This is a genomic window from Nostoc sphaeroides (assembly GCF_003443655.1).
Classification (GTDB): domain Bacteria; phylum Cyanobacteriota; class Cyanobacteriia; order Cyanobacteriales; family Nostocaceae; genus Nostoc; species Nostoc sphaeroides.
This window is the reverse complement of the sequence record NZ_CP031941.1, coordinates 576543-634213: the sequence shown is the minus strand read 5'-3', so window position 1 is coordinate 634213 and position 57671 is coordinate 576543. Positions and strand designations below refer to the sequence as shown.

54 protein-coding genes and 1 tRNA gene (2 of these 55 cut by a window edge) are annotated in these 57671 nt (G+C 42.7%); 31 read left to right on the top strand and 24 right to left on the bottom strand.

Features of this window, described 5'->3' with window-relative positions:
* Nucleotides 1-348, bottom strand: partial view of a hypothetical protein gene (locus D1367_RS02980; RefSeq protein ID WP_220450999.1) — the 5' portion only. It extends 90 nt beyond the left edge of the window; 348 of the gene's 438 nt are visible here — the first part of the coding sequence; the start codon lies at nucleotides 346-348; its stop codon lies off the left edge, out of view.
* Entirely contained in the window at nucleotides 329-781 is a 453-nt protein-coding gene (locus tag D1367_RS02975; RefSeq protein ID WP_225892357.1) for a Panacea domain-containing protein, read from the bottom strand. Before D1367_RS02975 ends, D1367_RS02980 begins: the two co-directional genes overlap by 20 nt.
* A gap of 473 nt (nucleotides 782-1254) precedes the next feature.
* Between D1367_RS02975 and D1367_RS02965 the strand changes: the two genes are divergently transcribed.
* Nucleotides 1255-1866 carry a hypothetical protein gene (locus tag D1367_RS02965; RefSeq protein WP_118171061.1) on the top strand — a complete coding sequence of 204 codons (612 nt, stop codon included), beginning with the start codon at nucleotides 1255-1257 and terminating at the stop codon, nucleotides 1864-1866.
* Between the two features lie 133 nt (nucleotides 1867-1999).
* Here the strand turns inward: D1367_RS02965 and D1367_RS02960 are convergent, their stop codons facing one another.
* Nucleotides 2000-2368 carry a Dethiobiotin synthetase gene (locus tag D1367_RS02960; protein ID WP_118162639.1) on the bottom strand — a complete coding sequence of 123 codons (369 nt, stop codon included), beginning with the start codon at nucleotides 2366-2368 and terminating at the stop codon, nucleotides 2000-2002.
* Between the two features lie 210 nt (nucleotides 2369-2578).
* Between D1367_RS02960 and D1367_RS02955 the strand changes: the two genes are divergently transcribed.
* Complete coding sequence (locus tag D1367_RS02955) at nucleotides 2579-2815, top strand: hypothetical protein (protein ID WP_118162637.1); 237 nt, start codon at nucleotides 2579-2581, stop codon at nucleotides 2813-2815.
* A 212-nt stretch (nucleotides 2816-3027) separates the two neighbouring features.
* On the opposite strand, the gene D1367_RS02950 is transcribed toward D1367_RS02955, so the two are convergent.
* Entirely contained in the window at nucleotides 3028-3546 is a 519-nt protein-coding gene (locus tag D1367_RS02950; RefSeq protein ID WP_147337325.1) for a GNAT family N-acetyltransferase, read from the bottom strand.
* Between the two features lie 300 nt (nucleotides 3547-3846).
* On the opposite strand from D1367_RS02950, the gene psaC reads away from it, so the two are divergent.
* Together psaC and glmS are read left to right on the top strand one after the other, a co-directional pair.
* Nucleotides 3847-4092, top strand: coding sequence for a photosystem I iron-sulfur center protein PsaC (gene psaC, locus D1367_RS02945; protein WP_012411495.1), 246 nt, complete (start codon nucleotides 3847-3849; stop codon nucleotides 4090-4092).
* Between the two features lie 381 nt (nucleotides 4093-4473).
* Nucleotides 4474-6354, top strand: a complete 1881-nt coding sequence (gene glmS / locus D1367_RS02940; RefSeq protein ID WP_118162633.1) for a glutamine--fructose-6-phosphate transaminase (isomerizing) — start codon at nucleotides 4474-4476, stop codon at nucleotides 6352-6354.
* Between the two features lie 257 nt (nucleotides 6355-6611).
* Here glmS and D1367_RS02935 read toward each other — a convergent pair whose 3' ends face one another.
* Both D1367_RS02935 and D1367_RS02930 read right to left on the bottom strand, forming a co-directional pair.
* Nucleotides 6612-7055, bottom strand: a complete 444-nt coding sequence (locus D1367_RS02935; RefSeq protein ID WP_118162630.1) for a hypothetical protein — start codon at nucleotides 7053-7055, stop codon at nucleotides 6612-6614.
* Between the two features lie 189 nt (nucleotides 7056-7244).
* Entirely contained in the window at nucleotides 7245-8381 is a 1137-nt protein-coding gene (locus tag D1367_RS02930) for an ISAs1 family transposase (RefSeq protein ID WP_118162628.1), read from the bottom strand.
* A 172-nt stretch (nucleotides 8382-8553) separates the two neighbouring features.
* On the opposite strand from D1367_RS02930, the gene D1367_RS02925 reads away from it, so the two are divergent.
* The 3 genes from D1367_RS02925 to D1367_RS02915 all read left to right on the top strand — a co-directional run bounded on the left by D1367_RS02925 (nucleotide 8554) and on the right by D1367_RS02915 (nucleotide 11381).
* Nucleotides 8554-10482, top strand: coding sequence for a WD40 repeat domain-containing protein (locus D1367_RS02925; RefSeq protein ID WP_147337324.1), 1929 nt, complete (start codon nucleotides 8554-8556; stop codon nucleotides 10480-10482).
* Nucleotides 10483-10605: 123 nt separating this feature from the next.
* On the top strand, nucleotides 10606-10872 hold the full coding sequence (locus tag D1367_RS02920) for a hypothetical protein (protein WP_118162624.1): 267 nt from the start codon (nucleotides 10606-10608) through the stop codon (nucleotides 10870-10872).
* Between the two features lie 188 nt (nucleotides 10873-11060).
* The gene (locus tag D1367_RS02915) at nucleotides 11061-11381 is read left to right on the top strand and encodes a GIY-YIG nuclease family protein (RefSeq protein ID WP_118162621.1); all 321 of its coding nucleotides are present in this window, start codon (nucleotides 11061-11063) and stop codon (nucleotides 11379-11381) included.
* A 176-nt stretch (nucleotides 11382-11557) separates the two neighbouring features.
* Here D1367_RS02915 and D1367_RS31530 read toward each other — a convergent pair whose 3' ends face one another.
* Nucleotides 11558-11827 (bottom strand): hypothetical protein, encoded by a 270-nt coding sequence (locus D1367_RS31530; protein ID WP_220450998.1) that lies wholly within the window; start codon nucleotides 11825-11827, stop codon nucleotides 11558-11560.
* A 210-nt stretch (nucleotides 11828-12037) separates the two neighbouring features.
* On the opposite strand from D1367_RS31530, the gene D1367_RS02905 reads away from it, so the two are divergent.
* Together D1367_RS02905 and D1367_RS30015 are read left to right on the top strand one after the other, a co-directional pair.
* Nucleotides 12038-12397, top strand: a complete 360-nt coding sequence (locus D1367_RS02905) for a hypothetical protein (protein ID WP_118162619.1) — start codon at nucleotides 12038-12040, stop codon at nucleotides 12395-12397.
* Between the two features lie 129 nt (nucleotides 12398-12526).
* Nucleotides 12527-12724 carry a hypothetical protein gene (locus D1367_RS30015; protein ID WP_147337323.1) on the top strand — a complete coding sequence of 66 codons (198 nt, stop codon included), beginning with the start codon at nucleotides 12527-12529 and terminating at the stop codon, nucleotides 12722-12724.
* On the opposite strand, the gene topA is transcribed toward D1367_RS30015, so the two are convergent.
* Nucleotides 12721-14886, bottom strand: coding sequence for a type I DNA topoisomerase (gene topA / locus D1367_RS02900; protein WP_118162616.1), 2166 nt, complete (start codon nucleotides 14884-14886; stop codon nucleotides 12721-12723). The genes D1367_RS30015 and topA overlap by 4 nt on opposite strands.
* Nucleotides 14887-15892: 1006 nt before the next feature.
* Entirely contained in the window at nucleotides 15893-17782 is a 1890-nt protein-coding gene (ftsH, locus tag D1367_RS02895; RefSeq protein ID WP_118162613.1) for an ATP-dependent zinc metalloprotease FtsH, read from the bottom strand.
* A gap of 319 nt (nucleotides 17783-18101) precedes the next feature.
* Here ftsH and D1367_RS02890 point away from each other — a divergent pair, with 319 nt between their 5' ends.
* The 3 genes from D1367_RS02890 to D1367_RS02880 all read left to right on the top strand — a co-directional run bounded on the left by D1367_RS02890 (nucleotide 18102) and on the right by D1367_RS02880 (nucleotide 22785).
* Nucleotides 18102-18647 (top strand): NADPH-dependent FMN reductase, encoded by a 546-nt coding sequence (locus D1367_RS02890; RefSeq protein ID WP_118162610.1) that lies wholly within the window; start codon nucleotides 18102-18104, stop codon nucleotides 18645-18647.
* Between the two features lie 1180 nt (nucleotides 18648-19827).
* Nucleotides 19828-20379: a calcium-binding protein gene (locus D1367_RS02885; RefSeq protein WP_118162607.1), complete on the top strand. Its 552-nt coding sequence runs from the start codon at nucleotides 19828-19830 to the stop codon at nucleotides 20377-20379.
* Between the two features lie 369 nt (nucleotides 20380-20748).
* On the top strand, nucleotides 20749-22785 hold the full coding sequence (locus D1367_RS02880) for a two-partner secretion domain-containing protein (RefSeq protein ID WP_118162604.1): 2037 nt from the start codon (nucleotides 20749-20751) through the stop codon (nucleotides 22783-22785).
* A gap of 14 nt (nucleotides 22786-22799) precedes the next feature.
* Here the strand turns inward: D1367_RS02880 and D1367_RS30395 are convergent, their stop codons facing one another.
* Both D1367_RS30395 and D1367_RS02875 read right to left on the bottom strand, forming a co-directional pair.
* Entirely contained in the window at nucleotides 22800-22943 is a 144-nt protein-coding gene (locus D1367_RS30395; RefSeq protein ID WP_181985230.1) for a hypothetical protein, read from the bottom strand.
* 264 nt (nucleotides 22944-23207) lie between these two features.
* A complete protein-coding gene (locus D1367_RS02875; protein ID WP_118162602.1) occupies nucleotides 23208-24326 on the bottom strand; it encodes a ferrochelatase in 1119 nt (372 codons plus the stop codon).
* A 437-nt stretch (nucleotides 24327-24763) separates the two neighbouring features.
* On the opposite strand from D1367_RS02875, the gene D1367_RS02870 reads away from it, so the two are divergent.
* From D1367_RS02870 to D1367_RS02835, 7 genes are all read left to right on the top strand, one after another.
* On the top strand, nucleotides 24764-25339 hold the full coding sequence (locus D1367_RS02870) for a hypothetical protein (RefSeq protein WP_118162599.1): 576 nt from the start codon (nucleotides 24764-24766) through the stop codon (nucleotides 25337-25339).
* Between the two features lie 215 nt (nucleotides 25340-25554).
* Nucleotides 25555-26817: an MFS transporter gene (locus tag D1367_RS02865; protein ID WP_118162596.1), complete on the top strand. Its 1263-nt coding sequence runs from the start codon at nucleotides 25555-25557 to the stop codon at nucleotides 26815-26817.
* Nucleotides 26818-26949: 132 nt separating this feature from the next.
* The gene (gene ilvB / locus D1367_RS02860; protein WP_118162594.1) at nucleotides 26950-28863 is read left to right on the top strand and encodes a biosynthetic-type acetolactate synthase large subunit; all 1914 of its coding nucleotides are present in this window, start codon (nucleotides 26950-26952) and stop codon (nucleotides 28861-28863) included.
* 1416 nt (nucleotides 28864-30279) lie between these two features.
* Entirely contained in the window at nucleotides 30280-32850 is a 2571-nt protein-coding gene (locus tag D1367_RS02850) for a GAF domain-containing protein (protein WP_118162589.1), read from the top strand.
* 8 nt (nucleotides 32851-32858) lie between these two features.
* On the top strand, nucleotides 32859-33284 hold the full coding sequence (locus D1367_RS02845) for a response regulator (protein ID WP_118162587.1): 426 nt from the start codon (nucleotides 32859-32861) through the stop codon (nucleotides 33282-33284).
* A 5-nt stretch (nucleotides 33285-33289) separates the two neighbouring features.
* Nucleotides 33290-35569: a hybrid sensor histidine kinase/response regulator gene (locus D1367_RS02840; protein WP_118162584.1), complete on the top strand. Its 2280-nt coding sequence runs from the start codon at nucleotides 33290-33292 to the stop codon at nucleotides 35567-35569.
* A gap of 161 nt (nucleotides 35570-35730) precedes the next feature.
* Nucleotides 35731-36957, top strand: coding sequence for an FG-GAP repeat domain-containing protein (locus tag D1367_RS02835; RefSeq protein WP_118162582.1), 1227 nt, complete (start codon nucleotides 35731-35733; stop codon nucleotides 36955-36957).
* A gap of 217 nt (nucleotides 36958-37174) precedes the next feature.
* Here the strand turns inward: D1367_RS02835 and ychF are convergent, their stop codons facing one another.
* The 3 genes from ychF to yidD all read right to left on the bottom strand — a co-directional run bounded on the left by ychF (nucleotide 37175) and on the right by yidD (nucleotide 38959).
* Nucleotides 37175-38266, bottom strand: a complete 1092-nt coding sequence (gene ychF, locus D1367_RS02830; RefSeq protein WP_118162580.1) for a redox-regulated ATPase YchF — start codon at nucleotides 38264-38266, stop codon at nucleotides 37175-37177.
* Between the two features lie 45 nt (nucleotides 38267-38311).
* Entirely contained in the window at nucleotides 38312-38497 is a 186-nt protein-coding gene (locus D1367_RS02825) for a hypothetical protein (RefSeq protein ID WP_118162577.1), read from the bottom strand.
* Nucleotides 38498-38722: 225 nt separating this feature from the next.
* The gene (yidD, locus tag D1367_RS02820) at nucleotides 38723-38959 is read right to left on the bottom strand and encodes a membrane protein insertion efficiency factor YidD (protein WP_094330550.1); all 237 of its coding nucleotides are present in this window, start codon (nucleotides 38957-38959) and stop codon (nucleotides 38723-38725) included.
* Between the two features lie 60 nt (nucleotides 38960-39019).
* Here yidD and D1367_RS02815 point away from each other — a divergent pair, with 60 nt between their 5' ends.
* Nucleotides 39020-39742: a diacylglycerol/polyprenol kinase family protein gene (locus tag D1367_RS02815; RefSeq protein WP_118162575.1), complete on the top strand. Its 723-nt coding sequence runs from the start codon at nucleotides 39020-39022 to the stop codon at nucleotides 39740-39742.
* A 179-nt stretch (nucleotides 39743-39921) separates the two neighbouring features.
* On the opposite strand, the gene D1367_RS02810 is transcribed toward D1367_RS02815, so the two are convergent.
* Nucleotides 39922-40296 carry an SAP domain-containing protein gene (locus D1367_RS02810; protein WP_118162573.1) on the bottom strand — a complete coding sequence of 125 codons (375 nt, stop codon included), beginning with the start codon at nucleotides 40294-40296 and terminating at the stop codon, nucleotides 39922-39924.
* Nucleotides 40297-40405: 109 nt separating this feature from the next.
* Between D1367_RS02810 and D1367_RS30390 the strand changes: the two genes are divergently transcribed.
* Complete coding sequence (locus tag D1367_RS30390; RefSeq protein WP_181985047.1) at nucleotides 40406-40582, top strand: hypothetical protein; 177 nt, start codon at nucleotides 40406-40408, stop codon at nucleotides 40580-40582.
* Between the two features lie 456 nt (nucleotides 40583-41038).
* On the opposite strand, the gene D1367_RS02805 is transcribed toward D1367_RS30390, so the two are convergent.
* Nucleotides 41039-41962: an alpha/beta fold hydrolase gene (locus D1367_RS02805; RefSeq protein WP_118162571.1), complete on the bottom strand. Its 924-nt coding sequence runs from the start codon at nucleotides 41960-41962 to the stop codon at nucleotides 41039-41041.
* A gap of 438 nt (nucleotides 41963-42400) precedes the next feature.
* Here D1367_RS02805 and D1367_RS02800 point away from each other — a divergent pair, with 438 nt between their 5' ends.
* The 4 genes from D1367_RS02800 to D1367_RS02785 all read left to right on the top strand — a co-directional run bounded on the left by D1367_RS02800 (nucleotide 42401) and on the right by D1367_RS02785 (nucleotide 45546).
* On the top strand, nucleotides 42401-42955 hold the full coding sequence (locus D1367_RS02800) for a thioredoxin family protein (RefSeq protein ID WP_118162569.1): 555 nt from the start codon (nucleotides 42401-42403) through the stop codon (nucleotides 42953-42955).
* Between the two features lie 71 nt (nucleotides 42956-43026).
* Nucleotides 43027-43755 (top strand): UMP kinase, encoded by a 729-nt coding sequence (gene pyrH, locus D1367_RS02795; protein ID WP_118162567.1) that lies wholly within the window; start codon nucleotides 43027-43029, stop codon nucleotides 43753-43755.
* Entirely contained in the window at nucleotides 43742-44290 is a 549-nt protein-coding gene (frr, locus tag D1367_RS02790) for a ribosome recycling factor (protein WP_118162565.1), read from the top strand. Before pyrH ends, frr begins: the two co-directional genes overlap by 14 nt.
* A 134-nt stretch (nucleotides 44291-44424) precedes the next feature.
* The gene (locus D1367_RS02785; protein WP_118162563.1) at nucleotides 44425-45546 is read left to right on the top strand and encodes a geranylgeranyl reductase family protein; all 1122 of its coding nucleotides are present in this window, start codon (nucleotides 44425-44427) and stop codon (nucleotides 45544-45546) included.
* Nucleotides 45547-45898: 352 nt separating this feature from the next.
* On the opposite strand, the gene D1367_RS02780 is transcribed toward D1367_RS02785, so the two are convergent.
* From D1367_RS02780 to D1367_RS02770, 3 genes are all read right to left on the bottom strand, one after another.
* Entirely contained in the window at nucleotides 45899-46099 is a 201-nt protein-coding gene (locus tag D1367_RS02780; RefSeq protein WP_228674659.1) for a hypothetical protein, read from the bottom strand.
* Between the two features lie 119 nt (nucleotides 46100-46218).
* Nucleotides 46219-47025, bottom strand: a complete 807-nt coding sequence (locus D1367_RS02775) for a CPBP family intramembrane glutamic endopeptidase (protein WP_181985187.1) — start codon at nucleotides 47023-47025, stop codon at nucleotides 46219-46221.
* A 465-nt stretch (nucleotides 47026-47490) separates the two neighbouring features.
* Nucleotides 47491-47928: an AbrB family transcriptional regulator gene (locus D1367_RS02770; protein ID WP_118162560.1), complete on the bottom strand. Its 438-nt coding sequence runs from the start codon at nucleotides 47926-47928 to the stop codon at nucleotides 47491-47493.
* A gap of 1454 nt (nucleotides 47929-49382) precedes the next feature.
* Here D1367_RS02770 and D1367_RS02765 point away from each other — a divergent pair.
* A complete protein-coding gene (locus D1367_RS02765; RefSeq protein WP_181985186.1) occupies nucleotides 49383-50387 on the top strand; it encodes a succinate dehydrogenase/fumarate reductase iron-sulfur subunit in 1005 nt (334 codons plus the stop codon).
* A 457-nt stretch (nucleotides 50388-50844) separates the two neighbouring features.
* On the opposite strand, the gene D1367_RS02760 is transcribed toward D1367_RS02765, so the two are convergent.
* The 4 genes from D1367_RS02760 to psbX all read right to left on the bottom strand — a co-directional run bounded on the left by D1367_RS02760 (nucleotide 50845) and on the right by psbX (nucleotide 53361).
* Nucleotides 50845-51369: a TolB family protein gene (locus D1367_RS02760; protein ID WP_118162554.1), complete on the bottom strand. Its 525-nt coding sequence runs from the start codon at nucleotides 51367-51369 to the stop codon at nucleotides 50845-50847.
* A 98-nt stretch (nucleotides 51370-51467) separates the two neighbouring features.
* A complete protein-coding gene (locus tag D1367_RS02755; protein ID WP_109007294.1) occupies nucleotides 51468-52028 on the bottom strand; it encodes a TolB family protein in 561 nt (186 codons plus the stop codon).
* A 47-nt stretch (nucleotides 52029-52075) separates the two neighbouring features.
* A complete protein-coding gene (locus D1367_RS02750; RefSeq protein ID WP_118162552.1) occupies nucleotides 52076-52996 on the bottom strand; it encodes a Ycf66 family protein in 921 nt (306 codons plus the stop codon).
* 245 nt (nucleotides 52997-53241) lie between these two features.
* Nucleotides 53242-53361, bottom strand: a complete 120-nt coding sequence (gene psbX, locus D1367_RS02745) for a photosystem II reaction center X protein (protein WP_012412183.1) — start codon at nucleotides 53359-53361, stop codon at nucleotides 53242-53244.
* A gap of 258 nt (nucleotides 53362-53619) precedes the next feature.
* Here psbX and D1367_RS02740 point away from each other — a divergent pair, with 258 nt between their 5' ends.
* The gene (locus D1367_RS02740; protein ID WP_118162549.1) at nucleotides 53620-53913 is read left to right on the top strand and encodes a YggT family protein; all 294 of its coding nucleotides are present in this window, start codon (nucleotides 53620-53622) and stop codon (nucleotides 53911-53913) included.
* Between the two features lie 110 nt (nucleotides 53914-54023).
* Here D1367_RS02740 and accC read toward each other — a convergent pair whose 3' ends face one another.
* Nucleotides 54024-55367, bottom strand: coding sequence for an acetyl-CoA carboxylase biotin carboxylase subunit (gene accC / locus D1367_RS02735; RefSeq protein WP_118162545.1), 1344 nt, complete (start codon nucleotides 55365-55367; stop codon nucleotides 54024-54026).
* Nucleotides 55368-55790: 423 nt separating this feature from the next.
* Here accC and D1367_RS02730 point away from each other — a divergent pair.
* The 4 genes from D1367_RS02730 to D1367_RS02715 form a co-directional block, all read left to right on the top strand.
* A tRNA-Leu gene (locus D1367_RS02730) sits at nucleotides 55791-55873 on the top strand.
* Nucleotides 55874-56136: 263 nt separating this feature from the next.
* Nucleotides 56137-56748 (top strand): chorismate lyase, encoded by a 612-nt coding sequence (locus D1367_RS02725; RefSeq protein WP_118162543.1) that lies wholly within the window; start codon nucleotides 56137-56139, stop codon nucleotides 56746-56748.
* A gap of 76 nt (nucleotides 56749-56824) precedes the next feature.
* Nucleotides 56825-57400 (top strand): Uma2 family endonuclease, encoded by a 576-nt coding sequence (locus tag D1367_RS02720; RefSeq protein ID WP_118162541.1) that lies wholly within the window; start codon nucleotides 56825-56827, stop codon nucleotides 57398-57400.
* 32 nt (nucleotides 57401-57432) lie between these two features.
* Nucleotides 57433-57671: the beginning of a Uma2 family endonuclease gene (locus tag D1367_RS02715; RefSeq protein ID WP_118162539.1), read on the top strand. It continues 325 nt past the right edge of the window; only the first 239 of its 564 coding nucleotides appear in the window; the start codon lies at nucleotides 57433-57435; its stop codon lies beyond the right edge, outside the window.

Below are 57671 nucleotides of genomic sequence, written 5' to 3'. Positions count from 1 at the left end.
TTCATTTGAGGAGATTGAAAACTGATATGGTATATCAACTAATTGTTCTTCATTTGGCAAACCAAATGCCCTTTCGCTGGTATCTTCCCACTTAATGGGATGACATCTGAGCGTACTGCTACGATTTACTAATAATTCTTGAGCCGTTAGGCTAGATAGAGCTTTTAACCGATCAAGCAACGTCAGCCAGTAGATTACTTCTTTTTCCCTACAAGAAAACTTGCTGCGATCGTCTTGATAATATTTAAATGAAAAGCTGATGCCTTGAGGTGGCTTCAGCTTTGTTGGTTTAATACCTGATGTGCCGTCTTTGGTAATTTCAGTCTTCTTAATCCTTTTCTTCGGCACGAGATCCGTAGTACTCCTTCATCCACTGTTTCTGAATAATTTCGTTGGAAGGTTCATCAGGTGGTAGATTCCCTCTAGCCAAATTCCAGGGTGTCTCGGCATGAGTCATCTGCTCTAGTTCATAAGCATCGCAGGCAAAGTACTCTTGTGCAACCTCATCTAGAAACTCTTGAATTTCTTGGGGTAATTCCGGGTTAGCATCTTCTAAAATTGGTTGCCATCCAAAAAGCCTATACTTCTGGTACAACGCAGGTATCACAGGCCCATGTATCCAGGCTTGAAAATCCTCTTGGAATAAAGGAGTGTCATAGAGTGCAAGATGCCAAGCCTGAGCATAATACACTAGCTTTTGTAGCTTTAGATTACTGACAAAAGAGCCTGTTTCATTTGCTAACCAGATAAAGTAATCTGCTATCTTAAAACATGACAACACTACAACCACCCCCTTCAATCTGCTAGATAATAGCTAGTTTTCATTCGCTCTCATACATCAGCTTACCGAGTTATTATGGCAAGAGCTATGAAGAATTTTCGGCTTATTATAGTTTAATTGTACTACTTTAAGCTTCTATTTAGTGAATCATAAAACTCTCAATAACTTTTGGTGGACTTGCCCTACTGATAATCTTCTAAGTACGCTTCAACAAAAAACAGCCTCAACATTTTCTACCGCGAAATAATCTGCGATCGCTTGCAAATCACGAGAAGCAGGGAGTGAGATAATGTACCGATTCATTCCTAAGCCTCTAACGATTCCATTCTTGGCTTTTTCTATGATAGAGCCGTGATAAGTAAGATCCCTGATGTCTTAAGTTGGGTTGACGCTTGAAATAATCTTGCTGAAAAACGGGAAGACTATGGTTACTCTCTAATGGGGAAATTTCCATGAAAGTCCTGAACAGCAAAATGCTCAAAAAATCTCTACTTAACTGTTTGATTTTGCCTTTTTCCCTTGCAACTGGGCTGTGCGTGGGAACGCTTTTTGATTCTCAAGCCAATGCTTTACCAGGACAAAGTACAGAGGAAGTAGGCACTTGGATTAAAGCACATCCCACACTCCGCCCCAGGATTGGGGAGCAATTATTTGTCCAAAAGACTGATACTGCTGCTCAAAGATTCACTTTTCAAGCGTCGGTATTGCCTCCCGGTAGGGTAGAGTTTTCCAAAGACCGTGGCAGAATTCGGACTGAGCGCATTGCTATGTATGATGCCATTAACGGCATGACATTTACCCGTCTTCAGGAATCTTTGCGGGTGATTTATGGCTTGGAGATTTATCAAGACTACGATCGCGCCCAAGTCGTTTACCAGTATCCTAACGAGAAGGTAGTTAACTCGGCGCGTCTTGCCAAAACTCCCATTCGGGAAGCTTTAAAGGGAGAATTACGAGTAGGCGATCGCTATGTATATTGGGTGGAAATTGCCCAACCCAAGACTGGCAAAGCTTTTACTGGTCAAATGACGATTTTGCTCAAAACTGACCTAGACAAGTTAGAAAATGAATTGCAAACTCGGTAATGGGGATTAGTCATTTGTCATTTGTCATTTGTCATTTGTCAAGAGTTAGAAATTCTTCCCCTACTCCCCCTCCCTACTCCCCCTCCCTCATCCCCCTCATCTTTAAACGACAAAAGATGACTGAATTGGTCTTCTACAACTTCCCCAACCCTATAGGAGCGAGGGTTTGCCATGTACCCGAAAAAATACTTTCAGATGCTAAGGAAATTCGTAGCAAATCTTCTTTCAGTAGCGGCGGCCAATCAACCCCGGCTTTACGCCCTGCGGCAAATAGCTGTTGCGCCTTAATGCTTAACTGATAAAGGGTCAAAGCCAGCTCCCGATCTAGGCTCTTTGCATCTTTGAGGGCTTCAAACACCACTTTCAATGCCAACAAAATCGAGGTGATCTGACCGGGTACCGGTGGTTTCCCTTGTTTCATACGCGTCAACAGCGCATCTGGGTTTTCCTCGGTTGTGATTGTCTGATCGATGAGGAGTTTCCGAGCTGTTTCGTAATTCATGTAGCCAGTTTAGCGTACATTTTGCTTCAGCAGGAATACCTAATTAAAAAGTCCTCAAACTGGTTTTTGGTTATTTATAGCAATCTCTTATGATTTGTGAAAAGATAAACTTGGGGAAAATGATGGGGGATTTGCCATGCTCTATACTTTTGCAGATAGACTGAACATAATATCTTTGAAAAATCCGTCCCGCTTAGAATCAGAAGCAAAATGATATCACCGAATTTACTAGAAATTGAGCGCTCCGTCCGTGCCTTGTCTGTGGAAGAACAACTTTGGCTGCTAGAAAGTATTGCTCGGCAAATCCGAGAAAGTGAGTATACAAAAGATAAATTGCCTGATGCCAAAAATTCGGAAGAACAACTGGAAGTAATGGTTAATGAGGCAAATATTCCAACAGAAATTGCTGCTATAACTGATGAATTTGCGATTTCTGAAATCCTCTGATATGGAAAAGTAAAAATTATGAGTTTGCCAGATTTAAAAAGCCAAATATACAGCTTTTATAGATTCTCTCGTTCCCCTGCTCTGACTGGGAATGCTTGATGGGGGGCTGCTGCCTCTTAACTTGCGGTAGAAGCCAGAGGTTTTAAAGGAATTTTAGCTGAAGTTTACACCAATAAGCATTGCTGTGTTCTATGCAATTGAGAATCGCTATATTAGCATTTTCGGTACTGTACTTCGTGTTTAAATTCATCTTGGTTGGACTCAACATTTTGAAAAAAAGTCGAGCGTACAAATCCCAGATTATGCAATAAAGCAATAGAACGATGATTTTGGAGATCAACGTAAGCACAAAAATTCAGATTTTGGTATGTCTCAACTAAATAATTAATCATCCGCGTCACCGCTTCGCGTGCATAACCTTTTCCCCATGAATTAGGAAAAAACACATACGCAATGATTGCACTATTATTTACAGTAATTGTTGCTTGAACATATCCAACGTAGCATTTCTCTACAAAAGACCAGACAGCCCAATTCAACCAAATCTCGGTTCCATCTGGTGATTGACGACGCGCCAACACCATGTAGCGATCGCGAAGCGATGCAACGCTTTGTGGCGGCACATCTTCGATAAAGTCGTATATCCTAGCACTTTGTAATCCATCAAAAAGCAGTTCGGCATGATCCGGTTCTAGTGGTTCTAAACAGAGTCGTTGAGAGTAGATTTTCATTTTGTGATCTAACCCTGCACTAACAAGCCACACCAAACACCTTTAAGATTGACTTTTGTTTCATTTGTCTTTACGATTCAACCCTATTATGGTAAGTCAATGGGGTAAATACGCTCCTATAATGTTGCTAATTAATAAGTCAATGGGATAATCTCGCAAAAACCATTTATCAAGGGTGCTTATTACATTGTTTGAAGTTATGTAGCCTTTTGATTACGGCCTATCAATCACTGCGGTAAACTATGCGTTGATTATGATTCTTTCGCAGAGAAGAACACCTCGAAAGGAGCGGTTTTTTCAATGTCTCATACCGTAAAAATCTACGATACCTGCATTGGCTGCACCCAATGCGTCCGCGCTTGCCCTACTGATGTACTGGAGATGGTTCCTTGGGATGGCTGTAAAGCTGCTCAAATTGCCTCTTCACCCCGTACAGAAGACTGCGTGGGCTGTAAGCGCTGCGAAACCGCTTGTCCCACCGACTTTTTGAGCATCCGGGTTTACCTGGGCGCTGAAACAACTCGCAGTATGGGTCTGGCTTACTAAAAAGCTCAGTGCTAAGTCACCGAACTTCTGATCGCAAAGCTGGTCTACTGCCCAACTGTTCTTCCAGAACTGTTGCCTTGTCTCCGTTGGACACAAGGGAGAAGCACAAGCCTTTGCTTTGCTCAGAGTTCTCGCTGAGTTCTGGGTCTTGAGTCCTGAGGCAAAAGAAGTAAATCAAAAAAACAATTTATTGATTCTTCACTCAGCACTCAGAACTCAGACCTCAGTGTTCAAAACTTTTAAAGTTTCTTAATAGAAAGCACCTTTAGAAATACCTAGTGGTAGAGGGAGTAATTTACTCCCTTTTTTCTTTGCAAAACGTCGAGTTTGTGCTAGGAACTATACTGGATTTAATCATCCTGAAAAAAAGTGGTGTGAACAATGTGCGGAATCGTTGGATATATAGGCACTCAAGCGGCGACAGACATTTTATTGGCTGGGCTGGAAAAACTAGAGTACAGGGGCTACGATTCGGCTGGAATCGCCACTGTTTGGGAAGGTGAGGTTAATTGTGTGCGGGCAAAGGGCAAACTGCATAACCTGCGTTCTAAACTGGAACAAATAGAAACGCCTGCCCAAATTGGTATAGGTCACACACGCTGGGCAACTCATGGTAAACCAGAAGAATACAACGCCCATCCCCATTTGGATACAGCAAAGCGAGTGGCGGTGGTGCAAAATGGCATTATCGAAAATTACCGCGACTTACGCGAGGAACTCAAAGGAAAAGGACACAAGTTTGTTTCTGAAACCGATACCGAAGTAATTCCCCATCTCATCGCCGAATTTTTAAAGAATCTTCCCCCCTCATCTTCCTCATCTCCCTTCCTAGAAGCAATTCGCCAAGCTGTTAACCACTTACACGGGGCATTTGCGATCGCAGTTATTTCTGCTGACTACCCCGATGAATTGATTGTTGTTCGCCAGCAAGCACCTTTGGTAATTGGTTTTGGGCAAGGGGAGTTATTTTGTGCGTCTGATACGCCAGCGATCGTTGCCTACACCCGTGCGGTGCTACCTTTGGAAAATGGCGAAATTGCCCGCCTCACACCTTTGGGCGTTGAGATTTACAATTTTGCTGGCGACAGGTTGAAAAAACAACCCCGGCTGCTCAACTTCAATCCGGCAATGGTTGAAAAGCAGGGCTTCAAACACTTCATGCTCAAAGAAATTCATGAGCAACCAGGGGTAGTAAGAGCTAGTTTAGAAGCTTACTTTAATCCAGGTGAATCTACTGAATCGCCAATCAATCTTGGTTTACCTGCGGATTTATACACCGATTTAGAACAAATTCAGATCGTCGCCTGTGGTACTAGTTGGCACGCAGCATTAATCGGAAAATATTTACTCGAACAACTAGCAGGAATTTCAACTCAAGTACATTACGCTTCTGAGTATCGCTATGCACCATCACCCGTAACGGCTAACACGTTGATCATCGGTGTTACCCAATCAGGTGAAACCGCCGATACCCTAGCAGCTTTGACGATGGAAAAAGAACGTCGCCAGGGGAAAGAAGCAAAATATCAAGCGCGACTACTAGGTATTACTAATCGCCCGGAAAGTAGCCTTGGTCATCTGGTGCCGCATATCATTAGTACCTTAGCGGGAATTGAAATTGGGGTAGCGGCGACGAAAACTTTTACCGCTCAATTGATGGCATTTTATGCATTGGCATTGGATTTAGCAGCTCGTCGTCAGACAGTTTCAAAAGATATTTTAGAGAAAATTATTAATGGGTTGCGGCAGATTCCTAAAGAAATTGAGGCAACTTTGGAAAGTCAAGAACGTTTAACCGAACAGCTAGCCCATGAATTCGCCGAAACTCAAGATTTCATTTTTGTGGGAAGGGGAATTAACTTTCCTATTGCTTTAGAAGGGGCGTTGAAATTAAAAGAAATTAGCTATATTCATGCCGAAGGGTATCCGGCTGGAGAGATGAAACATGGCCCGATCGCACTTTTAGATGCGAAAGTACCAGTAGTTGCGATCGCAATCCCTGGTAGTGTATACGAAAAAGTTATTTCCAATGCTCAAGAAGCCAAAGCTAGAGATTCTCGGTTAATTGGCGTGACTCCCGTCAACGATGGCGAAGCTGCGGAAATCTTTAACGATCTTCTTCCTGTCTCTCATGTAGAAGAATTACTTTCTCCAATTCTCACAGTAGTTCCTTTGCAACTATTGGCTTATCATATTGCCGCCCGTCGCGGTTTGGATGTCGATCAGCCCCGGAATTTGGCTAAGTCTGTAACGGTGGAATAGTCTATTGATAGAGGTAGTAGCTGTTGTACAACAATAATAAAGTCGTATAACAAATAAAAAAGTTATATAACTTATCCTGTAGGTGAATATGCAAGCATCTACAGGAATTTTTATGAGACTAAATATTACATACATCTTTTCACGATAGCCGTTCGCGCTAGCGTCTCCAAAGGAGAAGGCTTAAGCTTCTCTTAGAGACGCTTCTCTTCGAGAGGCTTCTCCTGTCGGAGACGCTTCGCGAACGCCAACGCGAACGCTTATCGCAATTGTTTTCTCAGCCACCAAACCATAAAACTAACAATGATTCCAACTATTAGACTGGCACTTAAAGGATAGTTGCAAAAGAAGCGAACTTGACTAAAAATATCTTTACAATCTTTGGCTGTCTCTCTTACCAAAGATACCGTTGCTATACCAGCACCCGCAACAGCTACAAGTTCTTGAAAGTTATGTTCACGTTCTGCTTTCTCGACTTCTATGCGACTGCGAGTAGTGTTAATTGTATCTTCTAAAAGTTGCAATCCAAGTTGCATATTTTCGATATCTTTGGTAATTTGTGGTAAATATTTTTTGTTGGCTAGTTCGCTAAATTTTTCTAAAAAATCTAACTGATTATTTTGACCTGCTTTTTCTTTAATCAAAGCCAAGCGAAGCTGATAATTAGATAAATTTATTTCAATAATTTGTTTGTGAAAAGACAAGTTGAGTCAGGGCAAACGCATCTAATTTTATTTGACAAATAATCATTTATATGTATTGCAAGTTACAGATGTATTTGGCAATTTATAAAAATGTAAAGTTGTGTATTTACTGCAATATCTTCATGAGAAAATTGTTTTAGACAACCTAAAACTACCATTTATAGCTAAATTTTCGACGTGAGAGAAGACTTAGATGGCTGCGATAACTTGAAGTAGGTAATTGTTATCTAAACCTGCGCGATATCTTTTCATCGCAACACTTCCACGCACCGTTTTATCTTTATCTAAAAGATTCAAAGATAAACGCCGTAGAACAGAAAAATTAAGAGGGGCATTATCTTTACGGATACGACTAGCATCTTCATGGAATGTCATGTCCAGTACCCAATGCACAGAATTTTCTATCCCCCAATGACTACGAACAGCATGAGCTAAAACAACAGCATCATGCTCTAAACTGCTAATATAAAAGCGAACTTCAATAGTTGTTTTATTCCAAAGCCTACGTTCGCACATGACCATTCCTACGCTCCTCAGTCCTGACCATTTTTCCTGGTTTGGTATCTCCCCTAGCTGTTCAACAGGGACACTCCAGTATTTGCGAATTTCAATCCGACCATGAGCGCTTTCGATTGTATGATGATAACTGTGGTCAACACCTTCAAAATTGTTGCTTTGAGCTTTTTCAAACCAACTGTTAACTGCACCCTCAAGTTTACTTTGATTTGCTTTGAGAGCAAGAACGTAATCTGCATTTTTTGCGATAATCTGGGCAGCGATTTCTTTCTGGCATCCCATCGCATCAATTGTAATGATACATCCAACAATATCTAGCAACTCCAATAATTTCGGAATTGCCGTTATTTCATTCGATTTGGAATCAACTTTAAGTTGACCTAACACCAGCCGATGTTCGCTTGCCCAAGCACTGACAACATGAATTGCTTTTTGTCCACTATTGCGGTCAAATGATTGCCGCACTGTTTTCCCATCAATAGGTATTACTTGAGCGCCAATAGCTTCAGTAATTGACCCCACCCACCGATGAAAGCATTGCTCAAATGCTTGGGGATTTAATCTGGCAAACACTCTTGCAATCGTGTCATGGGAAGGAATACCGTTGAGTAATGCCAGAAACGTTTCTAGCCATTCCCGTTTGGCTTGAGCATAAGTCTCAATTGCTACCCAGGTATCCGATCCACTGATAACTGCTAATATTGCGATTGCAACGATATCTACCAATTGATGTTGTTTAGTACGCTCAATTCTTGGATCTTCCAGGTTAGAAAAGTATTTGAGGATAGTATTGTCAAAGTTCGCACTCATAATTTGTCGATGTTGCGATCGCCTGAAATACTGGCAAAATTACAACCCTTCATTGTACCTCATCTTTGTCGCCAATTTTGATGCGTTTGCCCTGCAAGTTGAGTAAATCGATTGTATATTGCTGGAGAATGTTATCAACGTTATTTAAAATTTTCCGAGAAGTAGTAAAATTTTGCTTTTCCTGCCAATAGTTACCTGGGTAGGGCAAGAGATTCCAGGGAGCGATCGCTGGACTTATATTACACCGTTTACGCCTAAAGAATCTCCTGTTAACAGTTTACAGGAGGCTTTTGCACTTTCCTTGCCTAATCTTTCGCTTACCCCGCTTAATCCCACATTGCAAAGTTCCGGTGTGCAGACAAGTGAAATTACCCCCCTTAATCCCCCCTTGTCAAGGGGGGAAACTGGAAAATCTAATTCCCTTGTAACTGGTGCGGGGGAAACCGAAAAATCTAATTCCTTCTCCCTCCCCTTTACAAGCGATGCCCTGAGCTTGTCGAAGGGGGGAGGGTTGGGGAGGGGTAATCTTGCCCAGGTTATCGGCGAAGAGTTAAAAGCATTAAATACACCAGTCATTTTGATTATCGACCAGTTTGAAGAATGCTTTACTATGTGCGGTGACAGCCAGCGCCAAGAATTCTTTGACTGTTTGCGGGAATTAATTGATTGTACAGATAATCTCTGTATTTTTATTGGGATGCGATCGGATTTTCGCGGGAGATGGCGAGAATATCCCAAATTTGCCAGCAGAATTAATAAACGTTATATCAACGTCGAACACTTAAGACGTGAGGAAATCGAAGAAGCGATTACTAAACCGGCTGATTGGGTTGGATTAGGCATTGAGGGAAGGTTAAAACAGCAATTAATTAATGATGTTGAGGATTACCCCGGAATTTTGCCGTTGCTGCAATATACCCTAACAGAATTGTGGCGTGAGTCGAAAAATCAAGGCGATGAGGTTCTCAGCCTGAAAACTTATCAGGATTTAGGCGGGGTTGAAGGAACGCTACAAAAACGCGCTGATGCAGTTTACGAAAGTCTTTCAGCAACAGAAAAAACTGTGGCGCGGCGGATTTTTCTGGAATTGACGCAAATGGGAGAAACCACAGATGTCAGGCGGCGGGTGCGTTTGGGCGAGTTGGTTAATTCCTTTCATTCTTTGGAACTTTTGCAACAGGTGAGTGAGAAGTTAGCGGATAAAGATGCACGATTAATTACCAAGACGGATGAGCCGGATTCCCAGGATGTAATTTTAGATGTTGTCCACGAAGCCTTAATCCGCCATTGGCAAATGTTGCGGGAGTGGAAAGAGGAATATAAGTTGGGTATAGGCATTGAACGACAGATTGAAGCGGAAGCCCAAGAATGGAAGAGGAATGAGAAAAAGCCAGGGTTTCTGAGAAAAGATGACAGGTTAGCAGTAGCAGAAGTATATTTATCTAGATTTGGCGATTGGCAGATGCTGAATGGGGTAGCCGAGGTGTACATTCAGCAGAGTCAAGAACTGCGAAATCGGCTTGAGCGAGAAGAGAAAGAACGCCAACAAGAAAAGTTAGCAGCAGCACGGCGGCAAAATCGAGTTGTTACCTTGTTTAGTATGGGGTTAGCTGGAGTAGCTATTTTTGCGGGTTATCAATGGTATAACGCCCAGAATAAAGCCAAAGAAGCAGCACAGCAAAGTGCTGTTGCTCTGGCTCAAAGTTCTGAAACTTCTTTACTTTCCGATAGGCAACTTGAGGCTTTAGTTACAGCTGTACAGTCAGGTAGACAAATTTTAGGTAGACCAATTAAGAATGCTAATTTAGAACAAACGGCTAACCAGCAAGCTGTAGTGGCACTCAAGCGAGCAATTTACAATACTCAAGAGCGGAACCGCTTGGAAGGACATAGCGAAGCGGTCATTAGCGTCGCATTTAGCCCCGATGGCAAGACCATCGCTTCTGCAAGTTTAGACAATACCGTCAAACTCTGGGCGTACCCAAATAATCTAAATGATTTAATCGTCTACAGTTGCACTAGGTTACGTGTTTATTTACAATCAAATCCCAATGTGAGCGATAAGCACCTCTGCGATGGCATTGGTACTAAGAGCAATTAGAATGTTCCCTTCGACTAGAATGTTCCCTTCGACTCCGCTCAGGGAACGTTCCCTGAGCGGAGTCGAAGGGAACGTTTTGCTCAGGGAAGGTTTTGCTTAAGGAAATCAATTACTGGTACTGCGATGCCTGCGGTGTTCTCGTTGCCATCGCGTTTTGGCTTTGGCTGGGGAGCGATCGCACAGGTTTTGATATTGCGCGGTGAAAAAATGGCGATCGCACTATCTGCGATGGCATTGGTACTAAGAGTAATTAGAACGTTCCCTTCGACTCCGCTCAGGGAACGTTTTGCTCAGGGAACGTTTTGCTCAGGGAACGTTTTGCTCAGGGAACGTTTTGCTCAGGGAACGTTTTGCTCAGGGAACGTTTTGCTTAAGGAAATCAATTACTAGTACTGCGATCGCCTCGAAAGTGCGATCGCTTCTAAAACTCAAACAATGCACTGATTAAAACACGCACAGAAATATTAACTGCTGTTCAAGTTTTACAAGAATTATGAAAATTCAGCAGGAGAGTGTTCCCTTCGACTTCGCTCAGGGAACACTTTTTTTAATGGAAAGCGATCGCGCAAATCAATATTATGGCTTATATGTACATTCTTGAATGTGCTGATGGTAGTTACTACACGGGTAGTACAACGGATCTTGAGCGGCGGCTGTGGCAACATCAACAAGGTGAGGGCGCAAACCACACGGCGAAACGATTGCCTGTGAAGCTAGTTTTCTGCGAGTATTATCAGTCTGTGGTGGATGCTTTTGAGCGTGAGAAGCAGGTGCAAGGTTGGAGTCGAAAAAAGAAGCAAGCTCTGATTTCAGGGGATACAAATTTATTGCATAAGTTAGCCGAATGTCAAAATGAAACTCATTACAGTAGATTGACTAGCTTCGACACTTCGGCATAATTCCACCCGGCTGCATCGAGCGACTTGTACCAAGCATTTCGACTTTGCTCGATGGAGCCGAAGCCGAGGTAAGCCGAGATGCTAACCAGCCGCTCATACCATTTCACTTTACTAGTGATACAAATACGTTAGTAAGGGCATAGCATTGCCATGCCCCTACGAGAAATCTATGTGTATCAAGGTTTTCGTGAATTGGTATCAGTGCATCGCTTCGCTCCCTCACACAAAAACGCTCCCTCACACAAAAACGCTCCCTCACACAAGAACGCTCCCTCACACAAGAACGCTCCCTGAGCGAAGTCGAAGGGAGCAACTTCCATCAAGACGTTTCCGTGTTTCGCGTACCCTGGAGCAACTTCCGCGAACCTTGCAGCAACTTCCGCCAAAACGTTTCCGTGTTTCGCGTACCCTGGAGCAACTTCCGCGAACCTTGCAGCAACTTCCATCAAGACGTTTCCGTGTTTCGCGTACCCTGGAGCAACTTCCGCGAACCTTGCAGCAACTTCCGTCAAGACGTTTGGGTATTTCGCGTACCCTGGAGCAACTTCTGCTTTGACTGAGGCTTTTTCTAAAAAATCAACAATTTTACGTATGACAACTTCTTCAACAATTGTCCACTATAGAGTTATCAGTAAATTGGAAAACAAGTATTAAATATGGCGAGACTAAAACGCAACTCACGTACTCTTGGCAAAGCTGAAGTCCGTTTAGCAAGCATTAAATCTATTAGTCCAACTCTTGATGTTGGAGAAGGATTAACAGTCAAAGATTATACTGAAAAAATTGCCAGCCTGAGAAAATCTTTAGAAGCATACAACACCACTCTCTCTACTATTGATGTCTTACGAACCCAAATCATTGAAAATGAACAAGCTTTAGCAGACTATTCTGAAAAAATCTTAAGTGGGATTGCTTATAAATTTGGTAATAATAGCCATGAGTATCAGATGGCTGGAGGGACTCGGAAAAGCGATCGCAAGCGGATTGTACGTCAAAGTGCGGTTTTACCGAAGTAATACCACTTGGAAAAAAAGAAAGCGACAAATAGACCATTTGTAGAGACGCGATTCATCGCGTCTTTACCCAAGGATGTGTTGCAGTCATGAATTGAATTGGTATAAGTAGGCATAGCGATCGCATTCTAGATGCAAAGCCGAATCAACAGCTTGAGTTTCCCAGAGATGCGATCGCGTATAGTGATTATCCAGGGTTATCAAAGTCAACAGCCTACCCCTACACCCCTACACCCGCCCCAACGGGGCTTGGTAACACACCCTACGACTTACAAAATTAAATCATTTGTTGTCATTATTGGCGGTGAAAATATTAACGGTGGAACCTAACAATTCAATTCCCCAAACTTAGGACTCCACCACCCTTTTGGCGTATTGAAATAAGCTACATCTTTATGTTTAGTATCCTTGCGTGATTGTGGATCACAACATCGCAACATTTTCTTACTCTGCCCCTCTTTGATGTAACTGTACTCCTCTAAAGGTTTCTTACATACTGGGCAGGGATATGCCGTCATCTTCACGGGAGGCTTTTGTTGATTTTCAGTTTGGACTGTTTTAGCTTGTGGTGGCTGCCAAGTTTTATTAAAATCACTCCAAAATAGCACGATATTTTCACAGCCTTTGATGCATTTGAGGAAATATTTCTTTTTAAGTTTACTACTCGGAATTTTGGCAAGAAAATTTTTGCATTCAGGGCATCGCGTCTTGGAAGTTTCATATTTGCGCTCAGTTATCACATTAGTTTTACCTGTTGGGGAACTCGCAACTACAGTTTTAGCTTTAGAGAGCGCTGGGACAAAATAATTCTGATTCCAACTAGTTAAATAATGCTGCCAAGAGTTTTTTCCTTCAGAAATTGCATCAAGGGCATCCTCCATTTTCGCTGTAAATTCCGCCTCTAATAAATCTGGCAGTGCTTTGAGCAAAAACGCATCAACTTCTAACCCTAACGCTGTCGGTTGCAGATGATCTTTTTTCAATTCGACATAATTTCGTTTTTTTAAGGTAGCAACAGTAGGAGCATAAGTACTTGGGCGACCAATTCCTTTACGTTCCATCAGTTGCACTAATTTTGGTTCGCTATAACGAGGTGGTGGCTGGGTTTGCTTCTTTTCATGTCCCGCATTCTCCAGTTTCAATGCTTGTCCCTGTTGTAATGAAGGTAAAACACTGTCCTTGCTGAGATTGTTCCAGTACCGAGCATAACCGTAAAATTCAATCACTTGCCCTCTGGCTGACCACAGTAGAGAACCAGACTGAGTAATCACTAAAGTTTTACGTAATTGAGCAGCCCGACACTGAGAAGCAATTGACCGTTTCCAAATCATCACATACAAATTAAACTCATCATCAGGAAGTTCTAAACGCAACTGAACTGAGGGACGAAATACATCCGTTGGACGAATCGCTTCATGTGCTTCTTGAGCGGATTTGCTACTACGATGCTTGGCAACTTGCGACGGTACATTCGGCGGATCATTTTGCTCTAACCATTTACGGGCGCTGGCACAAAATTCTGGACTCAGCATTACTGAATCTGTTCGCATATATGTTATCAGCCCAGCCTCATATAGCTTTTGAGCAACAACCATAGTTTTATCAGGAGCAAACCTCAGCTTTGAACCAGCTGCTTGCTGAAGGCTAGAAGTTGTAAATGGTGGCGGTGGCTGGCGGTTAACAATTTTTCCTTCAAAATGAATCACCTGATGAGGATGTCGCTGTGCTTCTTCAACTAAACGTGTAGCCTCTGCTTCGGAAAGAACGCGCTTAGACTCTGGTGTTTCTGGACTATTACCTACCTTTGCGTCATCATTAGTTTCAGTTTCTTGGTCTGCTGCATCTTTTGCAGAATCGACCGTCCCTTTGTAAAAAGCCCGAAATCCTTCCGCATAATCTACCCAGACACTCCAGTAATCTTGGGGGACAAACGCCAGAATTTCGTTTTCTCGCTGACAAATCAAGTGCAACGTGGCGCTTTGGACTCTGCCAACACTCTTAGCGCCGTTATTCAATGCCCAAACTAAAGGACTACCCTTGTAACCTACCAACTTATCTAGGCAATCTCTGCACAACCCAGCACCGATTAAGTTTTGGTCTAGCTTTCTGGGATTAGCGATCGCACTCTGTACCGCCGATGCTGTAATCTCAGTATAAATTACTCGTTTCGGTTCCTTTAAACCCAGCGTTTCTTTGAGATGCCAAGCGATTGTTTCACCTTCCCGGTCTGGGTCAGTTGCTAAGACAACTTCATCAACCTGCCTCACCGCAGACTTGAGTTTCTGAATTGTTTCTTTCGCTCGTTGGTCACGCGGAACGTAATTGCACCGAACATTACTGCCGTCCATGACGAAGCCCAAGGAATCGTCTCCTTCATTGCTGAGTTCTCGGATATGGCCACAACTGGCTAAAACTTTCCAATCCGAACCCAGAATTTGACTGAGTTTTTTGACTTTTCCGGGAGATTCTACCACAAGCAGGCGTTTGATCATAGCAACTGCGTTCTAGATTTTGAGCAATAAACTGGCAATTGCAATGAGCGTTCGCCTATTCTCGTGATCTGGATTTTCTAGAATACTGTACCAAAAAGCTTGGGAGATTGCTCAACTCAGTTTAGAGGAAATGATGCCTGATTGTGCGATCGCTGTTGCAACTGGCTCAACTACTATGATTTTAACCCAATACACTTCAGTTAAGGCTTGATCCTCCCATTCTGAATTCTGGCGACTGACGCCTCTATTCTGTTTCGATAAAGGTTAAAAAACATATCTTTCGTAAGGGCACAGCATTGCTCATACGTGTCAACTTAAGCTAAAAATCGCTTATCTGTTGGCTTCCACGCCCGCCTCGAATTAAAGTTCTTTGGCTTTTAGCTAAAGTCTACTGAAGTAGACTAAATATTCCTAACGGGACTTAAACATTTTTGAGTGAGAAACAAGCCTCAAACCCATACACAGTAATGGAAATACACCAAATGCTCAAAAATGGCTGAAACCCAAATATATCAAGGAACTAAGCAAAACGATGTCAAAATCTTTCTGTACATACATTTGAGGCAATTTTATAGGTGTTTTTTGTCTAAGTCCCACTAAAAATCTTTAGTCTACTTCAGTAGACTTTAGCTATTATTCTTGGAACTTCAGTTCCTTGCGGGACATGCCTTTTACGTTAAGTTGACACCAATGAGCATTGTGCCATGCCCCTACAGCATGGTCTGTTTACGTAGTTTACCGCCGTAGGCATCGCAAAATAATTAAGAAAAGCCTAAAACAACCTATTAATCGTTCATGCACATCACGATGCATTTGTACAGTGCGTAAGTTTTATAACTGAGTTGTATTGCGCTATAAAAAATTATTTTTCACATAAAATTCCCGACTTTTTCAAAAAGTCGGGAATATGAATATTTGGATTTTCACTAGTACAGCACAGCGTAAATCCTCTTGTTAAAGGTAGGCAAACTTCCGCCACAGTGTACTAGGGAATGTCAAATATTCCCTAATGAGGTACAGCCACTTGTGCATCGGCTACCTGGGTATTGTCAGCAACAATTTTGCGGAATGCATCACCTTCAATTGTTTCCTGTTCTATTAACAAATCTACTAAACGCTCCAAAACTATGCGGTTTTCTTGCAACAGTTCTATTGCTCTAATGTAGGAATTGTTGACAATTTCACGCACCTGTGAATCAATTTTGGCGGCAATTTCCTCAGAATAATCTGATTTATTCATCCAGTCACGCCCCAAAAATACCTCTCCACTCTGATTTTCTAGTGACAATGGGCCTAATTCTGACATCCCGAAGCGTGTCACCATCTGCCGCGCCATTCCTGTAACTTGTTGCAGGTCATTGCCTGCACCTGTGGTCACTTCTGGCTTACCAAAAACAATTTCCTCGGCGGCGCGACCACCCAAAGTAGCAGTAATTCTGGCTTTGAGTTGGGAACGGGAAATTAACCCCTGTTCTTCGTTGGGAGTAAACCAAGTTAATCCCAGTGCTTGCCCTCGTGGGATGAGTGTAACTTTTTGTACAGGGTCATGCCCTTCTAGGAATGTACCAACTAAAGCATGTCCAACTTCATGATAGGCAATCAAGCGCTTGCTCTTGCTGTCTACTAAGGCGGTACCTTCCATACCTGCAACAACTCGATCTACAGCTGCATCAATTTCTAAAAGGGTGACAGCTTCTTTGCGTCTCCTAGCAGTGAGAATGGCAGCTTCGTTGAGTAAGTTGGCTAAGTCTGCGCCAGTAAAACCAGGAGTGCGACGAGCGATCGCTTCTAATGATACGCTAGGATCAATTTTCTTATTCCGCGCGTGGACTTTCAAAATATCCAGTCGTCCTTTGAGATCGGGTGGATCGACCATCACTTGTCTGTCAAAGCGTCCCGGTCTGAGTAACGCTGTATCTAAAACATCTGGGCGGTTAGTGGCAGCAATAATAATGATGCCTGTGTTACCTTCAAAACCATCCATTTCGGTGAGCAGTTGGTTGAGGGTTTGTTCGCGCTCGTCGTTACCGCCACCGATACCAGCACCCCGTTGTCTACCTACTGCGTCAATTTCATCGATAAATATTAGACAAGGGGCATTCTCTTTGGCTTTCTTGAAGAGGTCGCGCACGCGAGATGCACCCACACCAACAAACATTTCTACGAATTCTGAACCGGAAATACTGAAAAATGGTACACCAGCTTCACCTGCGATCGCTTTTGCTAGTAAAGTTTTACCAGTACCCGGAGGGCCAATTAACAGCACTCCTTTGGGAATACGTGCGCCTACAGCAGTAAATCTTTCTGGCTGTTTCAGGAAAGTAACAACTTCTTCGAGTTCTTCTTTAGCTTCTTGAACCCCGGCTACATCTTCAAATTTTACTCCAGTTTTTGCCTCCATTTGGAAGCGAGCTTTGGATTTACCAAAATTCATCGCTTGGCTAGAAGCATTGGTAGAGCGACGCAGGAATAATAGCATTAAAGCTACCAGTGGCAAAATCCACATGAGATTGATTAACAGTCCAACAGCAGCTCGACTATTAGCTGAGGAAACTTCGCCAAAATCAACATTCTTATCTTTGAGGATGTTAATTAACTCTGTGTTTTGTGCCAGAAGTCTCACCTGTTGCGGTGGTGTATCAGCCTTTTGCCCTTTGAGATAAACCTTTGCTAGCTGTTCAGTTTCGTCAAGCTCTACTTTTTGGATTTCTCCCGCCTTCGCTTTCTTGATCAAGTCGCCATAATTTAAAGAGGTGCTTTCTGCCTTTTGTGCCAAGACGGGAGTACTCCCGAAAATTCCTGGTAACATAATCAAACTAGCTGCAATCGCACCAACCCAAGCACCACGCTTTGACGACTGTCTTTTTATCAATGCTTTTTTTCCCAAATTTGTCATAATAATTACCCTTTGTCTGCTGGCACAAGTTGAGCTATGGTTTTATGCCTATTCTTCTACCAAAAATTGTAATAACTGGAAATTACACTTTTCTTATCTAGTCTAACTTCCAGACTAGGTATTGGGGATTTGGGATTGGGGATTGGGTATTAGGGATTGGGGACTGGGTATTAGAGATTAGGAATAATTCTTTCCCAGTCCCCAGTAGATATTAATTTGACACATTCCGACACAAATCGCTAAGATAAGCATAGTCATAACGATTTCGCTTTTCAAGAAACCTGGTGATAGTAGTTAGTTAATAGTTTGTGGGTTAATTATGGTAAGAATTATTGGCATAGGTGGTAGTTTAAGACCAAACTCCTATACCCAGCTTGCTTTGCAAATAGCAGTGCAAAGAGTTGAAGCGGTGGGTGGAGAGGTAGAAATTATTGATTTACGGCAGTTGCAGCTACCGTTTTGCACTGGCGCCAAGGAGTATCCAGAGTACCCAGATGTTCTGCGGTTGCAAGATACAGTCAGCCGCGCCGATGGGTTAATTTTAGCGACACCTGAGTATCATGGTAGCGTTAGTGGTGTGCTAAAAAATGCCCTAGATTTGATGAGCTTTGAGCAACTGTCTGATAAAGTTACAGGACTAATCAGCGTATTAGGGGGTCAGTCTAATAGTAATGCTTTAAATGACCTACGGCTAATTGTGCGATGGGTGCATGGTTGGGTGATTCCCGAACAAATTGCGATCGGACAAGCTTATGGTGCTTTTAGTCCTGAAGGCAAGTTGCTAGATGAAAAACTATCTCAAAGATTTGATCAATTTGCTCAGAGTTTAGTTGATAACACTCGCAAGCTGCGGGGTGTTGATTAGTTCTAGAGTAGGCAAGTTCGTAGTAAGGACTTTAGTCCTTAAACTCATTTTCTAATCACTAAAGTGCTTACTACAAACTTTTCATTACAAGCTTGAAATACGATAAATCCTAAATCATTTGTGAGAGAGTAAAGGGCTGAAAAGTTTATAAATACGTCATTCATTTTTCCAGAATGATTCGCTCGTAGTAAGTGGCTCCAGCCCTGCTTTTATGCAACTTAAATGCCGATTATAGCGGTTCCCATTCAGATGCGGTACAACAGTATATCGCAAGGTGTAAGGGCACGGCAGTGGCGTGCCCCTACGGGTGTACCTCACTAGGTCGGAAACAGCTATAGCTTAGAGGATGTTTTAAAAGTGTTTGACTGTGATTTTAATTGCATTGTCACCCCCTCAGCCCCCCGATGTATTGGGGGAAACAAGAAAAATCCGGTTCCCTCCCCAATACATCGGGGAGGGTTAGGGAGGGGTAAAAAAATATTTGATACATCAATCACGACTTTTAAAACATCCTCTAAGAGGTTGTTTTAAAAGTAATTTGTTGTGATTTTGGACACTTGTTGATCCCCCCTAACCCCCCTTAAAAAGGGGGGAACCGGAGTCAAATTCCCCCAATTTATCGGGGGATTTAGAGGGATCTAAAAGGTTTTGATAACAAGAAGAGGACTTTTCAAACATCGTCTAATAATTGATGAATGAAGTTCTATCACTTGCAGTCAAAGATCCTTGTTGAAGTATGCACCTATTTTAATTAGATATAAATTTTCAAGCTATGCAGAAAAGTGCAAATCTAGAGGTGTGAGTCAATACTGCGTAACTTTTGCCTCTTTTGGGCATTACAGCACTTCCGGCAGCTATGAGGTACATCCGAAAAGCTGAAAGCGATGATAGGAGAGGGGCAAGGAGAAAACTATATTGCATAATAGCCGGAAGCCCTGTGTAAACAAAAATTGTTCTAAAGAGCCAAATATGAAGGCTGGCAATTACTACTTTTGAGGAGTGTAGTAGCTTGTAGGTAACTTGACACTGACAGTGTAAATGCTGTAATCTAGCTTACCTACAATGCTAATCAAGATAAACAGTGAAATCACTAGAGATAGGAGTGAAAATGAATTGTTTTGACGTAGCAGTGCTATGTCTAGACTTGGGTTCTGGATAACGCATATTTAATTTCACTCCTATGTCTACTAAATTTATCAGGAAGTTAAAGAATGTGGAAACTATTAACGGCACCACTGGAAACGACTATCTAACTGGGACTGAAAAAAACGATGTAATCTACGGTTACGAAGGCGATGATACTCTAATAGGTGGTTCGGGTAAAGACCGCTTAGTTGGAGGAGGTGGTAATGACATTCTCACTGGTGGTCAGGGTAAAGATACCTTTGAGTTGTATTACTCAGGTGGCGGTATTGATACAATTACAGACTTCTCAGTTAAAGAGGATTTTATTGAAGTTACTACTGCTCCTAATACAGCCGAGCAAGGCAGAGTGAACTTTAAAGGTGCTATTGACTCTACTCTGTTTAAAACTAATCTACTAACGCTTAGATCGAGTAATGTTGTTCAACTTCAGGATGGCATTTTTACATACGACAAAAGCACTGGTGCTCTATTTTATGATGATCAGCAGCTAGCCTGGCTACCTCTTAACCTCGACTGGCCAACAAAAACTACAAAACAACATATTTTCTTTTTCTCCTCAGCTAGTCCTAATTTGTCCTCTTTATAGCGGTTATCGATTGGATGAGAACACCAAAGTCCTTGCTGTCAAATCATTCCAGCATTTTTTTTGTATCTCACTGAACTGCACACCGCTATAGGACTTACGCACTGTACAAATGAATTATCTTATGTATTAACGTAAATAGGTTGTTTCAGGCATTTACAAACTATCCTTTGTTAGCCGCGATCGCAAAAAGATAGTTGAAAAATCTGGTTAAAAGCCTTGAAAAGCATACCTGTCATTTCGGCTTTCCTGTCAATGCGTAAGTCCTACTCTTAAGTCGTCAAACCACAAAATAGCAAGGGTTTCACATTATATTTTATTCTCAAAAAATTAGTTTTAATCATATTCAAAGTTTAGGAGACAAAATCTGTGATGTTAAAAAGCTGGTTCGCTCGGCATTGCCAGTCATGTCTGTCGAGCTTGCTGATTATAGTAGGTGCGATCGCCTCCTTTTCCTGCGATCGCACATCCGCTCAGGTTATAGCCGATCCCTCTTTGGGAACTACAGTGGAGTCAACCGATGGCATAACCCATGATATTAAAGGCGGTACAGAAGTTGGTGGGACAAACTTATTCCACAGTTTCAATCGTTTTGATGTTCCTGATGAAGGAAGTGTCAATTTTCTTAATGACCCAACGATAGTCAATATTTTTTCACGAGTTACAGGGGGAAAGGAATCAGTTATTCAAGGATTGATTAGCGCCCAAGGTAATGCAAACTTATTTTTAATAAATCCTAACGGCATAATATTTCGAGAAAATGCCGAATTAGATATTGGCGGTTCATTTATCGGCACAACGGTTAGTACAATCCAGTTTCCCGGTGGTGGAGAATTTTCCATGACTTCACCCGTCAATCCACTTAACCCCTTGCTAAAGGTGAATCCTTCGGCTTTGCTATTCAATCAAATTGCAGCTAGTCCCATTTCTATTCAACAAGCATCTCTATTGGTCAATCGTGGTCAGAGTTTACTGCTAGTAGGCGGCGATGTGAACTTGGAAGGAGGGCGACTGGGGGCTAGAGGTGGTCGAGTCGAATTAGGAGGATTGAATGGAGAGGGAACGGTAAGCTTAAACATTGATAACAACAATTTCAGCCTAAGTTACCCGGTGGGAGTGCAACTAGCAAATATATCTCTTAGCAATGCAGCCAGAGTAAGTGCTAGTGGTGGAAACGACGGTTATATCCAGGTGCAAGCTAGGCGTGTTAGGCTCACCGATGATTCAAGTATTGCGGTTAATACGCTAGTCTCAAAATCGGGAGGAACATTAGTAGTGAATGCATCGGAGTTGGTAGAACTCTTGGGAGGAAGCCGTCTGTTGACTGATACAGCAAGCTCTGGAACTGCCGGAGAATTAAGGATTGAAACTGGGCGGTTGATTGTTCAAGATGGGGCGCAGATTTCAGCTTCCACTCGTAGTCAAGGACAGGGGGGAAAGTTGTCTGTCAACGCCAGGGACTCTATTCAACTCATTGGAACCTCGCCAGGAGATGATCCCAGTGGCTTATTTGTTAAGACTACAGATAGTGGAGATGCCGGAAACTTAGAAATTAAAACTGGGCAGTTGATTGTTCAGGATGGGGCAACGATTTCAGCTTCCACTTCTAGAGAGTCTACAGGAGGGGGGGGAAGCATCATAGTTAAGGCTGAAGAATTAAATGTCTTCAATGATAGTGATATAACTGTGAGCAGTCAAGGCACAAATAAGGCAGGTGATTTAGAAATCACTGCTCGTTCTATCAAATTGGATAACCAAGGTAAGCTGATTGCTCAAGCTAACTCCGGTGCTGGTGGCAATATAAAGCTGAACTTGCAAGACTTGTTGCTACTGCGCCGCAACAGTAAGATTTCTGCCTCAGCAGGTACTAACGGGGCTGGTGGAAGCGGCGGCAACATCACCTTTGATGGCAAGTTCATTGTGGCGATTCCTGACGAGAATAGCGACATTAGCGCCAATGCCTTGACTGGAACTGGTGGAAACATCCAAATCAACTCGCAAGGTATCTTCGGTATCCAGTCACGGACAAAACTAACCGAGAAAAGTGATATTACTGCCAGTTCCGAATCAGGTATTTCGGGTGTAATAAATATCAATACACCCGATAACAGTTCTATTCAAAACAGCTTCACCCAATTATCACCAAACGTCATTGACACCAAAGCACTTTTTGCCAATAGTTGCATTTCACGCGGCACGAAGCGACAAGAAAACTCTTTTACCATTACAGGTTCTGGCGCTTTACGCAATAGTCCGGGGGATGTCTTAATTTCCACCTATACAACTGGTGATGTACGTAATGTTGAATCAACATCGCGTCCTTGGAAAAAAGGCGACCCAATAATTGAACCACAAGGGTTGTATCGATTACCTGATGGGCAATTAATCTTGAGTCGGGCTTGTGTTTAATGGAAATATTTCACTTATAGCAAAAATAGCAGATAGCACATATACTTTTCTGCACAATAGAACAGACTGTCACTCACAACTAAGCTAACTGCGGGGTTGCCAATAATGGCATAACTACGAGCATCATTGTTTGCCGTCCACATACCAGATAAGTTCATCGGATCGGCGATCGCTTAACACGTAGTCAAGTCGATATCATTGGGTACGAAATATCCTGAGTAATAATACTGGGGTTGCTCGGAATTTTACTTAAGAATGATTAAAAAAAATAATTTTATCTGCATACCGAGGGTTACAGGCAAATTTAAGCGTAAGTAAGCCATAAAAAATCCCACACCTTGAAGCGTGGGAATGTCAATATAATTCGTAGTTGTAATCAGTGCTTGCTCTGCCCCTCTTAATTACGAATTACGAATTAGTAATTAATGATGGTGGTGATGGTGGTGATGATGATCCCCAGCGAGTTGGGGATTAACTGCCAAAGCTTGTGACAACAACTCTGCAATATGAGCATCAGCCCATTGGGCTACCATTGCCAAAAATTCTGGATGATCATTAACGCAAGCCATTTGCACGTAGTTCGTACCAGGATGCTGTTTTTCCAAAGCATGGATGATATGGTGTACATCCAATAAAGTTTCGTGGTTTTCTGTGGCAAAGCCAATTGGCATAAAAATTACCACTTTTGCACCCAGTTGAATCAGGTTATTTGCCGCTTGCTCTGCATTTGGCTGTGTCCAATCAATTAGCGGTGTGTCATGGTTGAGCCAACCCACCGAGATTAAAGGATAACGATTAATCAACTTATCCCGAACTAAATCGTACATTGCTTCACTTTCGGCAATCCCAGAAGTAAAGCCTTTAGCTTTGTGGGGACAGCCGTGATTCATTAACACAATACCGATTTGAGAAGGTAGGTAAGCTGCACCTAACTCAGCAATTTTCTCTTCAACCAGATGAGCCATCAAATCGATGTAAGCTGGTTCGTTGAAGAAAGAAGGAATATAACGCTGTGCTTTAACCCAGTGTTCTTCACCATCAGCCAACTCAACAAGAGCATTGTTAACTTGCTCGATCGCAATCCCACTGGTAAAAATAGAATCAACAACCAGCAGTGGGTAGATTAGTAGCTTCTCGAAGCCTTGGTTTTTGATTTCTGCTAAAACTTGATTAGGTAAAAAAGGGGCGCAGAAGTTGAAAGCCTTGAAAACTTGAACCTTATCACCCCATTTTTCTTGTAAATTCTTTTCGATACCAGCCCGTTGCTGTTCAAAAATGGCATTGTGTGGGGAAATAAAATCGTGGTGTGTGTGTCCCCACTCATGGCGGTCAAATAGCGCCAAAAGCTTTGCCAGAGGGGGATAAATCCAGGTTGGCACTGGTGCGAACTTTGCTGTCAGTAGATTTAAAGCCTGTTCGTTATAGTTGGCGAAATCTTCGTAGCTTTCGACTTCGCCGTAGCCCATAAGCAGTACGGCTACACGTTCTTTACCTGATAGATGCTCGTGGGTGTGTTGTACTTTTTCCGGCGTGGCAACCACAATGAGTTCCTCAATATAACCAGAGTGCAGAGAGATATGAAGTTGGGGAATACCTTAAATATTTCCCCTACTTGTAAAATATTATCCCATCCAGGGGGATAGGATAGGTGGGAAAATCCCAATAATACATCAAAAGACATATAAAATTTACGCGGGGCATTGGGTATGCAAAATTGAACCAATGCCCCATCTTGTATGTCGCTAAAATAGCGAAAGCGGTCAGCCCCAGCCCCTTCGAGGAAGTCAAAAGTCACGCATACCTGATGACTGAAAACCCCTCAACAGTCAACAGTCAACAGTTAACGACATCAAAAGTGTTTATATAGTTTAGACGCGCATCAGCTTATTTAGTATTTTTTGTCAATGCGTAAGTTCTAAATATACTGAATTCGGGTGGTCGTTCATTGAATTCAAGCAAATCAAAGGTAGTGTTAAAGATGAGTATAATTATTTGCCCTGGAATTCATGATCCAGAGTTAACTGAAAGCTTTAGAGTAGGATTGTTAGATGTTGTAGTTCGTGATAGCGCGATCGCTCCTAATGCCGCAAATATACTGGTTTATCCGGGTAAAGATTTTTTAGTTTTATCAGCTTTACATATTTTGCAGTTTTTGCGCCATCGCTTCACCGGCTCTTTAAAATCACCAATTATACTTATTAGCTTTAGTGCTGGCGTAGTCGGAGCAATAGGGGCAGCACATTTGTGGCAACTCTTCGGTGGTCGTGTCAGAGCATTTATTGCTATAGATGGATGGGGAGTACCACTACAGGGTAATTTCCCGATTCACCGGATGAGTCATGATTATTTCACCCATTGGAGTTCTTGTTTGCTAGGTTGTGGGCAAAATAACTTTTATGCAGAGCCAGCAGTCGATCATTTGTCTATCTGGCGATCGCCCCAAATTGTCCAAGGCTGCTGGGTAGATTCATCCATTGAAATTTCTCCACCCAAAGATCGTCTGACAGCAACTGATTTTTTGCTTATGCTGTTAAAGCACTATGAAGCAAATTAATCCGGACAACAGAATTAGGAGTTAGGAGTTAGGAGTTAGGAGTTAGGAGTTTGGAGTTAGCGTTTATTCTACCCTCTGCCCCATGCCCACTTGCCCTGAGCGAAGCCGTTCGCGTAGCGTCTCGCAGAGAAGGGATGCCCACTTGCCCTGAGCGAAGCCGTTCGCGTAGCGTCTCGCAGAGAAGGGATGCCCCATCTACCCAAAGAAAGTATCTAATGTTTCCAACTGAACCAGCTGCTGTTAATAACGGGTTTGGCGCACTGCTAAAAAACCGTGGTTTTATGCTCCTGTGGATTGGGCAACTGATGTCACAGTTAGCAGATAAGGTCTTCTTCGTTTTGCTGATTGCTCTGCTGGAGAACTACTCACCGCTTCCTGGGTTGGCACAAAACTCGATGTACTCAACCTTGATGCTGTCGTTTACAATACCAGCAATTTTGTTCGGCTCTGCCGGTGGTATCTTTGTTGACCGCTTGCCAAAAAAGCTGATTATGGTTGGCTCAGACATTGTGCGTGGACTGTTAACACTGTGTCTTCCCCTTTTGCCACGAGAGTTCCTGATTCTGTTAATCTTGACTTTTGCCATTTCCTCAGTGACGCAGTTTTTTGCACCAGCTGAACAAGCAGCCATTCCCTTGTTGGTGAAGCGAGAAAATTTGTTGGCAGCCAATGCGCTGTTTAGCAGCACGATGATGGGAGCTTTAATTGTTGGCTTTGCAATAGGAGAGCCAATTTTGAGTTTGGCGAAAAGCTTGATGGGAGAACAATACGGTCAAGAGATTGTAGTTGGTGGATTATACATATTATCGGCTGCGATCATGCAGCCAATTAAGTTTAAAGAACCCAAACTCTCAAAAGAGCATCAGGCATCAAATCACGTTTGGACTGAATTCACCGAAAGCCTGCGCTATCTCAAGAAAAACCCTTTGATCTTGAACGCAATGCTGCAACTAACAACTTTATATTGTGTGTTTGCAGCCTTAACGGTGCTGACAATTCAATTAGCTGAAGAGTTTGGTTTAAAAGAAAAACAGTTTGGCTTTTTCTTGGCAGCAGCAGGCGTGGGTATGGTATTTGGTGCGGCGATTTTAGGTCACTGGGGTGATAAATTGCATCACAAGCCCCTACCTTTAATTGGATTTTTGATAATTGCACTAGTTTTAGGGGTGTTCACTTTTACGCACAACTTATTACTGGCGCTAGGACTCTGTGCATTTTTGGGTGTAGGTGCTTCCCTAATTGGCGTACCCATGCAAACTTTAATTCAACAGCAAACGCCATCTACCATGCTCGGTAAAGTATTTGGCTTTCAAAATCATGCCGTTAACATCGCTCTGGCGCTACCTCTGGCCATTACTGGGCCATTAACTGATGCTCTGGGGTTGCGAACTGTGCTGGTAGCAATGAGTATTGTTGTCGTAGTTGTCGGTGTTTGGGCTTGGCAAAATACCCGCAAAGTCTTGCAAGACGTTATTTAATTAATGTAGGCTAATAATCTAGCTTTATATTGAATATAAAAATTAATCAGGTTTTGATTGAAGTTTTCAATTAAAATGAAATCTTAAATACAGAATTGAGTATTAACTTTAGCTATAGTCTGAGGTTTGACCGTGCGTTCACAAAGTGTCTCCACAGGAGAATCGCTTTCCCAAATCAGTCTCCCACAAACAGAGAATCACAAACAGTCCCGTGCTTCTAGCCCCCCAGTCGTGCCCAAACGTGCATCTGGTGGTTTTGCTCTCCTTGACAGTCTTCATCGCCACGGCGTTGAATATATTTTTGGTTATCCTGGTGGAGCAATTCTACCAATTTACGACGACCTGTATAAGGTGGAAGCAACTGGTGCTATAAAGCACATTCTCGTGAGACACGAGCAAGGTGCAGCCCACGCCGCCGATGGTTACGCCCGTGCCACGGGTAAAGTAGGAGTATGCTTTGGCACTTCTGGGCCAGGAGCAACTAATTTGGTGACAGGCATCGCCACCGCCTACATGGATTCAATCCCGATGATTGTTGTCACGGGACAGGTAGCACGGCCGTCAATTGGTACAGATGCGTTTCAGGAAACCGATATTTACGGGATTACGCTACCGATCGTTAAGCACTCTTATGTAGTGCGCGATCCTAAAGATATGGCGCGAATTGTCGCCGAAGCCTTCCACATCGCTAGCAGTGGGCGCCCGGGGCCAGTTTTGATTGATGTCCCCAAAGATGTCGCTTTAGAAGAATTTGACTATGTGCCTGTAAAACCAGGTTCAGTGAAATTACGCGGTTATCGTCCCACGGTGAAGGGAAATCCCCGGCAAATTAATGCCGCGATCCAGTTGATTACTGAAAGCCGCCGTCCTCTACTGTATGTGGGTGGTGGTGCGATCGCAGCTAGTGCCCATGAAGAAATCAAAGAACTAGCTGAATTATTCGATATCCCTGTCACCACAACCTTAATGGGGATCGGTGCATTTGACGAACATCATCCCCTAGCTTTGGGAATGTTGGGGATGCATGGCACAGCTTACGCTAACTTTGCCGTTAGTGATTGCGACTTGCTGATTTGCGTCGGCGCTAGATTTGACGATCGCGTGACAGGCAAGTTAGACGAATTCGCCTCCCGCGCCAAAGTAATTCACATCGACATCGATCCGGCAGAAGTCGGCAAAAACCGCGTTCCCGAAGTGCCCATCGTCGGCGATGTGCGGAATGTGTTAGTAGACTTGTTGCGTCGCTGCAAAGAGACAGGCGTTAAGGCTACCCCTAATCAAAACCAAGAGTGGTTAAATTTAGTTAACCGTTGGCGCGATGAGTATCCTCTCATAGTGCCGCACCATGCCGACAGCATTTCACCCCAAGAAGTAATTGTAGAAGTCAATAGCCAAGCACCCAACGCTTTCTACACCACAGATGTTGGACAGCATCAAATGTGGGCAGCACAATTCCTGAAGAATGGCCCAAGGCGCTGGATTTCTAGCGCTGGTTTGGGAACAATGGGTTTTGGCTTACCTGCGGCAATGGGCGCGAAAGTGGCGTTTCCTGATGAAGAAGTCATCTGTATTAGCGGTGATGCTAGTTTCCAAATGTGTTTGCAGGAACTAGGGACACTTGCACAATATGGGATAAATGTCAAGACAATAATTATCAATAACGGCTGGCAAGGGATGGTACGCCAGTGGCAGCAAGCCTTCTATGGTGAGCGTTACTCATGCTCAAACATGGAAGTAGGGATGCCAGACGTAGAGTTGTTAGCTAAAGCTTATGGCATTAAGGGCATGGTGATTAGCGATCGCAGCGAATTAAAAGATGCGATCGCCGAAATGCTAGCACACAAAGGCCCGGTGATATTGAATGCCCACGTCACCAGAGACGAAAACTGCTATCCAATGGTAGCCCCTGGCAAGAGCAACGCTCAAATGGTCGGCTTGCAAAAGCAAGCGCCAAAAGCCGCAACAGAACCAGTGTATTGTAGTCATTGCAATGCCAAAAATGCTCCCACTCACAACTTCTGTGCTGAGTGTGGGACTAAGTTGTAACGCTTTTTGATAATTCTGACCAGATACGAAATATAGGGGCAATTCATGAATTGCCCCTACCGTAAATCAAGGCTTTCACTGTCTTTTTGCGTAAGTCCTAATTTCCTCTCTGAAAAGCTCAGGGTATTTTTCGGCAAGGTATTTGCAGCTGTTATCGTAACTCAAGGGCGATCGCTTGTCTTTGTGACCAAATAATTATTAATTCATAATTCATAAATTTTAAAATGGGTACAGCAGCCCCCACGCTCATTTTGAAATGAGTGGTCAAAAAGACAGTGGAGCATTTCTTGTTCCCACTGATAGCGTTGCGGAAAGCGAGTCCTCGTTCGCGCAGCGTCTCGTAGAGAGCGTCTTTAAATTATGAATTATTAATTATCAATAATAAATTTATTGTTGTGTTGGTTGAATGTTATTGTAAGTAGGACGGCGGAAATAATTTGCATGTTCGTAGTAAAAACTTTAGTCCTAAAAGAAGGACTGAAGTCCTTACTACGAAGTGAATTACAATAATTTCACATTAGAAAACACATAGTTTGAATTATTCACACAGATGTGCGATCCTGCCAAGGATTGTGGTTCTCTAATACCATTAGCCATACCTGACAAATCCCCGCTTCGTTGCTATCCCGCCTCGGAATGCAATACTGCTCGGTTAAGGAATTTCTTGGTTGAGGCAAGCTGTTCTTGAGCAGGGGGAGAAATGGAGGCTGGCGTTGAGTTTTTGCCTCCCCTGCCTCCCCTGCTTATCCGAGCAGTATTGCCTCGGAATGGAATTCCAAGGCTAATAGCTAAAGTCCTCTGAAGCGGATTAAATCAAGAGTGCTGAGTAAGGTAAACGATTTTAGTCCACTTGAGTGGACTTGAGCTATTAGCCTTGCACTTGAGTGCAGGGCGGGATATCTGTAAGCACGACAATTTGACTACTTTAAGCATTTGCTGTTGCAACATTAGAAGAAAGTTGAAGAATAATTCAGCTATTCTGACTCCTGAATTCTGACTCTTTTTTTCTAATTCCTTTGTACACTGCCCCATTTTTTCCACCAGTTATAGATACAGCACTTCGGGCAGCTATGAGGTACATCCTCAAAACTGAAAGCTATGCTAGGAGAGGGATAAGGAGAAAAACTGTATTGCATAATAGCGGGAAGCGCTGTATAGCGATGCCTACGGCTGGCTACGCCTACGCATTTGTTAATTGCACTTATTCTCAAACAACAAATCGATATGGAAAATGAGTAAAAATACAGACAAACTCGTAATTATTTCGTTGAACTTTTAATGAAATAAATCCACATCTAATTTAACAAAGTTTATGGGTTTAATTCCCCAGCAAGACAGGCAGATGCCAATGCGTCAACTAACGGTAAAAACACAACTTCTTTGCTATATTACATTTAAACTTTTTAATAAAAATTAATGAAAGCTGGACAAATTGATACAGAAATGGCAAGGCTAGAAGCCCTCCGCCAGTATCAAATTCTTGACACCGAACCGGAAGAAGCTTACGACAATCTTGCTCAGTTAGCGGCATTTATTTGTGGTACGCCTATCTCCTTGGTAAATTTCATTGATGAAAACCGTCAATGGTTTAAGGCAAAAGTAGGTTTAAATGTATCAGAAATGCCCCGGAATGTTGGCTTATCTTACCTTTGCCAAGAGCAGCGTAATATTGTAGTGGTTCCTGATACCCTAGCTGATGAAAAATTGGCAAATAATGCGGTAGTAACTGGCTATCCTTATGTGCGTTTTTATGCGGGTGTACCCCTAATTACGCCGCAGGGAGATATGCTAGGAACTCTGTGTGTAATTGACCAAGTTCCAAAAGAATTGAACCAAAAACAAGTGGAGGCGCTTGTGGCTCTAAGTCGCTTGGTAATCGACCAACTAGAACTTAAGCGTCATGTAACTGAGGTATCTCAAATTAGCGCGAAGCTAGTGGCGCACCAGCAAGCAGCACACGCCGAGTCAGAATCGGCCAGAATCCGCATTGCTAATTTGCTAGAAAGCATCACTGATGCGTTTTTTGCCTTAGATAAAAAGTGGCGATTCACTTACATTAATGGTCAAGCAGAATTACTGTTGCAAAAAACCCAGAATGAATTATTAGGTCAAAGCATCTGGGAGGTATTTCCAGAATTCATAGACACAACATTCTCTCGTGAGTATCACAGAGCAATCTTAGAACAGGTGAGTGTAGAATTTGAGGAGTTTTATCAGCCACTAAATTGCTGGCTTCAAGTCCACGCCTATCCTGCAAAAGACGGCTTGTCTGTTTATTTCCAAGACATTACTAAACGACGGCGAACAGCAGAAGCACTACGAGAGAGTGAAGAACGCTGGCAATTAGCATTAAATGGTAATAATGATGGTATTTGGGACTGGAACCTCAAGACTAATGAAGTGTTCTTCTCAACTCGCTGGAAAGAAATGCTCGGTTATAAAGACCACGAAGTTTCCAACGGTTGGGATGAATGGACAAAACTAATCCACCCCGATGAGCGAGATTGGGTACTTCAAGCCTTCCAAGACCACTTTGCCAAGAAAACACCCTTTTATGTCTGTGAATATCGAGTCCAGTGCCAAGACGGCAGCTATAAATGGATTCTAGATCGAGGACAGGCACTTTGGGACGCATCGGGTGATATAGTTCGTATGGTGGGTTCTTATACTGATATCACAGATCGCAAGCAGGCAGATGAAGAATTAAAGCGGCAGAATTTGCGATCGCAATTATTTGCCCAAATCACCCTGAAAATTCGAGAATCTTTACAAATAAACGAAATTCTTCAAACTACCGTTACTGAAGTACAAAAACTATTACAAGCTGACCGAGTTTTAATTTTTCAACTAGAGCCTGATGGTTCGGGAACAGTAGTACAAGAGGCGGTGCTACCTGGTTGGCCGATAATTTTGGGAAGAAATGTTTTTGACCCCTGTTTTAAAGAAGAATATATAGAAAGATATCGCCAGGGCAGAATCAGTGCAATGGAAGACATTCAAGCTGCTCACATTCAACCATGCCATCGAGAATTTCTTCAGCAGTTTGCTGTCAAAGCTAACCTCGTAGTGCCAATTCTCGTCAGGGACGGCATTTGGGGTTTGTTGCTAGCTCATCAGTGTGCTGCACCTCGACAGTGGAATAACTTTGAGACGGAGTTGTTACAGCAACTAGCTAACCAAATTGGGATTGCTTTATCTCAAGCGCAACTATTAGAAAAACAAAGCCAGCAAAGTCAAGAACTCGCTCGTTCTAATGCGGAATTGGAACAATTTGCCTATGTCGCTTCCCATGACTTACAAGAGCCTTTGCGGATGGTAACGAGTTATTTACAACTACTAGAGCGAAGATACAAAAATCAACTTGATGCCAATGCCGATCAGTTTATCAACTACGCAGTAGATGGGGCGCGGCGGATGCAGACGCTGATAAATGATTTGTTGAATTATTCTCGCGTCAGCACCCGTGGACAGCCCTTTATAACAGTAAATTGTAGTATTGTCTTAGAACAAGCGATCGCTAATCTGCAAATTGCGATCGCGGATAATAAAGCAATTGTCACTTACGATTCTCTACCTGAAGTAATGGCTGATACTACCCAATTAATACAAGTATTTCAAAACCTGATTGGCAATGCGATCAAATTTTGCCGTCATCAACAGCCACGAATTCACATCGGCGTAGCGAAGCCAAATGGAAATCTAGATGGGGAAAGTTTAAATGTTATACCGTCGGTAGATGAATGGTTATTCTGGGTACGCGATAATGGCATAGGTTTGGAATCCCAGTATGCTGAACGTATTTTTATAATTTTTCAGCGCTTGCACGGTAGAGATAAGTATCCCGGTACTGGAATTGGTCTGGCAATTTGTAAAAAAATTATAGAACGCCACGGCGGCCGGATCTGGGTTGAGTCGAAACTGGGTCAAGGCTCGACTTTCTACTTCACAATTCCAGATAGAGCAGGTAAGCAATCGTGGGCATCATAACACCGATTATGCCTATTGAGGTTTTGTTAGTAGAGGATAATCCTGGCGATGCCCAACTCACACGCATCGCCCTAGAAGATAGCAAAATCTCCATTCACTTGAATGTGGTCGAAGATGGTGTAGAAGCAATGGCATTCTTGCGAAAGCAGGACAAATATGTTGAAGCAGCCCATCCAGATATTGTGCTGCTCGATTTAAATCTCCCCAGAAAAGATGGGCGAGAAGTACTGGCAGAAATTAAAGGAGATGAAAACCTCAAGCGAATTCCTGTAGTAATTTTGACGACTTCCCAAGCTGAAGAAGACATCCTCAAAGCCTATAATTTATGTGCAAACTGTTATATAACTAAGCCCGTAGATTTCGATCAATTCGTTAAAATTGTCCAATCAATAGAAAATTTTTGGTTTGCGATCGTAAAACTGCCACCGGAGTAGTGGAAATGGCAGGTAAAAATATTAAAGTATTGTTAGTAGAAGATAATCCTGGTGATGTATTTTTATTACAAGAGTTTTTAAAAGAAGTTACCACAGTTGTAGTTGATTTGATGCCAGTTGAACGACTTTCGGAAGCACTCAACTACTTAGCTAAGGAACTTTTTGATGTAATTTTGTTAGACCTCTCGCTGCCAGATAGCCAGGGATTAGAAACCTTTGTCATCACTCACCATCAAGCAAAAGCCACTCCGATAATTGTACTAACGGGTATAAATGATGAAACCCTAGCAATTAAAGCAATGCAAGAAGGGGCGCAAGATTATTTGGTGAAAGGGCAAGTAACTGGCGACTTGCTGGTGCGCTCCATGCGTTATGCCATCGAACGTCAACGGGCAGACAACGCACTGCGACAGAGTGAGGAACGATTTCGGGTAGCCCTGAAAAACTCTCCCATCTTCGTCTACAACCAAGATTGCGAGTTACGGTACACCTGGGTTTACAATCCTTCCAATGGATTGACAGTTGAAGAAATGTTGGGCAAACAAGACTTGGATATAATCCCAGTTGAAGATGCTCAACGTCTCACCACAATTAAACGTGAAGTGTTAACCACTGGCATAGGAAGGCGAGAGGAAGTATCAATAACAATCAAAGATACAACTCGATATTACGATTTGACAGTTGAGCCATTGCGGAATGAGTCGCAAGAAATAGTCGGCGTGACATGCGCCAGTATTGATATTAGCGAACGACAAGCCGCACTACGCGATCGCAAATTAGCAGAAGAAAAAATCCGCGAACAAGCAGCATTACTTGATGTCGCCACAGATGCCATTTGCGTGCGAGATTTAAACAATCAAATTATCTTCTGGAACAAAGGCGCAGAAACACTTTTCGGTTGGAAAGCGACAGAAGCTTGGGGTAAAAATGCTAATGAGCTTTTGTATGACGAATTTTCACCAGAAATTGAAGCGGCTTTATTACAAGTTGTTAGTAAAGGAAAGTGGCAGGGTGAGTTAAATAAACTTACTAAAATGAACAAAGAAATCCTTGTTGCTAGTCGCTGGAGTTTGGTGTGCGATGAGCAAGGCAAACCCAAATCAATTCTCACCGTTGACACAGATATTACCGAAAAAAAACACCTAGAAGCCCAATTGTTTCGCGCCCAACGTTTGGAAAGTATTGGCACTTTAGCTAGTGGCATTGCTCACGACCTCAACAATATCCTGACACCTATTTTGGCAGGAGCGCAACTGCTACCGCTCAAATTTCCTGATGCAGATGAGCGAACTCGCCATCTATTAGAGATTTTGGAAATCAATGCTAGACGCGGTGCTGATTTAGTCAAACAGGTGCTATCCTTTGCGCGGGGTGTAGAAGGGAAGCGCATCACTTTGCAACTCAGACATATAATTGTGGAACTAGGCAAAATTCTCAAAGAGACATTTCCCAAATCCATAGAAATTAGCACTGATGTACCGCAGGATTTGTGGATGGTTTCTGGAGATAGCACCCAACTGCATCAAGTGCTGATGAACCTCTGCGTTAACGCCCGCGATGCTATGCCCAATGGCGGTAGTTTAACTATCTCTGCTGAGAATCTGTTAATTGACGAAAATTATGCCCGAATGAACTTGGAAGCTAAACAGGGGCCTTACACAGTGATTACTGTCTCCGATACTGGAACTGGGATTCCGAGAGAAATCTTAGATAGAATTTTCGAGCCATTTTTTACCACAAAAGATGTCGGACAAGGCACTGGTTTAGGACTTTCCACCGTGTTGGGGATAGTTAAAAGCCACGGAGGTTTTGTGAACGTGTATAGTGAACCGGGAAGTGGCACAAGCTTTAAGGTTTACTTACCAGCAGTGGGGGGAATGGAAACATTCACTCCAGAAGAATTGCCACCACAGACAGGACATGGAGAATTGATTTTGGTTGTGGATGATGAAGTTGCAATTCTTGAGATTACCAGAACATCACTAGAAGCTCACAACTATAAAATCTTAGTTGCCAATGATGGCATTGAGGCGATCGCGCTGTACGCTAAAAATAGGGACAAAATTAGTGCTGTACTAATGGATATTATGCTGCCCTCGCTGGATGGTTTAACTGCCATCCGTACCCTGCAAAAAATCAACCCCCAAGTCAGAATTATTGCCAGCAGTGGACTTATGTCTGACAATAAGCTCAGTGCAGTAGCTGCTATTGGTGTCAATACCTTTTTGTCGAAGCCCTATACTGTCAACGAATTATTGCTTTCTTTACAAAAAGTATTATCGTGAAATCTTGTAATTTTCCATTTTTTATCATACGCTTATTAAGCAGCAAGTACATTCTTAAAAGTCCCGTATTTGAGGGCGAATTTAATCTTTGCAAAGAATAATTGCACTAATTACTGATAAAAAACGAAATTAAATCTTCTCGTCAAAAAGGAGAAAAATTAATGCCTTTTGATTTTAACGGTGATGGTAGAGATGACTTTATTCGCCAAGAAAAAGGTGCATATGCTGTTGATGATATTCTCACAGCCCAAGTCTATCTCTCTAATGGAAACGGCACATTTTCCAGCCAACTTTTGACTGATTACACAATCATGAAAGGTGATTTGACCAATCTGATTGTGGCAGACTATAACGGTGATGGTAGAGATGACTTTATTCGCCAAGAAAAAGGTGCATATGCTGTTGATGATATTCTCACAGCCCAAGTCTATCTCTCCAATGGAAACGGCACATTTTCCAGCCAGCTTTTAACTGATTATACAATCATGAAAGGTGATTTGACCAATCTGATTGTGGCAGACTATAACGGTGATGGTAGAGATGACTTTATTCGCCAAGAAAAAGGTGCATATGCTGTTGATGATATTCTCACAGCCCAAGTCTATCTCTCCAATGGAAACGGCACATTTTCCAGCCAGCTTTTGACTGATTACACAATCATGAAAGGTGATTTCACCAATCTGATTGTGGGAGACTATAACGGTGATGGTAGAGATGATTTTATTCGCCAAGAAAAAGGTGCATATGCTGTTGATGATATTCTCACAGCCCAAGTCTATCTCTCCAATGGAAACGGCACATTTTCCAGCCAGCTTTTGACTGATTATACAATCATGAAAGGTGATTTCACCAATCTGATTGTGGGAGACTATAACGGTGATGGTAGAGATGATTTTATTCGCCAAGAAAAAGGTGCATATGCTGTTGATGATATTCTCACAGCCCAAGTCTATCTCTCCAATGGAAACGGCACATTTTCCAGCCAACTTTTAACTGATTATACAATCATGAAAGGTGATTTAACCAATCTGATTGTGGGAGACTATAACGGTGACGGTAGAGATGATTTTATTCGCCAAGAAAAAGGTGCATATGCTGTTGATGATATTCTTACAGCCCAAGTCTATCTCTCCAATGGAAACGGCACATTTTCCAGCCAACTTTTAACTGATTATACAATCATGAAAGGTGATTTAACCAATCTGATTGTCGCCGACTATAACGGTGACGGTAGAGATGACTTTATTCGCCAAGAGAAAGGTGCATATGCTGTTGATGATATTCTCACCGCCCAAGTCTATCTCTCCAATGGAAACGGCACATTTTCCAGCCAACTTTTGACTGATTACACAATCATGAAAGGTGATTTGGTCAATATCATTGCTTAAGTGTTGCGACCAGCAATCATAAATGCTTCGACCTGGATGTGATTAGGGTTAAAGCTAGAGAAGGTGACACTTTCTCTAGCTTTAATGTTTAGGAGGATGTTTGAAAAGTTATGAAGAGGCAAATTTTATGGCGGTGCCTCACCATTGGGGCTGGATTAATGTCTTACGCAAAGGAAAATCCTTAAAATTATCCCGAATTTATGCAACGCCATTACCCCTACACATTAAATCTGAACAACATTACATCCCCTTCCTGCACAACATATTCTTTCCCTTCACTGCGAACCAACCCTTTCTCCTTCGCAGCATTCATCGAACCAGTCGTTACCAAATCTTTATAAGCGACAGTTTCGGCGCGAATAAATCCCCGTTCAAAATCACTGTGGATTACACCAGCAGCTTGAGGTGCAGACATTCCCGCATTAATTGTCCAAGCGCGGGTTTCTTTAGGGCCACAAGTGAAATATGTCCGCAAGCCTAAAAGCATGTAAGTTGCCCGAATCAACGATTTCAAACCGCCTTCTTCCACACCTAAAGACGCGAGGAAATCAGCTTTATCTGACTCTGGTAATTCCACTAATTCAGCTTCAACTTGAGCCGAAACTATCACAACTTGGGCATTTTCTGTTGCAGCAATTTGCCGGACTGTTTCGACAAAATGATTACCAGTTGCCAACTCATCCTCAGATACATTCGCGGCGTAGATAATCGGTTTATAAGTGAGCAGTTCTAACCCTTTAATAATTTCTGTTTCTTCTTCATTCAAGCTTACCTGACGCACCGATTTACCTTCATTTAAAGCCGCAGCTAATTTTTCTAAGACTGTGATTTCAAACTGTGCATCTTTACTGGTACGAGCTTGTTTGCGAGTGCGGTCAATTCGCCGCTCAATTTGTGCTAAATCTGATAAACCCAGTTCTATATTAATGATTTCAATATCTCGCGCTGGGTCAACAGAACCAGCAACGTGGATAATATCATCATTCTCAAAACAACGTACCACATGGACGATCGCATCAACTTCCCGGATGTGGGATAGGAATTGATTCCCTAGTCCCTCACCCTGACTTGCACCCTTAACTAAACCGGCAATATCCACAAATTCAACCCGCGCCGGGATAATTTGTGCCGAACTGGCAATCTTAGCAAGAACATTTAACCGTTCATCCGGTACTGCGACAACGCCGACATTCGGTTCAATCGTGCAAAAAGGGAAGTTAGCTGCTTCAGCCTTAGCATTAGCAACTACAGCATTAAATAAAGTAGATTTTCCGACGTTGGGAAGTCCGACAATTCCGGCTCTTAGCATTTTGGATTTTAGATTTGAGATTTTGGATTACATTACCAAGTTAATCTAAACAGGTTCCGGTATGGTTTGGGGAATTGGCCCTGGAACCGTCTGAGGAATGGGAGCAGGTACTGGTTCTGGTAACGGTTGAGGAATAGCTGGCGCCGGTACAGGTTCAGGACTCGGTAGCGGACTCGGCCCAGGATTGGGTATTTGTGGTTCAGGTATAGAAATCGCAGTAGGATTAATCATCGTAAATCTAAATTAAATTATTCAACCTTCCCACGTTAGATGACAACCTCATCTGTTGACATCTCCCCAAATAGCTATACCCACAAACACATCCTTTACAAACTTACCCCTCTTCTCATTCTCTGCGTCCCTCCGCGCTTCCCTTTGCGCGACGGCAGTCGCTACAACGGGGGGAACCCCCGCAACGCGCTGCCTCCCCTTTGCGTTTAAACTCTAATCCTCAAACTACTCCTCCTTCACCTTCTCCACCACCTCTGGCACTGGATCGTAACCACCTGGATGAAACGGATGACAGCGCAAAATCCGCCGAGTTGCCATCCAGCTACCACGCAACACTCCAAATCGTTCAATAGCTTCAATAGCATACATCGAACAAGTTGGTTGAAAGCGACAAGTCGGGAGAAACAAAGGCGAGATAAACATTCGGTAGCCCCGAATCAGCCAAATCAATAATAATTTCATTGCAGCTACCCAAATCTTATAAATTAGTAACAGGGGTAAAAATTTTCATTTGTCGCATCTTTGTTAATTACATTTTCTGACTTCACCTCAATTCCGCTTTTCTGGCTGCAAATTGCGTTGGCTGTGCCCGCCGAAGGCATCGCTGCAATCTGGGTGTTACTCATCCTCCTAATTGCATGGGTGGTAAACCGCTTTGCCGATAAGCCAGAAATCGTGCGGAAGATAGTTCATATTGGCACTGGTAATGTGATTTTAATCGCTTGGTGGCTAAATATTCCCGCTAGCGTAGGGATTACAGCTTCTATTTTAGCCAGTGCAATCACTTTATTATCCTACCGATTGCCCATTCTTCCTGGTATTAATAGCGTTGGACGGCAAAGTTTAGGGACATTTTTTTACTCTGTCAGTTTCGGTATTTTAGTTGCCTGGTTCTGGTATTTACAACAACCCCAGTACGCAGCACTCGGAATTTTGGTGATGACTTGGGGAGATGGATTAGCAGCCTTGATTGGGCAACGCTTTGGTACACACAAGTATAAAGTTTTTGGGACAGAAAAAAGTTGGGAAGGCTCCCTCACTATGATGCTCGTTAGCTATGTCGTCAGTAGTTTGATTTTAGTTGGAACTCAAGGAAACAGTTGGCAAACTTGGGCGATATCGTTGATAGTGGCAGTTATAGCTACGGCTTTAGAAGCTGTTTCATTTTTGGGTATTGACAATTTGACAGTTCCTTTGGGTAGTGCAGCCCTTGCCTTCTTTTTAAGTCAGTTAGTCTTGAGTTAGTAATTGCCTTGAGTGCTATTTTCTAATTGAGCAAACAAGAGATATTCATTGTTAGTTAATAAATATAATGCTTCTGGGTTGAGTCCAATACAGGTAAGTAAGTTTGTAGTAAGGACTTTAGTCCTTATTTTCAAAGCACTAAAGTCCTTACTACAAACCCTCAAAACTGATTTACTGGTTTAGTTTAGCAGTCCGATCGCCATTTCAAGATACATCTTAGCCTTGTGCAAGTTAAGCAAGCTCTCTTGGTCGTATCTGTCAGGGTAGCTCATAGCTTTGCCTTCCATCGTCAGCTTGATCAGTGCTGCTTGCTCATCAGTGGGTGAATTCATCTCATCTACCACCCCTTCGAGGAATTGAGTAACGCTAAAGCCTGGTGACTTCAACCCTCTTCCTTGCCTTATTTGAGCGATCGCTATCTGTGGAAATGCCATCAAGCTAACAATCCAACTGGTCTTGTACCCTCCATTCCCAGTAGGCTTCAATCCGTAACGCCTACATAAATCTCTCAACTCAGCAATAGTTTTGATTTCGAGTTCTGACCTTGTGAACATAAAATAGAGTTACCCATGAGTTACAAGTTTTCCAGGCAAGTACTCACCGATTTTAAAGTGTAACTCGTTGTTAACATCGACTTGAAGCTATATTTACGTTTCTACATAAATGGCTAAAGCTAAGGGTAAACCTGAAAATTTTGGAAACCAACCAAGCAAAGAATTAACCGAACAATTAAACTTCCGTGTCACCAAGGAAATGAAGGAAGAGGTAAAGGCTAAGGACGATCCTCCTGAGTTTTGTCGCCAAGCTATCCAAAAAGCACTAAATGAAGATAAAGACTAAAGACGACCCTCCTGAGTTTTGTCGTCAAGCTATCCAAAAAGCACTAGATGAAGATAAGGAGAAGTCAACTTAACGTGAAAAAGGCGGTTAGAAACCGCATCTACACAAGCAAAACCCACACTTCGACAAGCTCAGTGACCGCCTTCGTGGGTTAAGAACCGAATGGCACTAAGAAAAGATACAGTCCTTGTCCTGACTGGTTCCCAGCCTCCAGGCTGGGAACCCATTCTAGGAGGCTCCGCCTCCAGTAGCTTGACGAGAGGCAGCAGCCCATGAGAATACATTCCCAGCCTGGAGGCTCTTAACGAGGCTACACAAGCCTTTGCGCTTTTCTTAGTGCCATTCGGTTAAGAACCCTTGATTTTGTATTAGTCCACGGAGGTGGACTTTGTTTGTATAGCCGCGAATTCCATTCGCCCTGGCTCTAAGTTGACACTTTATTAATAAGTCAAACTTTTAATTTAATTGAGGTGGGATGCCTTCGCTATACTGAGATAAAATCCAATCGAGTAAAATCGGATTGACTAACTCCGGCGCTTCATCCTGCGGACAATGCCCCACTCCCTCTAAAGGAATAAACTTTTCTACTTGGGGAAAGTTAGCTAATTCTCTCCCTAACTTAATTGGTTCCCACGGATCAGCCGTTCCCCACAAGATAATCACTGGACAAGCTAACAGTGGTAAAAGTTCTTCAGGTAATGGCCCTGTAGAATAAGAAGTAAAAGCAAGAAAAACAGCCCCAGCCCCCGGATCACTTGCTGGTGAAGTGAGAATATCTACTAACTCATCTGTCACCATCTCAGCATTCGCATAAGCTTGCAGCAGAATTTTCCGCACTGTTTTCGGTTTGGCGAGTTGATTGAAAAAGAAATCACCAACTGGTTTGATAGATAACAGACGTTGCAGTACAGGCGCTCCGTAACGACGAGATAAAGGTAAAGTTTCCCGTTTGCGATCGTGCAACAGCCGTAAAGAACAGTTGAGCAAAGCAACTCCTAAAGCAATATCTGGGTTGCTTACTGCTGCTTGCATGGCGACAATACAGCCAATAGAATTTCCCACTAAAAAAGCTGGCTCACCCACTACTTCACGGCAAAAATCTGCTACTTGCTGTCCCCAAGTTTCTAGTGTGTAGTTAATTTTTTCACCAGGTTGAGGTTTTGCGGAAGCACCAAAACCAATCAAATCGATCGCATAAACACGGCAACTTTGTGCTAACACAGGAATGTTCTTTTGCCAATGCCACCAAGAAGCGCCAAATCCATGCACGAGGACAACAGCTGGGCCAGTAGTTCCTTGGGTTTGATAGCAGATGGGGAAATCTTGCCAAATCCAGGTTTTTCTAGAGTTAAGTGCTGTTTTTGAGCTTGAGGTTGTCATAAGAAATTTGATGAATACAAGGGTAAAAGCCTTTCAGCAGCAAGACAAGACGCAAGTAAAATTGTTTTGAATTGGAATAAAATTTATCAGATTTTCAAAGTAAATCCTTTGCTTTAGTGATAGCTTAGACAGACACCACGAAAGCTTCTAGGCTGATAGTTTTATCTAGCATAGATTTCCGTGTTGTTGATAGAGGTAATTTACTCACAACTTAATTAGAAATCATAACTTCTAGAATGTGAGTAATATTTTCGCTATTTTTAGATGTGAGCGAATTAGCATCACTGCTAGATTCAGTAGTTTCACAATTTACGATCGCTAATGCAAGTCTATAACATTGTCAAATATGAGGCATCGGCTAAGGGGTGGTTTGCAACTGGAAACTGACGCTGAATTTAACAATCTCTTTCTTGTTCCTAGTTCTGCGAGCCAGAAATTATGAATCTACTAGAAACAATCGATACTCCCATTGGGAGCTATGCACCCGATTTTGAACTGCCAGGAATTGACGATCAAGTACACCATCTCAGGCGTTATCTTGAGAAGTTCCGAGCAGTGGGCGTTATTTCCCTATGTAACCACTGCCCTTATGTAGAGTGGTATATAGACAGGTTAAAAAACATTCAAGCCGAATTTGCACCACAAGGCTTCACACTAATTGGCCTGAATGGTAGTAATGTTGATCGCGCTACTAGGCCAAGCTTTGAAAATATGAAAGCTTTTGCCGTGCGTCACCAGTTGAATTTCCCCTACCTGTGGGACTCGACTCAAGATGTGACCGGTAGTTTCGGTGCAACAAAAACACCAACGGCCTTTCTAATCGATACTAACGGTATAGTCCGCTACAAAGGAAAAATTGATAATCATCCTCATGACCCATCATCGGTGGGAGAGGATTATTTGAGAACTGCGATCGCTGCTCTGCTTCAAGGTCATAAAATAGACACACCACAAACAGAACCAGTCGGGACTACATTGATTTGGCGTAACTAGACATAGATAGTCCCTGTAACTGCTATCTTAAGTTGGAGGCAATTGCAACTTTTTTGATAAAGCGGAACTTCATGGGAACGAATTACCGACGGGTTTTACTCAAACTGAGCGGTGAAGCCTTAATGGGCAACATGGGCTATGGCATTGATCCAGAAGTGGTCAAAGGCATAGCACAAGAATTAGCAGAGGTGATAGCCACTGGCACTCAAATCGCCATAGTTGTTGGCGGCGGCAATATTTTTCGTGGCGTCAAAGCAGCGTCGGCGGGGATGGACAGGGCAACCGCTGACTATATTGGGATGATTGCCACGGTAATGAACGCCATGACACTGCAAGATTCGCTAGAACGCATAGGAGTACAGACGCGGGTGCAAACTGCGATCGCTATGCAAGAATTAGCAGAACCTTATATCCGTCGTCGTGCCATCCGCCATCTTGAAAAAGGGCGGGTGGTAATTTTTGGTGCTGGTTCTGGAAATCCCTTTTTTACTACAGATACTACTGCGGCATTAAGAGCCGCAGAAATTGATGCTGAGGTGATTTTTAAAGCCACCAAAGTAGATGGAGTATATGATGCTGATCCTCATATTTATCCTGACGCCAAGCGTTACAATAGCCTCACTTACGCACACGTTTTAGCCAAAGATTTGCGGGTGATGGATAGTACTGCGATTGCTTTGTGTAAAGAAAATAATATCCCAATTCTGGTATTTGACCTAACGGTGAGAGGTAACATCCACCGAGCAATTATGGGAGAATCTATCGGCACGCTTGTGGGAGGTTCTTGTGAAATTAGCTGAAGCTGAAAGTACGATGCAAAAAACCGTTGAGTCAACTCAACGAGCTTTTAACTCAATTCGCACTGGTCGCGCCAATGCGAGTCTATTAGATAAGGTATTGGTGGACTATTACGGTTCGCCTACTTCCTTAAAATCACTAGCAAATATTAGCACACCGGATGCTACGACGATCTTAATTCAACCCTACGAGCGCAACACCCTAAACATCATTGAGAAAGCTATTTCCCTCTCAGATGTGGGTTTAACACCCAGTAACGACGGTTCTGTAATCCGGTTGAATATTCCGCCTTTAACAAGCGAGCGTCGTAAAGAATTTGTCAAAATGGCATCTAAATATGCTGAAGAGGGTCGTGTTGCTATTCGCAACATTCGCCGCGATGCCATAGACGCGATTCGCAAACAGGAGAAAGCCTCTGAAATCTCCAAAGATGAATCAAAAGACCAACAAGACAGCTTGCAAAAACTGACAAACGAGTATACTGCCAAAATAGACTCACTGTTAGCAGAAAAAGAAAAAGACATCACGACTGTTTAAAGTTTAATGTCTGAAGCATAAAGGCTGAAGGATGATGGATAAATTCTTCAGCCTTTATTATTTCTTAGGTATTTAACAAAAATTGATCGACTATCTCAATAGAAAATAAACTAATTCTGGAGCAAAAATTTAATATGTACGACTGCATCATCGTCGGCGCTGGGCCAGCTGGTGGAACAGCTGCATATCATTTAGCCAAACAGGGTCGCTCAGTATTAGTGTTAGAAAAAGAATCCTTACCCAGATATAAGCCTTGTGGCGGTGGTGTATCTCCAGCGATCGCTCAATGGTTTGACTTTGATTTTAGCCCAGCGATTTCTGTGAAAGCCGACTCCCTTCGCTTTACCTGGAAATTGGGCGACCCCGTGGAAGCAAAAATCGCAACAAAAGAACCAGTCTGGATGGTGCGACGAGATATTTTTGACCATTTTCTAGTGCAGCAAGCACAGAAGCAAGGGGCTGAACTCCGAGATAATACGGAAGTAACAGGTATTGAATTTCAAAGTGACTATTGGCAAGTTAACACAGCCAATGGCCCAGTTACAGGTCGCTACTTAATCGCGGCTGATGGCGTCAAAGGCCCAATGGCAAAATGGCTAGGCTTCAAAGACCGTAAACGCCGTTTAGCAGGAGCTTTGGAAGCAGAAGTTCCCGCAATTGTCAAGGACAAATCCACAATTCACTTTGAGTTTGGCTTGGTGAAAAATGGCTACATTTGGAACTTCCCGAAAGCTGATGGTTATTCCATTGGTGTCGGTACATTTGTCGGCGGCGAACCCCAAGACTTTAAGAAGATTTTAGATGAGTACGCGCGATCGTTTGATGTAGATATCAAAACTAGTAAGCAGTATGGTTATCCCCTTTGCTTGTGGGATGGCAACCAAAAATTGCATACTCAAAATGCAGTTTTGGCTGGGGAAGCTGCTTGTGTGGTTGATCCCATGACAGCAGAAGGCATTCGCCCCTCGATTTTTAGTGGTTTGATTGCAGCAGGAGCCATTAATGAGGCTCTTTCTGGTGAAATTAACGCTTTAGAAAAATATAGTGAAGTGATTAGTGAAGAATGGGGTACTGAGATGGCTTGGGCGCAAAAATTAGGTGGAGCATTCTATCGCTTTCCTGGCATTGGCTACAAAATTGGTGTTAAGCGCCCCTCTGGTGCCAAAATCATGGGTAAGATTCTGTGTGGAGAACTGCGCTATGGCGACGTTACCGATCGCGCCCTCAAGCGTTTAATTCCTGGTTTTGGAGGTTAACTATTAAGGATTAGGAATCTCTAGCAAAGAGACGCCCACCCTACAAAAATTAATCATCTCTTGTAGGGTGGGCGTCTCGCCATTGGTGTCAACTTAACGTGAAAGCCAGTCTAGAATCATTCGTGACAGGCTAAGACTAAATTACTTTTGTCAATTAGTAGTTACGCTGAAAAATCACTTAAATACAGGGTATTAAAATAACTTATATACTGACTTTTTCGGACAATAATGAGTGATGCATTTAGAGATTAAGCGTAGGCACAGCCCGCCGTAGGCATCGCATCCCCAAAAATAATGTTTTTTACCCCTATTTTGGCAAAATTTTAAGCACTATTACTTATTGACAAATTGTTTAAAACCTTAACCTGTCAAGATCAGAACGAGCTTTTTCGCTGTTAATAGCAGTCGCTAAAGTTAGGTTCTCATCCAGCACCCGCTTTAGCAAGTCAGAGGGCTGCACTCCGCCTACAGTCAGAAACAGATTGCGTGTCTCTGACAAAGTTAAGCTAAATGCATCTCTGACTTTAAGGAGACTAAAATCACTGTATGCCATAGACTTTTGCTCCAGTTCTATCTTAATAATGCATGGCTTGCCCGTTTTTGCAAGATATTATTTGAAAGACAAGCTTCGTTAGCAGGCTCGCCTCTCAAATATTGCACCTGAACGCGAAGTTAAAAATACCTAGAGAAAAGCCAGATAATTACTCCAGTTCCCAATACACAAAAAATTCCCGCCAAGCCAGCTAGGGGCTTTTTATTCTTACCTGTGAACAAATCAGAGACTTTACCTGTATAAGTAATTAGTTCTGCTGTGTCTATGGTAGCGATTGCCCATATCCATCCCGCGTGCAATCCCCATGCTAAACCCAAATTATTGCTAGAGGCAAAGCGTGCCAACACCAGCACTATTCCCATCAGCCACAATCCAGGAAGTTGGGGTGCGGTTTCACGTTGCTCCCAAACTAGGTGTAGCAAAGCAAATATCAAGCTAGAAATTACTGCTGCTACCCAAACTGGATAATCTTGCGCTAATTCAGTAAACAGGAAACCGCGAAAAACTAACTCTTCTATCCCACCGACTAATAACCCTATCAAGAAAATCGGTAGCAGGATGGGTAGTAGTAACTTGAAATTCGTCTTTTCAAAAGAACACCACCCTAACCCGAATTGCCCACCAAATACAACAGCTAGGCTCACCACTCCCAAACCGAAACCTAGTGCTAAAGAACCAAGAGTTGAAAGATTCCCAACAAAGCCGTAATCCGAAAAAGATTTATTGGTAAGCCAACTAATTCCCCACAGAATCAGGGGAGCTAATAGGTAAAGTGACACCAATAACGGCATCTTTTGCTCTGGCTGTAAAGGTTTAGGGGGTTGCCAATTGAGCAATATTGCTGATACTGTTGCCACTGGCAACCAGCAAACTATCCAGAAAATAAAAAATGCCATCACTACAACTAGTGCTGGTGCATTTTCCATAAACGCCAATAAAGCGTTGACAGAAGACTCAAAGTAAGTTACTAAACTAAACAAAAAAACACGATAGACTTCTTGCACTATAGATTTCTTGCTGATTAATCAAGACTCTACTAAAATTGGTGACTTCTGCAAGGGGTCTAATCGTATTCTCTACTTGTGACAAAATTTTCTAAATAGAGCTAGTAGTACCGCAAGGCGGAAGTCACGCATTCATGCATTCACCCATTCAAAAAGCTTTAATTTTGGACTTTCTGACTGTAATGAAATGGTAGGTTTATTTCCGCCGATCTGTACTAGTAGTCTGTCTCATAAGTTCTGATTGATTAGTTTGTTACCAAAACCCTGTAGAGACGCGAAATTTCGCGTCTTTACAACCCAGCAAAATTAATGGGACAGACCACTAGTTTCCTGTCGGGTAAGGACAAGTTATCATCACCTGAAACTTATCCCTACCATCAGCTTTCTTTACTCTTCGTCTTCCAAATCTTCGTCTGATTCGTCGGAGTCTATATCTTGTGAGCTTAGTTTTTTGTCAGTTTCACCGAGTTGAATCAGGTGAATATGTTTGTATCCCAATCTAATTTCAAACTCATCTCCAGCCTTTAAGCCCATTGCTTTGGTGTATGTCGCACCAATCACAATCTGACCATTTTGATGGACACTAACCCGATATGTCGGTTCACGACCACGACCATCTTTAGGTGCTTCTGGACTTAGAGGAATACCTCTAGCCGAGAGCAAAGCGTCATAAAAATCAGTGAGATTGACACGAACCTGGTTATTCTTAGTAACAGTGTAATAGCCGCACTGTTTAGCTCTTTCTCGGCGTGGTAAAGTGGAAAGTTCTTTTACTTTCGCAAGTAGTGCTTTTCCGGTTAATGGCGCGGTTGCAGTTTCAGTCATTATGCTCAAATTTTCCTTACTCTCTCCAAACTGATAAATAATGTAGTCTCATGCCAGCATTAGGCTTTTTAGCATTTGCATAGAGCTACTTAGGACTCTAGTGTAGCGGGTCAATTCCTGCCGATAGGAGCCAAAAGCACTTCTATATATGGTTGTCCACAACCACTTAGAGGTCATAGTTGCCATAGAAATTAATTTTGCTGATTTCACGGCACTTTTAACCATTATTCGCCATCAGAAATGAAATTATTTTCTCTTTTGGCGCTACTGTAGCGGTGTAACTTTCAGCCACCTTTACAAATTGGGTTGATTCTACTCCAAATAAGTCGTAGATCCTAAAAAATGCAGGTTTTCCACTTTTAGTGCTTGCTTCTCTGGCCAATGATCAGATAGAGTTTTTTCTACTCATCCTCTCAAACTTAGGACAGCATAGTATTTCAATAGAGTCCTACGGGCTTATGCCCTTTTGTCCTGCCAGTAGAGACGCGAATTTTCTTGTCTCTACATTACGATTCAACAAAGCAGTAGTAGCCGCGCTGATACGGCTATTGATTCTGTTTTGTGTCTTCGTAATTTTATATTAAATACTAGCATGGACTAATAATAGCAAAATAGTTGTTTAATTTTGAATTAAAGTTGCTGGTAAATTTTTATTTAAATTTCTGGACTTAAAGCTTGGAAAAAGCAGTGAGGATTTTCCTAACCCTTTATTGCAAGCGTGAGTATTGGTCTATGCCTTTTATAAAAATTTATCTAATTTAGACGAGCAGTTTTGACTAATGTGTTAAATTCAAGATTTTCTTGATTGGGAGGAGGCAAAAATCTAAAAGTCTCGCGCATCCAGGATCCCCGGTATAAGAACTTTTATTTGAAAGTCGTGAGGATTTTTCCTCGCTTTATTATCTTTTGCTCAAAAGCAGTCAGATAATTTTGTACGTCTGTCTATGGGAAGAATAAATCTCTTAACATATACCTATCGCTTGATTGCCACTACTATATATTGAACATACCCAAGTTACACTTCTATATAATCAAAAAATTTCGTCAAGCGGTAGCTTCTGCTGAATTTTCTAGTTAGTTGCTCTGACTCAAGTTGACATCAGGACGTGTCTCTAACCTGACATGCATTTAATTGGGATACGATCGCTAGGTCAGAGATGAAGGTAAAACGCTCTTTCCTTTACATTCCTAAACAGGTAAATTCAATGCAAAGCTATAATTACATTTTTGGCGCTTTATCTGAGAATTTGACACAAATTTTGCCTACAGCACTGCTATAAGTGAAGTTTGAATGGTTATCGTTAAACTAGAATCAGTCGCTCTTTCATGGTCAGCCTATTAACACTAGGCTTTGAATGAAGGTCAAAAAAGTATAGCTCATTTTTCACAACTACCTGCCTTGAATCATGATTTTTGAGGCTGGTGAAGCAATTTTAAAATTTTGGTTAGTGGTCATGGAAGTTATTTTTAAGGTCATTCGACAGCAACAAAATTCCTCCCCAGTGGTGCAAACCTACCTTGTAGAGGCTCAAGCAGGTAATACAATTCTGGATTGCCTCAATCATATTAAGTGGGAGCAAGATGGAACTTTGGCATTTCGCAAAAATTGCCGTAATACAATTTGTGGTAGCTGTGCTATGCGAATTAATGGGCGTTCGGCTTTAGCTTGTAAGGAAAATGTTGGCAGTGAACTTGCCAGATTACAACAAATACCATCATCCCAAAGTAAAGTAAATCCCATTCCCGAAATTACGATCGCACCTCTGGGCAATATGCCCGTGATTAAAGATTTGGTTGTAGATATGAGCAGCTTCTGGAATAATCTAGAAGCAGTTGCTCCTTATGTGAGTACAGCAGCACGACAAGTACCAGAAAGAGAGTTTTTGCAAACACCACAAGAGCGATCGCGCCTCGATCAAACTGGTAACTGTATTATGTGTGGTGCATGTTACTCTGAATGCAACGCCCGTGAAGTTGATCCAAACTTTGTTGGGCCCCATGCGCTTGCCAAAGCTTACCGGATGGTAGCAGACTCCCGCGATAGCGACACCAAAAATCGTTTGGAAAGCTACAACGAAGGTACTAAAGGCGTGTGGGGTTGCACCCGTTGTTTGTACTGTGATTCAGTTTGTCCAATGGAAGTTGCACCATTAGAACAAATCACCAAAATTAAACAAGAAATTCTCACCCACAAACAAGCAAGCGATAGTCGCTCAATTCGTCACCGAAAAGTATTGATGGATTTAGTTAAAGAAGGTGGTTGGGTTGATGAACGTCAATTTGGTTTACAAGTTGTCGGCAATTACTTTAAAGATTTAAGAGGATTACTCAGTCTTGCACCCCTCGGTTTACGAATGATCCTCCGGGGTAAGTTTCCCTTGTCCTTTGAAGCTTCTGAAGGTACAGAACAAGTGCGTAAGCTCATTGAATCTGTGCAACAGGTAGAAAACAAAAGTTAAGAGTTAAAAGTTAGGAGTTAGGAGTTAGGAGTTAGGAGTTAGGAGTAGCCCTTTCAAGGTGAGTAAAAATTTTGTTCAAAAAATTTCTCCTTCATCTCTTGCCTCTATGTTCTCTGCGTCTCGGTGGTTAGATAAATTACTTTTAAACCGCAGAGTCACAGAGAACACAGAGAAAAAAAAGAGATTTTTCGAGTCACCTTGAAAGGACTAGAGTTAGGAGTTACGCATTGTACAAAATGACTATGATGTGTCTCAACGAAAATCCGTTGTTTCAGACTATTGGCTACTAGCTTAATTATCAGGCTTAGGCGCAGCCCGCCGCAGGTATCGCTGGCTAATGGTGAAAAAATCAAACTTGAATGCCTGAAAATCCATACGCATATTTAATTGCTTCTGTCAATGCGTAACTCCTAGAATTTTAACTCCTAACTCCTCACTCATAACTCCTAACTCTAATTCAACGTGGTTCTTGAGGTATATTCAACGGCTGTCCATAACGGTCATATACTAAAACATCCCACTGACCGTTGTTACTGGATTCAAAAGCAATCCTACTACCATCAGCGCTAATTGTAGGGTTGCGAACTTCAGATTGTAGGTTATTAGTCAAATTGCGTGATTGGCGTGTTTCCCTGTCGTAGAGAAAAATAGCCGATCGCCCCTGACGGCTAGCACCAAACACAACATAACGACCATCTTGGGAAACGCTAGGATGAGTTGCGATCGCATCAAGGGAGTTTAAACCCGGCAAATCAACCAAATCACGAGTCACCGTATCAAACATATAAACATCTTGGCTACCGCGTCGGTCAGTAATAAAAACAATGTATCTCCCAGAAATTTGGGGATTTAATTCTGACGCTAAACTATTGAGACTCCGCCCCCCCGGATCAAAGGGATAACTCAAAAGGCGAGGGTAACCAAAACATCCAGTCAATAAACTAAAGGATAAAAATGCAGGTATAAAAAAAACACGTTTCATATAATTTAGTCATTAGTCATTAGTCAATAGTCTCACAACTCCTAACTCCTAACCCCCAACTCTTGTACAGACGCGATTAATCGCGTCTCTCCTAACTCCTACGGAGGTGAACCTACAGTTGCACCATTAGGAATATCTAACTCAATATTTGGCCCCCGGTCTAGGACTTCAATATCCCACTGACCACGGCTGGCGGTTTCAAAGACAACATAACGTCCATCTGGGCTAATATTTGGTTTTCTGACCCAGCCGCGATAGGTTGGTGTGACGATTTGCGACTGTTGTGTAGCGCGATCGTAAAGCGCCACTACTGGTCTACCTTGGTCACTAGTAAGATAAGCAATATAACGCCCGGTATAACTCAAGCTAGGACTTTCAGCAATTGTCTCCGCTCGGTTTATCCCCGGTGTACCAATAAACAGTTGCCTCTCTAAATCGAAAACCAGTAGCTGTTGATTACCATTCCGATTAGATACAAACGCTAAAAAGCGCCCATTTCCACTCAAAGCAGGTTGCTCCTCAGTGTAGCGACTGTTGAGGGAAGTAGGCCCTATAGAAATATCGTTATAACCACAAGATGCAAGCAAACTTGTTAAACCAAAAACCAGGCTCCAATGAATTGGTCTTTGGAGCCAAAATGTAGGCGTAAATTTTTCCACCTCAACTGTTTTCCGTCGCCTTTAAACCTAGTGTCACCCCAACTGTTTTAAACATCGTCATCAAAATCGGTCGAATTATCTCGCCCCTCATTTGGCATTTCAACCGGGTTGTATGGCACATAATCAGTTGGGATCGCCTCATCATCTTCGCGTGGTCTTCGAGGAGTTGAGTCAGTCGCTGGACGACGCCTTCTTGGTCTGGGAGCAACATCATCTTCCCGGCTTTCTGGACGCCCAGACCCGTTATTACTACGCCGAGAAGGTTTTTTGACTTCCCCTCCCGAACTTTCCCAATCATCAACTTGCCTAGATGAAGAACCCCAATTTTCTTCTTCAGAGCTTTCAGAAGGGCGATTCACAGGACGCCCAGAAGTCCGGCGCCGCGTTCTATCAGATGGGGCCTGTCTTTCACTACTGCTGCTGTTGCGGCGTTCTGAACGACGGGGGGGTTGCTCCTCGTAGTAGTCATCACGAGTGGAAATCTCATCCCTGCTACCGCGAATCCGGGCACGCACGGGGCGATCTTCCTCATCTTCATAAGGCAGTGGATCTAAGTCTGCCTCCATCTCAGCCCCATACCTCTTGCGATTGCGGTTCATTGAATAATTTCCGCTTACCTCTCGCTCATCGTCCACAATCGGAGTGTTGCGCTTTGCTTGCTGGGTAGCTATACTCCGCAGACGAATACTTTCAACTGCAAAAAACACAGTTGTGCCAACTAATAGCAGTTGACCAAATTGTAGAATCGGGTCTAAGCGCCATCCTTGAAACACGAGAATGAAGCCGCAGAGCAAACCGACTGCCGCAAAAAAGATATCTTGATCCCGTGACAATTCTGGACGCACAGTGCGGAGAAAATACAGTGCTGCCCCAGCCACAGCCAGGAAAATTCCTAGAATACTGGCTGAGTTTGCCCCAAAATTTACCTGAGCCAGAAAACTGGCTGAGTTCAGCCCAAAATTTATCATTGCTGTTTTCCCAATATCAAATCTATGTTAGCGAGTCACAATTAAAATCACTACTGTAATTAGAGACGATATATTGAAGCTTCAAAGCCTCTGGCAAAGAAGCTCTGAAGCTGTTCACCGAAAAATAAAAAAACCTATGCCTGTTAGCTACAACTGCTTCTAGCGGCAAACACTGCTGCTTTTAGTGCAATTATAAATAGCTAACAGACAATCGGTTATGAGAGTTGAATTAACTCTCATAAGCATTATGAACGCTGAATTTTATCTTTTTGGCTAATGAAAATTAGACCAACTGTAACGGGGATCACAACAATTGCAGTACCCCATAACAGACTCCAAAGAAAATTTGCTAAAGAAGGCGTCATACTTCTAAACCTTTTTTTACACACTTCATCCTAATTTTAATAGTGTATTACTTTCTTGAGAAGCCTTTAACTATGAACTGCCAAACTTGGTAACTGCTGTGGGGAGTTTGCTTTTCTATTGCAGAAGTAAGTGGCAGCATTTGGTTAAAATGATGATGAGAGTGCTTTACAAAGCTTCAAATTTTGTGGCGTTAGCGAAGCGCGGCTTGCCGATCGCCTAAGTTTTTCTTTCTTTACGATAGATAGTAGCTTAAACCGATGACTGGTGTTGACCTGACTGCTTGGATTCTTGGCCCTGTATTAGGGCTGATGACATTTTTATTTATATTTCGGATCATTCTCACTTGGTATCCGCAAGTGAATCTGAATCGTTTGCCCTTTAATTTAATAGCTTGGCCCACCGAACCATTTTTAGTGCCATTGCGAAAACTGGTACAACCTATAGGCGGAGTGGATATTACACCTATTATTTGGGTTGGTATCTTTAGTCTGGCGCGAGAAATATTACTAGGTCAGCAAGGATTACTGACAATGCTAGCTCGTGTGAATTAGGCATGGGGCATTGGGAATGGGGCATTGGGCATTGGGCATTGGAAGAGAATTTTTAATTCCTAACTCCTAACTCCTAACTCCCCACTCCTAACTCCTAACTCCCCACTCCCCTAGCCGTTCATCTCCTGCACAAAATTTGTATAGACATTACCCTGCAAAAATTGTGGAGTTTCCATAATTCTTTGATGAAACCCAATGGTGGTAGGTAGTCCAGTGATGGCACATTCCCGGAGTGCGCGTTTCATGCGGTTAATAGCAGTGGGTCGGTCTGGGCCCCAAACAATTAACTTGCCGATCAAAGAATCGTAGTAAGGCGGGATTTGGTAATCTGTGTAAACGTGGGAATCAATGCGAACGCCAGGGCCTCCAGGGGGAAGATAGCCACTAATCCGTCCAGGAGAAGGGCGAAAGTCATGATCTGGGTCTTCAGCGTTGATCCGGCACTCAATCGAATGACCTCGTAATACTACTTGCTCTTGCGTAAGCTTGAGTCTTTCCCCTTGAGCAATCCGAATTTGTTCGGCAACCAAGTCTATTCCAGTAATCATCTCTGTTACAGGATGTTCTACTTGAATCCGGGTGTTCATTTCCATAAAGTAGAATTTACCGGATCTATCCAAGAGAAATTCGATAGTACCCGCCCCACTGTAATTGATGAATTGGGCAGCTTTGACAGCAGCTTGTCCCATTTTCTCACGCAAGTCTTGGTCAAGAGCCGGACTTGGTGCTTCTTCTAGTAGCTTTTGATTCCGGCGCTGAATTGAGCAATCCCGTTCGCCCAAGTGGATGACATTACCGTAGTTATCCGCCAAAATTTGAAATTCGATGTGGCGGGGACGTTCAATAAATTTTTCTATATAAACGCCAGAATTACCAAAAGCTGCTCCTGCTTCCCCTTGGGCTGCCAGGAAAAGTTTGACAAATTCATCTTCAGAACGAACTAGGCGCATACCCCGCCCACCACCACCGGCTGTGGCTTTGATCATCACTGGATAGCCGATTTCCTTGGCGAATTTTAATCCTTCTTCCTCGGATTCTACCAACCCCTCACTACCTGGTACTGTCGGAACTCCAGCTTTTAGCATGGTTTCTTTGGCAGTGGATTTATCGCCCATCAGCTTGATAGCTTCTGGAGTTGGGCCGATAAAAGCAATATGATGGTCAGCACAAATTTCCGCAAACCGGGCATTTTCTGCCAAAAAGCCATAACCTGGATGAATGGCAGTCGCATTGCGTGTCAGTGCGGCAGCAATAATATTGGGAATATTCAAATAACTTTTACTGCTAGCAGGTTCGCCAATGCAAACCGCTTCATCAGCAAGTTGGACGTGGAGAGCATTCCGGTCAACGGTGGAGTGAACCGCGACTGTTGCAATCCCCATTTCTTCACAGGCGCGGAGAATGCGAAGGGCGATTTCTCCCCGATTGGCAATTAATATTTTGTCAAACTTCATTTTTTAGTTTCGATATCATTACCAGTAGATTGACATTTTCTCTGATCCAACTTGAAACGACGCTTCCGCATTATTTAAAATTATCACAGGAGATTCGCCACCCTGACTCTAAGCAAACTCGCATATTGCAGGCTTGCTGCCTCTACGAGTCTTACTACACTAACAACATTGCTGCTGTAAGTCTTGGCTAGCTTACTAAACTGGGCTTTTGCGATCCGCGATCGCCACCGGAAAGGGCGGGTACGCCATCGCACCGCACCTCCCACAGTCGATCTACCCTTTTTAATATCACTTGTGCATCTGCTAAATTTCTGTCAGTCTGATACCGCCTTGAGGAAATTTATATTTTTGAGAAATATAACTTTAAATATCACCTTACTATAATTAGTTTCTTATGCTATAGTTTATGTTTAGAGATTCCGTGCGGATGTGGCGGAATTGGTATACGCGCACGCTTGAGGTGCGTGTGGGCAATGCCCTTGGGAGTTCGAGTCTCCCCATCCGCATATTTTGTTGATTAGTCAAGGGTCAATAGTCAAAGGTCAATAGACCTTAGACTGTTGACCCTTAAATTTAGAGGGTCATTAGTCATTAGTTATTGGTCATTAGTCAAAGGACAAAGCCCAAAATCTCTTGCGAGATTAGACACTTTGCGCCTTGCCCAGGCATCAGAAATTTGTAACAGAGGACAAATGACAAATGACAAATGACAAATGACTCTATGGTTTTTTATGCTTTTATAGAGATACGTGAAGTTTTGTAAAAAGCATTGAGTATTACTTTTACGCCGACAAACAACTTAACACTGCCAGCAGCTTGGCATCGCCTCACTCCGATTTGGCAAGGAGGGGAGGAAGTGATTCAAAAAAGTTTACCTCATACTCAGCTAGCACCTGCTTGGCAGCTAATGCTTTTGGGTGACGGCTCTCCAACACGTCACCTAGAATTGCTTACAGGTGAGCCTGTAGAAGTAGATGTCATTGATATGTCATTGATTGGCATGGACTTAGATGGCGCTCCTGATTTAATTCAAGCTGTACCAGGCCCACGACTACGGCGACAAGTGTGGCTGCGGACTGCTTCTGGTCAACGATTAGCCTATGCTACTTCGTGGTGGGAAGCCAGTCATGTAGATGAGTATTTGCAAAATCGCTCATTACCAATTTGGGCGAGTTTAGCTCGTCTTCGCACAGAGTTGTATCGGGATGTTCGAGGGATTTACTATGGTGACTCATCGGCGCTAGAGTCTGGTTTTGATGTAACTGGGCCTTTTTGGGGTCGCCATTACTTGTTTTGGCATCATGGACAGCCATTAACTTTAATTTATGAAGTTTTTTCGCCTTATTTAACTAAATATTTGGGAGCTATGCAATTAAATTAATGAGTTTTCGGTGATGGTTTGTCGTTGTTGTGCGATCGCATCCTCTCTAAAATAGAATCATTCCCCAAGTTCAACCATGATTCAACTCAAAACCCAACTCACCCTCGAAGAATTTCTCGCACTTCCCGAAGGAGATATTACTTACGAACTCATTGATGGAGAAGCTGTTCCTAAATTCAAAAACGATGAGATGGCACCAAAATTTTTTCATAGTTCTATAACAGGTGCATTATTTATACTATTGTCTGCATGGGCGCAAGGAAAGGGGCGAGTTGTAATTGAATGGGCAATTAAGCTAACACGAAATCAACAAAACTGGGTTCCTGTAGCAGATTTGACTTATATTTCTTATAACCGTCTTTCTGCTGATTGGTTCCAAGATGAGGCTTGTCCTGTTGCACCCGAATTAGTCATTGAAATTATCTCCCCCGGTCAAACTTTCGGAGAAATGACCGAAAAAGCCACTGATTATCTAAAAGCTCAAGTTCAACGAGTTTGGATTATTGATTCTAGAGCAAAAACTATTACCATTTTTTATCCTGATATTCTCCCTCAAACCAAACGTGGTACTGAGAGTTTAGAAGATTCCTTATTTGAAGGGTTGCAAATTACACCTCAAGAAATTTTCCAACAAGCAAGAATTTCCTGCTGATGTTTAGTAAGAAAGACACGAGGAAAGATTTAATGAATACTGTTGTGCTAAATCTAGAACCGATTGCTCATTTAAGCGATGAGCAATTTTATCAATTGTGTATTGCCAATCGTGATTTAAGCCTGGAAATGAATGCATCTGGAGAATTAATAATTGTGCCACCAGTAGGAGGAGAAAGCGGAAATCAAGAAGCTGGACTGATCGCTGATTTAGAAATTTGGAATCGTCAAGCTAAATTAGGGAAAGTTTTTAGTTCTTCAACTATCTTTAT

What these genes read in the sequence shown, in the direction of transcription:
- D1367_RS02785 (WP_118162563.1), top strand. Translation starts at nt 44,425, where the DNA reads ATGTACGACTGCATCATCGTCGGCGCTGGGCCAGCTGGTGGAACAGCT.
- psbX (WP_012412183.1), bottom strand. Translation starts at nt 53,361, where the DNA reads ATGACGCCTTCTTTAGCAAATTTTCTTTGGAGTCTGTTATGGGGTACT.
- D1367_RS02950 (WP_147337325.1), bottom strand. Translation starts at nt 3,546, where the DNA reads ATGAAAATCTACTCTCAACGACTCTGTTTAGAACCACTAGAACCGGAT.
- D1367_RS30390 (WP_181985047.1), top strand. Translation starts at nt 40,406, where the DNA reads ATGGCTAAAGCTAAGGGTAAACCTGAAAATTTTGGAAACCAACCAAGC.
- D1367_RS02960 (WP_118162639.1), bottom strand. Translation starts at nt 2,368, where the DNA reads ATGAATTACGAAACAGCTCGGAAACTCCTCATCGATCAGACAATCACA.
- D1367_RS02835 (WP_118162582.1), top strand. Translation starts at nt 35,731, where the DNA reads ATGCCTTTTGATTTTAACGGTGATGGTAGAGATGACTTTATTCGCCAA.
- D1367_RS02800 (WP_118162569.1), top strand. Translation starts at nt 42,401, where the DNA reads ATGAATCTACTAGAAACAATCGATACTCCCATTGGGAGCTATGCACCC.
- D1367_RS02840 (WP_118162584.1), top strand. Translation starts at nt 33,290, where the DNA reads ATGGCAGGTAAAAATATTAAAGTATTGTTAGTAGAAGATAATCCTGGT.
- D1367_RS02930 (WP_118162628.1), bottom strand. Translation starts at nt 8,381, where the DNA reads ATGAGTGCGAACTTTGACAATACTATCCTCAAATACTTTTCTAACCTG.
- D1367_RS30395 (WP_181985230.1), bottom strand. Translation starts at nt 22,943, where the DNA reads ATGAACTTATCTGGTATGTGGACGGCAAACAATGATGCTCGTAGTTAT.
- D1367_RS02965 (WP_118171061.1), top strand. Translation starts at nt 1,255, where the DNA reads ATGCTCAAAAAATCTCTACTTAACTGTTTGATTTTGCCTTTTTCCCTT.
- D1367_RS02845 (WP_118162587.1), top strand. Translation starts at nt 32,859, where the DNA reads ATGCCTATTGAGGTTTTGTTAGTAGAGGATAATCCTGGCGATGCCCAA.
- yidD (WP_094330550.1), bottom strand. Translation starts at nt 38,959, where the DNA reads ATGAAATTATTATTGATTTGGCTGATTCGGGGCTACCGAATGTTTATC.
- D1367_RS02915 (WP_118162621.1), top strand. Translation starts at nt 11,061, where the DNA reads ATGGCTTATATGTACATTCTTGAATGTGCTGATGGTAGTTACTACACG.
- D1367_RS02810 (WP_118162573.1), bottom strand. Translation starts at nt 40,296, where the DNA reads ATGTTCACAAGGTCAGAACTCGAAATCAAAACTATTGCTGAGTTGAGA.
- D1367_RS02850 (WP_118162589.1), top strand. Translation starts at nt 30,280, where the DNA reads ATGAAAGCTGGACAAATTGATACAGAAATGGCAAGGCTAGAAGCCCTC.
- D1367_RS02780 (WP_228674659.1), bottom strand. Translation starts at nt 46,099, where the DNA reads ATGGCATACAGTGATTTTAGTCTCCTTAAAGTCAGAGATGCATTTAGC.
- D1367_RS02890 (WP_118162610.1), top strand. Translation starts at nt 18,102, where the DNA reads ATGGTAAGAATTATTGGCATAGGTGGTAGTTTAAGACCAAACTCCTAT.
- D1367_RS30015 (WP_147337323.1), top strand. Translation starts at nt 12,527, where the DNA reads ATGCAAAGCCGAATCAACAGCTTGAGTTTCCCAGAGATGCGATCGCGT.
- D1367_RS02880 (WP_118162604.1), top strand. Translation starts at nt 20,749, where the DNA reads ATGTTAAAAAGCTGGTTCGCTCGGCATTGCCAGTCATGTCTGTCGAGC.
- D1367_RS02740 (WP_118162549.1), top strand. Translation starts at nt 53,620, where the DNA reads ATGACTGGTGTTGACCTGACTGCTTGGATTCTTGGCCCTGTATTAGGG.
- glmS (WP_118162633.1), top strand. Translation starts at nt 4,474, where the DNA reads ATGTGCGGAATCGTTGGATATATAGGCACTCAAGCGGCGACAGACATT.
- D1367_RS02775 (WP_181985187.1), bottom strand. Translation starts at nt 47,025, where the DNA reads ATGGAAAATGCACCAGCACTAGTTGTAGTGATGGCATTTTTTATTTTC.
- D1367_RS02770 (WP_118162560.1), bottom strand. Translation starts at nt 47,928, where the DNA reads ATGACTGAAACTGCAACCGCGCCATTAACCGGAAAAGCACTACTTGCG.
- D1367_RS02750 (WP_118162552.1), bottom strand. Translation starts at nt 52,996, where the DNA reads ATGATAAATTTTGGGCTGAACTCAGCCAGTTTTCTGGCTCAGGTAAAT.
- D1367_RS02865 (WP_118162596.1), top strand. Translation starts at nt 25,555, where the DNA reads ATGTTTCCAACTGAACCAGCTGCTGTTAATAACGGGTTTGGCGCACTG.
- D1367_RS02720 (WP_118162541.1), top strand. Translation starts at nt 56,825, where the DNA reads ATGATTCAACTCAAAACCCAACTCACCCTCGAAGAATTTCTCGCACTT.
- ychF (WP_118162580.1), bottom strand. Translation starts at nt 38,266, where the DNA reads ATGCTAAGAGCCGGAATTGTCGGACTTCCCAACGTCGGAAAATCTACT.
- topA (WP_118162616.1), bottom strand. Translation starts at nt 14,886, where the DNA reads ATGATCAAACGCCTGCTTGTGGTAGAATCTCCCGGAAAAGTCAAAAAA.
- ftsH (WP_118162613.1), bottom strand. Translation starts at nt 17,782, where the DNA reads ATGACAAATTTGGGAAAAAAAGCATTGATAAAAAGACAGTCGTCAAAG.
- accC (WP_118162545.1), bottom strand. Translation starts at nt 55,367, where the DNA reads ATGAAGTTTGACAAAATATTAATTGCCAATCGGGGAGAAATCGCCCTT.
- psaC (WP_012411495.1), top strand. Translation starts at nt 3,847, where the DNA reads ATGTCTCATACCGTAAAAATCTACGATACCTGCATTGGCTGCACCCAA.
- D1367_RS02870 (WP_118162599.1), top strand. Translation starts at nt 24,764, where the DNA reads ATGAGTATAATTATTTGCCCTGGAATTCATGATCCAGAGTTAACTGAA.
- D1367_RS02825 (WP_118162577.1), bottom strand. Translation starts at nt 38,497, where the DNA reads ATGATTAATCCTACTGCGATTTCTATACCTGAACCACAAATACCCAAT.
- D1367_RS31530 (WP_220450998.1), bottom strand. Translation starts at nt 11,827, where the DNA reads ATGGAAGTTGCTGCAAGGTTCGCGGAAGTTGCTCCAGGGTACGCGAAA.
- D1367_RS02885 (WP_118162607.1), top strand. Translation starts at nt 19,828, where the DNA reads ATGTCTACTAAATTTATCAGGAAGTTAAAGAATGTGGAAACTATTAAC.
- D1367_RS02760 (WP_118162554.1), bottom strand. Translation starts at nt 51,369, where the DNA reads ATGAAACGTGTTTTTTTTATACCTGCATTTTTATCCTTTAGTTTATTG.
- D1367_RS02955 (WP_118162637.1), top strand. Translation starts at nt 2,579, where the DNA reads ATGATATCACCGAATTTACTAGAAATTGAGCGCTCCGTCCGTGCCTTG.
- D1367_RS02920 (WP_118162624.1), top strand. Translation starts at nt 10,606, where the DNA reads ATGCCTGCGGTGTTCTCGTTGCCATCGCGTTTTGGCTTTGGCTGGGGA.
- D1367_RS02765 (WP_181985186.1), top strand. Translation starts at nt 49,383, where the DNA reads ATGGAAGTTATTTTTAAGGTCATTCGACAGCAACAAAATTCCTCCCCA.
- pyrH (WP_118162567.1), top strand. Translation starts at nt 43,027, where the DNA reads ATGGGAACGAATTACCGACGGGTTTTACTCAAACTGAGCGGTGAAGCC.
- D1367_RS02905 (WP_118162619.1), top strand. Translation starts at nt 12,038, where the DNA reads ATGGCGAGACTAAAACGCAACTCACGTACTCTTGGCAAAGCTGAAGTC.
- D1367_RS02805 (WP_118162571.1), bottom strand. Translation starts at nt 41,962, where the DNA reads ATGACAACCTCAAGCTCAAAAACAGCACTTAACTCTAGAAAAACCTGG.